Source organism: Streptomyces qaidamensis (genome assembly GCF_001611795.1).
In the GTDB taxonomy this organism is placed as follows: Bacteria; Actinomycetota; Actinomycetes; order Streptomycetales; family Streptomycetaceae; genus Streptomyces; species Streptomyces qaidamensis.
This window is the reverse complement of sequence record NZ_CP015098.1, coordinates 565,112-621,732: the sequence shown is the minus strand read 5'-3', so window position 1 is coordinate 621,732 and position 56,621 is coordinate 565,112. Positions and strand designations below refer to the sequence as shown.

At 72.1% G+C, this 56,621-nt stretch carries 49 protein-coding genes and 3 pseudogenes (1 of these 52 cut by a window edge); 33 read left to right on the top strand and 19 right to left on the bottom strand.

What is annotated here, in order from left to right:
- A protein-coding gene (locus A4E84_RS02745; protein WP_107308255.1) for a phytoene desaturase family protein crosses the window boundary here: on the top strand, positions 1-1,470 show its 3' portion. Its footprint begins 108 nt before the window's first position; only the last 1,470 of its 1,578 coding nucleotides appear in the window; the start codon falls outside the window, past its left edge; the stop codon is at positions 1,468-1,470.
- A gap of 4 nt (positions 1,471-1,474) precedes the next feature.
- On the opposite strand, the gene A4E84_RS02740 is transcribed toward A4E84_RS02745, so the two are convergent.
- Complete coding sequence (locus A4E84_RS02740) at positions 1,475-3,256, bottom strand: serine hydrolase domain-containing protein (protein ID WP_062925001.1); 1,782 nt, start codon at positions 3,254-3,256, stop codon at positions 1,475-1,477.
- 162 nt (positions 3,257-3,418) lie between these two features.
- Here A4E84_RS02740 and A4E84_RS02735 point away from each other — a divergent pair, with 162 nt between their 5' ends.
- The 5 genes from A4E84_RS02735 to A4E84_RS02715 all read left to right on the top strand — a co-directional run bounded on the left by A4E84_RS02735 (position 3,419) and on the right by A4E84_RS02715 (position 9,337).
- Positions 3,419-4,528, top strand: coding sequence for an NAD(P)H-dependent flavin oxidoreductase (locus tag A4E84_RS02735; protein ID WP_062925000.1), 1,110 nt, complete (start codon positions 3,419-3,421; stop codon positions 4,526-4,528).
- Positions 4,525-6,078 carry an acyl-CoA synthetase gene (locus A4E84_RS02730; protein WP_062924999.1) on the top strand — a complete coding sequence of 518 codons (1,554 nt, stop codon included), beginning with the start codon at positions 4,525-4,527 and terminating at the stop codon, positions 6,076-6,078. Before A4E84_RS02735 ends, A4E84_RS02730 begins: the two co-directional genes overlap by 4 nt.
- Before the next feature lie 68 nt (positions 6,079-6,146).
- Complete coding sequence (locus A4E84_RS02725) at positions 6,147-7,649, top strand: acyl-CoA synthetase (protein ID WP_062924998.1); 1,503 nt, start codon at positions 6,147-6,149, stop codon at positions 7,647-7,649.
- 60 nt (positions 7,650-7,709) lie between these two features.
- Positions 7,710-8,543 (top strand): alpha/beta fold hydrolase, encoded by an 834-nt coding sequence (locus A4E84_RS02720; RefSeq protein ID WP_062924997.1) that lies wholly within the window; start codon positions 7,710-7,712, stop codon positions 8,541-8,543.
- A 71-nt stretch (positions 8,544-8,614) separates the two neighbouring features.
- Positions 8,615-9,337, top strand: a complete 723-nt coding sequence (locus A4E84_RS02715; RefSeq protein WP_062924996.1) for an alpha/beta fold hydrolase — start codon at positions 8,615-8,617, stop codon at positions 9,335-9,337.
- Here A4E84_RS02715 and A4E84_RS02710 read toward each other — a convergent pair.
- The gene (locus A4E84_RS02710; protein WP_062924995.1) at positions 9,309-11,207 is read right to left on the bottom strand and encodes an alkaline phosphatase family protein; all 1,899 of its coding nucleotides are present in this window, start codon (positions 11,205-11,207) and stop codon (positions 9,309-9,311) included. The two genes, A4E84_RS02715 and A4E84_RS02710, sit on opposite strands and share 29 nt — an antisense overlap.
- Positions 11,208-11,320: 113 nt before the next feature.
- Positions 11,321-12,940 (bottom strand): acyl-CoA synthetase, encoded by a 1,620-nt coding sequence (locus A4E84_RS02705; protein WP_062924994.1) that lies wholly within the window; start codon positions 12,938-12,940, stop codon positions 11,321-11,323.
- Between the two features lie 175 nt (positions 12,941-13,115).
- Here A4E84_RS02705 and A4E84_RS02700 point away from each other — a divergent pair, with 175 nt between their 5' ends.
- The 9 genes from A4E84_RS02700 to A4E84_RS02665 all read left to right on the top strand — a co-directional run bounded on the left by A4E84_RS02700 (position 13,116) and on the right by A4E84_RS02665 (position 20,024).
- Positions 13,116-13,916 carry a crotonase/enoyl-CoA hydratase family protein gene (locus A4E84_RS02700; RefSeq protein WP_062924993.1) on the top strand — a complete coding sequence of 267 codons (801 nt, stop codon included), beginning with the start codon at positions 13,116-13,118 and terminating at the stop codon, positions 13,914-13,916.
- A gap of 104 nt (positions 13,917-14,020) precedes the next feature.
- A complete protein-coding gene (locus tag A4E84_RS02695) occupies positions 14,021-14,962 on the top strand; it encodes a Zn-ribbon domain-containing OB-fold protein (protein ID WP_062924992.1) in 942 nt (313 codons plus the stop codon).
- Positions 14,959-16,023, top strand: a complete 1,065-nt coding sequence (locus A4E84_RS02690; RefSeq protein WP_062924991.1) for a thiolase domain-containing protein — start codon at positions 14,959-14,961, stop codon at positions 16,021-16,023. Before A4E84_RS02695 ends, A4E84_RS02690 begins: the two co-directional genes overlap by 4 nt.
- The gene (locus A4E84_RS02685; protein WP_062924990.1) at positions 16,020-17,186 is read left to right on the top strand and encodes a thiolase domain-containing protein; all 1,167 of its coding nucleotides are present in this window, start codon (positions 16,020-16,022) and stop codon (positions 17,184-17,186) included. The genes A4E84_RS02690 and A4E84_RS02685 overlap by 4 nt, the downstream gene beginning before the upstream one ends.
- Positions 17,187-17,268: 82 nt before the next feature.
- Positions 17,269-17,511 (top strand): DUF397 domain-containing protein, encoded by a 243-nt coding sequence (locus A4E84_RS02680; RefSeq protein WP_010033039.1) that lies wholly within the window; start codon positions 17,269-17,271, stop codon positions 17,509-17,511.
- Positions 17,512-17,697: 186 nt separating this feature from the next.
- Positions 17,698-18,600, top strand: coding sequence for a universal stress protein (locus tag A4E84_RS02675; RefSeq protein ID WP_062924989.1), 903 nt, complete (start codon positions 17,698-17,700; stop codon positions 18,598-18,600).
- Between the two features lie 10 nt (positions 18,601-18,610).
- Positions 18,611-19,243, top strand: coding sequence for a hypothetical protein (locus A4E84_RS02670; protein WP_062924988.1), 633 nt, complete (start codon positions 18,611-18,613; stop codon positions 19,241-19,243).
- 58 nt (positions 19,244-19,301) lie between these two features.
- Complete coding sequence (locus A4E84_RS45400) at positions 19,302-19,409, top strand: hypothetical protein (protein ID WP_335340816.1); 108 nt, start codon at positions 19,302-19,304, stop codon at positions 19,407-19,409.
- 117 nt (positions 19,410-19,526) lie between these two features.
- The gene (locus tag A4E84_RS02665) at positions 19,527-20,024 is read left to right on the top strand and encodes a glycosyltransferase family protein (RefSeq protein WP_062931252.1); all 498 of its coding nucleotides are present in this window, start codon (positions 19,527-19,529) and stop codon (positions 20,022-20,024) included.
- Positions 20,025-20,094: 70 nt separating this feature from the next.
- On the opposite strand, the gene A4E84_RS02660 is transcribed toward A4E84_RS02665, so the two are convergent.
- Positions 20,095-21,234 (bottom strand): aminoglycoside phosphotransferase family protein, encoded by a 1,140-nt coding sequence (locus A4E84_RS02660; protein WP_062924987.1) that lies wholly within the window; start codon positions 21,232-21,234, stop codon positions 20,095-20,097.
- Between the two features lie 232 nt (positions 21,235-21,466).
- On the opposite strand from A4E84_RS02660, the gene A4E84_RS02655 reads away from it, so the two are divergent.
- Positions 21,467-22,960, top strand: coding sequence for a DNA-binding protein NsdB (locus A4E84_RS02655; RefSeq protein WP_062924986.1), 1,494 nt, complete (start codon positions 21,467-21,469; stop codon positions 22,958-22,960).
- A 44-nt stretch (positions 22,961-23,004) separates the two neighbouring features.
- On the opposite strand, the gene A4E84_RS02650 is transcribed toward A4E84_RS02655, so the two are convergent.
- The 3 genes from A4E84_RS02650 to A4E84_RS02640 all read right to left on the bottom strand — a co-directional run bounded on the left by A4E84_RS02650 (position 23,005) and on the right by A4E84_RS02640 (position 27,405).
- Positions 23,005-24,414, bottom strand: coding sequence for a PP2C family protein-serine/threonine phosphatase (locus tag A4E84_RS02650; RefSeq protein WP_062924985.1), 1,410 nt, complete (start codon positions 24,412-24,414; stop codon positions 23,005-23,007).
- A gap of 274 nt (positions 24,415-24,688) precedes the next feature.
- Positions 24,689-25,783, bottom strand: a complete 1,095-nt coding sequence (locus A4E84_RS02645) for a baeRF3 domain-containing protein (RefSeq protein WP_062924984.1) — start codon at positions 25,781-25,783, stop codon at positions 24,689-24,691.
- A gap of 50 nt (positions 25,784-25,833) precedes the next feature.
- Positions 25,834-27,405, bottom strand: coding sequence for an alpha/beta hydrolase (locus tag A4E84_RS02640; RefSeq protein WP_062924983.1), 1,572 nt, complete (start codon positions 27,403-27,405; stop codon positions 25,834-25,836).
- Positions 27,406-27,707: 302 nt separating this feature from the next.
- Here A4E84_RS02640 and A4E84_RS45345 point away from each other — a divergent pair, with 302 nt between their 5' ends.
- On the top strand, positions 27,708-28,385 hold the full coding sequence (locus tag A4E84_RS45345; RefSeq protein WP_062924982.1) for a chaplin: 678 nt from the start codon (positions 27,708-27,710) through the stop codon (positions 28,383-28,385).
- Between the two features lie 10 nt (positions 28,386-28,395).
- On the opposite strand, the gene A4E84_RS02630 is transcribed toward A4E84_RS45345, so the two are convergent.
- The 3 genes from A4E84_RS02630 to A4E84_RS02620 all read right to left on the bottom strand — a co-directional run bounded on the left by A4E84_RS02630 (position 28,396) and on the right by A4E84_RS02620 (position 34,069).
- Positions 28,396-29,130, bottom strand: coding sequence for a methyltransferase domain-containing protein (locus A4E84_RS02630; protein ID WP_062924981.1), 735 nt, complete (start codon positions 29,128-29,130; stop codon positions 28,396-28,398).
- Between the two features lie 6 nt (positions 29,131-29,136).
- Positions 29,137-33,414 (bottom strand): aminotransferase class I/II-fold pyridoxal phosphate-dependent enzyme, encoded by a 4,278-nt coding sequence (locus A4E84_RS02625; protein WP_062931251.1) that lies wholly within the window; start codon positions 33,412-33,414, stop codon positions 29,137-29,139.
- Positions 33,415-33,583: 169 nt separating this feature from the next.
- Complete coding sequence (locus A4E84_RS02620; protein ID WP_062924980.1) at positions 33,584-34,069, bottom strand: nucleoside deaminase; 486 nt, start codon at positions 34,067-34,069, stop codon at positions 33,584-33,586.
- Between the two features lie 146 nt (positions 34,070-34,215).
- Between A4E84_RS02620 and A4E84_RS02615 the strand changes: the two genes are divergently transcribed.
- Together A4E84_RS02615 and A4E84_RS02610 are read left to right on the top strand one after the other, a co-directional pair.
- Positions 34,216-34,992 (top strand): GNAT family N-acetyltransferase, encoded by a 777-nt coding sequence (locus A4E84_RS02615; protein ID WP_062924979.1) that lies wholly within the window; start codon positions 34,216-34,218, stop codon positions 34,990-34,992.
- 56 nt (positions 34,993-35,048) lie between these two features.
- A pseudogene (locus A4E84_RS02610) lies at positions 35,049-35,726 on the top strand (NAD-dependent epimerase/dehydratase family protein); the annotation flags it as partial.
- Between the two features lie 398 nt (positions 35,727-36,124).
- On the opposite strand, the gene A4E84_RS40280 reads toward A4E84_RS02610, so the two are convergent.
- Entirely contained in the window at positions 36,125-36,565 is a 441-nt protein-coding gene (locus A4E84_RS40280) for an SPW repeat protein (RefSeq protein ID WP_079128828.1), read from the bottom strand.
- A gap of 227 nt (positions 36,566-36,792) precedes the next feature.
- Here A4E84_RS40280 and A4E84_RS43325 point away from each other — a divergent pair, with 227 nt between their 5' ends.
- From A4E84_RS43325 to A4E84_RS02605, 4 genes and pseudogenes are all read left to right on the top strand, one after another.
- Entirely contained in the window at positions 36,793-36,969 is a 177-nt protein-coding gene (locus A4E84_RS43325; RefSeq protein WP_167345901.1) for a hypothetical protein, read from the top strand.
- Between the two features lie 119 nt (positions 36,970-37,088).
- Positions 37,089-37,172 (top strand): putative leader peptide, encoded by an 84-nt coding sequence (locus tag A4E84_RS45630; protein WP_418082253.1) that lies wholly within the window; start codon positions 37,089-37,091, stop codon positions 37,170-37,172.
- A 202-nt stretch (positions 37,173-37,374) separates the two neighbouring features.
- Positions 37,375-37,606 (top strand): annotated as a pseudogene (locus tag A4E84_RS40275) (NAD(P)H-dependent oxidoreductase); the annotation flags it as partial.
- Between the two features lie 223 nt (positions 37,607-37,829).
- Positions 37,830-39,077 (top strand): serine hydrolase domain-containing protein, encoded by a 1,248-nt coding sequence (locus A4E84_RS02605; protein WP_079128827.1) that lies wholly within the window; start codon positions 37,830-37,832, stop codon positions 39,075-39,077.
- On the opposite strand, the gene A4E84_RS02600 is transcribed toward A4E84_RS02605, so the two are convergent.
- A complete protein-coding gene (locus tag A4E84_RS02600; RefSeq protein WP_062924978.1) occupies positions 39,074-40,123 on the bottom strand; it encodes an acyl-CoA dehydrogenase family protein in 1,050 nt (349 codons plus the stop codon). The two genes, A4E84_RS02605 and A4E84_RS02600, sit on opposite strands and share 4 nt — an antisense overlap.
- A 97-nt stretch (positions 40,124-40,220) precedes the next feature.
- A complete protein-coding gene (locus A4E84_RS02595) occupies positions 40,221-41,330 on the bottom strand; it encodes a substrate-binding domain-containing protein (protein ID WP_062924977.1) in 1,110 nt (369 codons plus the stop codon).
- An 81-nt stretch (positions 41,331-41,411) separates the two neighbouring features.
- On the opposite strand from A4E84_RS02595, the gene A4E84_RS02590 reads away from it, so the two are divergent.
- The 4 genes from A4E84_RS02590 (at position 41,412) to A4E84_RS02575 (ending at position 45,399) form a co-directional block, all read left to right on the top strand.
- Positions 41,412-41,849 (top strand): MarR family winged helix-turn-helix transcriptional regulator, encoded by a 438-nt coding sequence (locus tag A4E84_RS02590; protein WP_062924976.1) that lies wholly within the window; start codon positions 41,412-41,414, stop codon positions 41,847-41,849.
- Positions 41,850-42,119: 270 nt separating this feature from the next.
- Positions 42,120-43,010, top strand: a complete 891-nt coding sequence (locus A4E84_RS02585; RefSeq protein ID WP_062924975.1) for a glycoside hydrolase family 19 protein — start codon at positions 42,120-42,122, stop codon at positions 43,008-43,010.
- A gap of 70 nt (positions 43,011-43,080) precedes the next feature.
- Complete coding sequence (locus A4E84_RS02580) at positions 43,081-44,448, top strand: PI-PLC domain-containing protein (RefSeq protein WP_062924974.1); 1,368 nt, start codon at positions 43,081-43,083, stop codon at positions 44,446-44,448.
- A gap of 42 nt (positions 44,449-44,490) precedes the next feature.
- Positions 44,491-45,399, top strand: coding sequence for an oxidoreductase (locus tag A4E84_RS02575; protein WP_062924973.1), 909 nt, complete (start codon positions 44,491-44,493; stop codon positions 45,397-45,399).
- A gap of 7 nt (positions 45,400-45,406) precedes the next feature.
- On the opposite strand, the gene A4E84_RS02570 is transcribed toward A4E84_RS02575, so the two are convergent.
- Entirely contained in the window at positions 45,407-45,865 is a 459-nt protein-coding gene (locus A4E84_RS02570) for a pyridoxamine 5'-phosphate oxidase family protein (RefSeq protein WP_062924972.1), read from the bottom strand.
- Between the two features lie 48 nt (positions 45,866-45,913).
- The gene (locus A4E84_RS02565) at positions 45,914-46,315 is read right to left on the bottom strand and encodes a tautomerase family protein (protein ID WP_062924971.1); all 402 of its coding nucleotides are present in this window, start codon (positions 46,313-46,315) and stop codon (positions 45,914-45,916) included.
- 129 nt (positions 46,316-46,444) lie between these two features.
- Between A4E84_RS02565 and A4E84_RS02560 the strand changes: the two genes are divergently transcribed.
- On the top strand, positions 46,445-46,837 hold the full coding sequence (locus A4E84_RS02560) for a VOC family protein (protein ID WP_062924970.1): 393 nt from the start codon (positions 46,445-46,447) through the stop codon (positions 46,835-46,837).
- 45 nt (positions 46,838-46,882) lie between these two features.
- Positions 46,883-47,959, top strand: coding sequence for an adenosine deaminase (locus A4E84_RS02555; protein WP_062924969.1), 1,077 nt, complete (start codon positions 46,883-46,885; stop codon positions 47,957-47,959).
- Here A4E84_RS02555 and A4E84_RS02550 read toward each other — a convergent pair.
- From A4E84_RS02550 to A4E84_RS02540, 3 genes are all read right to left on the bottom strand, one after another.
- Positions 47,944-48,456, bottom strand: coding sequence for a mycothiol transferase (locus A4E84_RS02550; RefSeq protein ID WP_062924968.1), 513 nt, complete (start codon positions 48,454-48,456; stop codon positions 47,944-47,946). The genes A4E84_RS02555 and A4E84_RS02550 overlap by 16 nt on opposite strands.
- A 27-nt stretch (positions 48,457-48,483) precedes the next feature.
- Positions 48,484-49,980 carry a carotenoid oxygenase family protein gene (locus tag A4E84_RS02545; RefSeq protein WP_062924967.1) on the bottom strand — a complete coding sequence of 499 codons (1,497 nt, stop codon included), beginning with the start codon at positions 49,978-49,980 and terminating at the stop codon, positions 48,484-48,486.
- 67 nt (positions 49,981-50,047) lie between these two features.
- Positions 50,048-50,965, bottom strand: a complete 918-nt coding sequence (locus tag A4E84_RS02540; protein ID WP_062924966.1) for a LysR family transcriptional regulator — start codon at positions 50,963-50,965, stop codon at positions 50,048-50,050.
- 118 nt (positions 50,966-51,083) lie between these two features.
- On the opposite strand from A4E84_RS02540, the gene mgrA reads away from it, so the two are divergent.
- Positions 51,084-52,076 (top strand): L-glyceraldehyde 3-phosphate reductase, encoded by a 993-nt coding sequence (gene mgrA, locus A4E84_RS02535; protein WP_062924965.1) that lies wholly within the window; start codon positions 51,084-51,086, stop codon positions 52,074-52,076.
- Here the strand turns inward: mgrA and A4E84_RS02530 are convergent.
- Entirely contained in the window at positions 52,066-52,407 is a 342-nt protein-coding gene (locus tag A4E84_RS02530; RefSeq protein ID WP_062924964.1) for a DUF1905 domain-containing protein, read from the bottom strand. The genes mgrA and A4E84_RS02530 overlap by 11 nt on opposite strands.
- 552 nt (positions 52,408-52,959) lie before the next feature.
- On the opposite strand from A4E84_RS02530, the gene A4E84_RS02525 reads away from it, so the two are divergent.
- From A4E84_RS02525 to A4E84_RS44210, 3 genes and pseudogenes are all read left to right on the top strand, one after another.
- Positions 52,960-53,370, top strand: coding sequence for a hypothetical protein (locus tag A4E84_RS02525; RefSeq protein ID WP_062924963.1), 411 nt, complete (start codon positions 52,960-52,962; stop codon positions 53,368-53,370).
- A gap of 58 nt (positions 53,371-53,428) precedes the next feature.
- Positions 53,429-55,771 carry an FHA domain-containing protein gene (locus A4E84_RS02520; RefSeq protein WP_062924962.1) on the top strand — a complete coding sequence of 781 codons (2,343 nt, stop codon included), beginning with the start codon at positions 53,429-53,431 and terminating at the stop codon, positions 55,769-55,771.
- Between the two features lie 9 nt (positions 55,772-55,780).
- Positions 55,781-56,335, top strand: a pseudogene (locus A4E84_RS44210) (hypothetical protein); the annotation flags it as partial.
- Positions 56,336-56,621 lie beyond the last annotated feature (286 nt).

Below are 56,621 nucleotides of genomic sequence, written 5' to 3'. Positions count from 1 at the left end.
TCCGTGCTCGTGCTGGAGCGGCTGGACCACACGGGCGGCTCGGCGGTCTCCACCCGGCCCTTCGCCGGGGTCGACGCCCGGCTGTCCCGCTACTCGTACCTGGTCAGCCTGCTGCCGAAGAAGATCGTCCGGGACCTCGGCCTGGACTTCCGGGTGCGCACCCGCACCGTCTCCTCCTACACACCCGCCGAGCGCGACGGGCGGCCCACCGGCCTCCTCGTCGGCGGCGGTGAGCGACGCACCCGTGAGGCGTTCACCCGGCTCACCGGCTCCGACCGCGAGTACCGGGCCTGGCAGGCGTTCTACGGCATGACCGGCCGCGCCGCCCGGCGGATCTTCCCGACCCTCACGGAGCCGCTGCCCACCCGCGACGAACTGCGTGACCGCCTCGACGACGAGGAAGCCTGGCGGACGCTCTTCGAGGAGCCGGTCGGCATCGCCGTCGAGGAGCGTTTCGACGACGACCTGGTGCGCGGCGTCGTCCTCACCGACGCCCTCATCGGCACCTTCGCCGACGCCCACGACCCCTCCCTGAAGCAGAACCGCTGCTTCCTCTACCACGTGATCGGCGGCGGCACCGGCGACTGGGACGTGCCGGTCGGCGGCATGGGAGCCCTCACCGACGCCCTCGCCGGCACGGCACGCGCGGCGGGCGCGGTCCTCGCCACCGGTCACGAGGCGCTGCGCATCGCCACGGACGGCCGAACCGCCGAGGTCACGTATCGCACGGCCGACGGCGAAGGTACCGTCACCGCCCGCCACGTACTGGTGAACGCCTCACCGCAGGCCCTGGCCGACCTGACGGGCGACACGCCTCCGGCGCCCGCCGAGGGAGCCCAGCTCAAGGTCAACATGCTGCTCAAGCGGCTGCCGCGGCTGCGCGACAACTCCGTCGACCCGCGGGAGGCCTTCGCCGGCACCTTCCACATCGCCGAGGGCTACGAGCAACTGGCCGCCGCCCACGCCCAGGCCGCCGCCGGAGAGCTGCCCGCCGCGCCGCCTTCCGAGATCTACTGCCACTCGCTCACCGACCCGACCATCCTCGGGTCCGGTCTGGCCGAGCAGGGCTACCAGACGCTCACCCTCTTCGGCCTGCACACCCCGGCCCGCCTGTTCGAGCGGGACAACGACGCCGTACGCGAGGACCTGCTGAAGTCCACCCTCGCCCAGCTCGACGCCCACCTGGCCGAACCCCTCGCCGACTGCCTGGCCACCGACGCCGACGGACGCCCCTGCATCGAGGCCAGGACCCCCCTCGACCTGGAGCGGGACCTCGGCCTGCCCGGCGGCAACATCTTCCACCGCGAGCTGAGCTGGCCCTACGCCCAGGACGGCACCGGCCGCTGGGGCGTGGAGACCGGGCACGCCAACGTGCTGCTGTGCGGGGCCGGTGCGGTGCGCGGGGGCGGAGTCAGCGGAGTACCGGGGCACAACGCGGCCATGGCCGTGCTGGAGAACACCGGAGGGTGACCGCTCAGTCGGCCTCCCGCGTCCACCCCACTGCATCGAGGCGCGCCCCGTCCGCCGGACGCGTCTCGTCGAACAGAACGTCCCCGGAGGCCTCCACCCGCAGCCGGTCCACGTAGCAGCCGCGCCCGACGTACAGCCGGTCCGTCGCGTACCGCCAGCGCAGGGCGAGTTTTCGCGCGGCCGGGAGGCCGGCGGTGAGCTTGTGCCAGACGCGGCCGGACCAGCCCGTGACCGAGCCCGAGGGGCGCTGCTCGGGGTCCCGACCGCGGCGGGACGTCGTGAAGGGCACCGGCTGCCAGGTCGTGCCGCCGTCGGTCGTGGCCTCCAGGACCAGGACGTCGGCCTTGGGCTCGGTGTCCCACCACAGTGCGCAGCGCAGCAGCGCCCGCCCGGCGGACGTGTCGAGCACCGGAAGGGTGAGGGTCGCCGTGGTGGAGAGCGCCATCCCGGAGAACCAGGCCGTGCGTCCCCGAGCCGGCCGCACCGGCACGGCCCGTGCCATGTTGTTCGCCGCGGCCACCCTGGGCGCCGAACCGGACCGCCAGCTCCGTACCGGATGGACCGAGTTGCCGAGGACGACGAGGAACGAGTCGGTCGTCGGGTCGAGCACCAGCGAGGTGCCCGTGAACCCGGTGTGCCCCGCACTGCGCGGCGTGGCCATCGCGCCCATGTACCAGTGCTGGTGGAGCTCGAATCCGAGGCCGTGCTCGTCCCCCGGGAAGGCCGTGTTGAAGTCGGTGAACATCAGCTCCACCGACTCCGGCGTCAGGATCCTGGACCGCCCGTAGACACCGCCGTTCAGCAGCGTACGGCCGAGCACCGCGAGGTCCCACGCGTCGGAGAACACGCCCGCGTGGCCCGCGACCCCGCCCAGGCCGAAGGCGTTCTCGTCGTGCACCTCGCCCCACACCAGGCCCCGCTCCAGGCCGGACCACGGCGCCCGCGCGTCCTCCGTGGCCGCGATCTTCGGCCGCCAGGACGCGGGCGGGCTGTAGCGGGTGCGGCGCAGGCCGAGCGGCCCGGTGATCTGGTCCCGGAGCAGGACGTCCAGGGTGCGGCCCGTGACCCGTTCCAGCACCAGCTGGAGCGAGATGAGGTTCAGGTCCGAGTACAGGTACGCCGTGCCCGGCGCGCTGACCGGCGCCTCGTTCCAGATGCGCTGGAGTTTCTCCTCGTACGTCGGCGCGCTGTACAGCGGGATCCAGGCGCGGAAACCGGAGGTGTGCGTGAGGAGCTGACGGATCGTGATGTCCTGCTTGCCCGCACGCGCGAAGTCCGGCAGGTACGAGGCGACCTTCGCCTCCAGCTCCAGTGCGCCCCGCTCCATCTGCTGCACGGCGAGGATCGAGGTGAACAGCTTCGACACCGACGCCAGGTCGAAGACGGTGTCCTCGGCCATGGGGATCTGCTCGCCGGGCGGGAACTCGACGCCGGTGTCGGTCTTCTCGTCGTAGGCCCGGTAGCGCACTGCCATGCCGATGGGCCGGTGCAGCGCGACCGTGCCACCGCGTCCGGCGAGCAGCACGGCCCCCGCGTACCAGGGGTGTGCGGGGGAGGGGCCGAGGAACGCCTCCGCGTCGGTGACGAGCCGGCGCAGGTGGGAGGCGAGCAGCCCGGCGCGGGCGGCGGAGCCGTGCCGCAGGGTGGGGCGGTGGCCGGTGCCCGCCGGAGCGGCCGCGGCGGGCCCGGCGGGCAACGGGGTGAGGGCGAGCGCACCGCCCAGAGCCAGCCCCGCCCGGCCCAGTTGACGTCGGGTCAGTTCGCCGCTCGCAGGTCTGTCGGTCACCGCACACACCCCTTCGCCTCAACCGTCTCGCATGTCCCGTGCAGTATGTCCGCCGCACGTCTGCGCACATAGACCGCACGCAGGAACCGAACCGCGGCGTGAATCTGACGGAGCATCAGAAAACCCCTTCCGTCCTCCGGAGGACTCCGGCATCCTGCGCCCATGCAGACGGAGCTGAGCCAGACACTGGGAATCGAGCACGCCGTCTTCGGCTTCACGCCGTTCCCCGCCGTCGCCGCGGCCATCAGCCGGGCCGGCGGCTTCGGCGTGCTCGGCGCGGTCCGCTACACCGCTCCCGGCGAACTCAAACGCGACCTGGACTGGATCGAGGCACACGTCGACGGCAGGCCGTACGGCCTGGACGTCGTCATGCCGGCGAAGAAGGTCGAAGGCGTCACGGAGGCCGACGTCGAGGCGATGATCCCCGAGGGCCACCGGCAGTTCGTCCGGGACACCCTCGCCCAGCACGGCGTGCCCGAGCTCGCCGAGGGCGAGGCGTCCGGCTGGCGCATCACGGGCTGGATGGAGCAGGTCGCCCGCAGCCAGCTCGACGTCGCCTTCGACTACCCGATCCGGCTCCTCGCCAACGCCCTCGGCTCACCGCCCGCCGACGTCATCGCCCGCGCCCATGACCAGGACGTCCTGGTCGCCGCACTCGCGGGCAGCGCCCGGCACGCCAGCAAGCACCGGGACGCCGGGATCGACATCGTCGTGGCACAGGGCTACGAGGCGGGCGGCCACACCGGCGAGATCGCCTCCATGGTGCTCACCCCGGAGGTCGTCGACGCCGTCGCTCCGCTGCCCGTGCTGGCCGCCGGCGGCATCGGCAGCGGGCAGCAGGTGGCCGCCGCGCTCGCCCTCGGTGCCCAAGGGGTGTGGCTGGGCTCCCTGTGGCTGACCACCACGGAAGCGGACCTCCACTCACCCGCCCTGACCCGCAAGCTCCTCGCGGCCGGCTCCGGAGACACGGTCCGCTCCCGGGCGCTGACCGGCAAACCGGCACGCCAGTTGCGCACCGAGTGGACCGACGCCTGGGACGACCCGGACGGGCCTGGCACCCTCCCCATGCCCCTGCAGGGGCTGCTGGTCGCCGAGGCCGTGTCGCGCATCCAGAAGTACGAGGTCGACCCGCTGCTCGGCACCCCGGTCGGCCAGATCGTCGGCCGGATGACCAGCGAGCGCAGCGTCCAGGCGGTCTTCGACGACCTCACCCGCGGCTTCGAGCGGGCCGTGGACCGCGTCAACCGCATCGCCGGAAGGAGCGGACAGTGAACACCCGTGCTCCCGTGGGCTTCTGGGCCGAGGCCACCGCCGAACCCGACCGCGCGGTCATGGTCGCCCCCGACGGTGAGGAGTGGACCGCCGGGCGCCTGCACGCCGCCGCCAACCGGCTCGTGCACGGCCTGCGCGCGGCCGGGCTGCACCGCGGCGACACCTTCGCGGTGGTCCTGCCCAACGGCGTCGAGTTCCTCACCGCGTACCTCGCCGCCAGCCAGGCCGGGTTCTACCTCGTGCCCGTCAACCACCACCTGGTCGGACCGGAGATCGCCTGGATCGTCTCCGACTCCGGGGCCAAGGTCCTCCTCGCCCACGAGCGCTTCGCCGACGCGGCCCGCGACGCCGCCGACGAGGCCGGTCTGCCGCACACTCACCGGTATGCCGTCGGCACCGTCGAGGGCTTCCGGCCGTACGCCGAACTCCTCACCGGACAGCCCGAGTCACCGCCCGCCGACCGCACCCTCGGCTGGGTCATGAACTACACCTCGGGCACCACCGGACGCCCCCGCGGCATCCGCCGCCCGCTGCCCGGGAAACCGCCGGAGGAGGCCTACCTCGGCGGGTTCCTCGGCATTTTCGGCATCCGCCCGTTCGACGGCAACGTGCACCTGGTCTGCTCGCCGCTCTACCACACGGCCGTGCTCCAGTTCGCCGGCGCGTCCCTGCACATCGGGCACCGGCTGGTCCTCATGGACAAGTGGACACCCGAGGAGATGCTCCGCCTCATCGACGCCCACCGCTGCACCCACACCCATATGGTCCCCACCCAGTTCCACCGGCTGCTGGCCCTGCCCGACGAGGTGAAGGACCGCTACGACGTCTCCTCGATGCGGCACGCCATCCACGGCGCCGCGCCCTGCCCCGACCATGTCAAACGGGCCATGCTCGACTGGTGGGGCCCCTGTGTGGAGGAGTACTACGCCGCCAGCGAGGGCGGCGGCGCCTTCGCCACCGCCGAGGACTGGCTCAAGAAGCCCGGCACCGTCGGCAAGGCCTGGCCCATCAGCGAACTCGCGGTCTTCGACGACGACGGCAACCGGCTGCCGCCCGGTGAACTCGGCACCGTGTACATGAAGATGAACACCGGCGGCTTCTCGTACCACAAGGACGAGGCCAAGACCCGCAAGAACCGCATCGGCGACTTCTTCACCGTCGGCGACCTCGGCCACCTCGACGAGGATGGCTACCTCTTCCTGCGTGACCGCAAGATCGACCTGATCATCTCCGGCGGCGTCAACATCTACCCGGCCGAGATCGAGTCGGTCCTGCTCGCCCACCCGGCCGTCGCGGACGCCGCCGTCTTCGGAATCCCGCACGACGACTGGGGCGAGGAGGTCAAGGCGGTCGTGGAACCGGCCCCCGGACACCGTCCCGGACCCGCCCTCGCCGCCGACCTCCTCGACCACTGCGCCCACCGACTCGCCGGCTACAAGCGGCCCCGGAGCGTCGACTTCATCACCGAGATGCCCCGCGACCCCAACGGCAAGCTGTACAAACGACGGCTGCGGGAACCGTACTGGGAGGGCCGGACGCGCCCGGTGTGAACCCGCCCGGCTCCTCCCGCCACCGGGGTCCTTGACCTCCACGGGCGGTGAACGGAGGATCATGTGTCATGACGACGCCCGGACACGGCAGCACGGTCGACGCGGTCCTGCGGCGCAGCGCCCGGCGAACACCGGCGCGCGTCGCGGTGGAGTACGCCGAGCGGAGCTGGACGTACGACGAACTCGACACCGCAGTCTCCCGCGCGGCGAGCGTCCTCCTCGACCAGGGGCTTACCCCCGGGGACCGGGTCGGCGCCTACGGCCACAATTCCGACGCCTACCTGATCGCCTTCCTGGCCTGCGCCCGCGCCGGGCTGGTGCACGTGCCCGTCAACCAGAACCTGACCGGCGACGACCTCGCCTACATCGTCGGCCAGTCCGGCAGCTCCCTCGTCCTCACCGACCCGGACCTCGCGCCGCACCTGCCGCAAGGCGTACGGGCGTTGCCCCTGCGGGACGCCGACGACTCGCTGCTCGCGCGGCTGCCCCGGGCGCCCGCGTACGACGGCCCCGAGCCGCGCACCGAAGACCTCGTGCAACTGCTGTACACGTCCGGCACGACCGCCCTGCCCAAGGGCGCGATGATGACGCACCGGGCCCTGGTGCACGAGTACCTGAGCGCGATCACCGCTCTCGACCTCAGTGCGGGCGACCGCCCCGCACACTCCCTGCCGCTGTACCACTCGGCGCAGATGCACGTCTTCCTGCTGCCCTACCTCACCGTCGGCGCGACGAACATCATCCTCGACGCACCCGACGGCGACCGGCTGTTCGACCTGATCGAATCGGGCCGCACGGACAGCCTGTTCGCGCCGCCCACCGTCTGGATCGCCCTGGCCGGACGCCCCGACTTCGCCACCCGCGACCTGAGCGGACTGCGCAAGGCCTACTACGGCGCGTCGGTCATGCCGGTCCCCGTACTCGAACGGCTCCGGGAGCGCCTGCCGGGCCTGGCCTTCTACAACTGCTTCGGCCAGAGCGAGATCGGCCCCCTCGCGACCGTACTCGCGCCCGACGAACACAAGGGCCGGATGGACTCCTGCGGCCGGCCTGTGCTGTTCGTCGACGCGCGCGTCGTCGACGAGGACGGCAGGGACGTACCCGACGGCACCCCCGGCGAGATCGTCTACCGCTCCCCGCAACTGTGCGAGGGCTACTGGGACAAGCCCGAGGAGACGGCCGAGGCCTTCCGCGACGGCTGGTTCCGCTCCGGCGACCTCGCGGTACGCGACGCGCACGGCTACTACACGATCGTCGACCGGGTGAAGGACGTCATCAACTCCGGTGGCGTCGTCGTCGCCTCACGCCAGGTCGAGGACGCGCTGTACACCCACCCCGCAGTCGCCGAGGCCGCGGTCGTCGGCCTGCCGGACGAGCGGTGGATCGAGGCGGTGACGGCCGTCGTCGTCCCGCGCGGCGACGTCTCCGAGGCGGAACTGATCGACCACGTCCGCGGAAAGCTCGCCCACTTCAAGGCGCCGAAGCGAGTGGTGTTCGTGGCGGAACTCCCGCGCAACGCCAGCGGGAAGATCCTCAAGCGGGAACTGAGGAACGACCTCGGGAAGCGGTAGCGCGCACGAGCCGGGGAACCCGGTTGTGCCGGACCGGCCCCGGACACCAGGATCGGCGGTATGCCGATCTTCCGTGCCCCGGACGGGACCCGACTCACCTATCACCTGCGCGGCGAGGGCGAGCCGCTCGTCGTGCTGCCCGGCGGCCCCATGCGGGCCTCCGCCTACCTGGGGAACCTGGGCGGCCTGGACGCCCATCGGCAGCTGGTGCTGCTCGACCTGCGCGGCACGGGGGAGTCCGAGGTGCCGGCGGACCCGGGCACCTACCGCTGCGACCGGCTCGTGGACGACGTCGAGGCGTTGCGGCTCCAGCTGCGACGGGAGCGGATGGACGTGCTCGCGCACTCGGCGGGCGGCAGTCTCGCCATGCTGTACGCGGCCCGGCATCCGCAGCGGCTGGGACGGCTGGCGCTGATCACCGCCACGCCATGGGCCCTCGGCATGCCGGCGACGGCCGGGGACCGGCTGACGGCGGCCCGACTGCGCGCGTCCGAACCCTGGTTCGCGGACGCGTTCCCGCCGTTCGAGGCCTGGCTGGAGGGCAGGGGCGACTTCGACCCGGCGTTCCTCCCGTTCTTCTACGGGCGGTGGGACGACGCCGCCCGCGCCCACGCCGACCGTGAGGAGACCGAGACCAACGACGACGCGGCGGAGATCTACGGCGCCGACGGCGCCTACGAACCGGACGCGACCCGCAGTGCGCTCGCCCGGGTGACAACCCCCGTGCTCGTCCTGGCCGGTGGAGTCGACGGCGGCCCGCGTCCGGCGCTCGCCCGGCAGGCAGCACAGGCCTTCCCGGCCGCCGGGTTCGCGGTGCAGCCGGGTGCGGGACACTACCCGTGGCTCGACGACCCGGACCGGTTCGTGCGGCGCGTGGCCGGCTTCTTCTCCTGACGCAGCGGGCACCCCTCTGCTGTTGGCGAAGCGGCCCCGGCCCGGCACCGCCCCCCGCTTACCGTGCCGGAATGGACAACCGACCGCGCACCGTACGGGCGAACGGCATCACCCAGGCCTACCGCGTCTGGGGACCGCAGGACGCACCGCCCCTCCTGCTGCTGCACGCCCGCGGGGCCGACGGCACCGACTGGGCGGAGATCGCCCCCGCCCTCGCCGCGGGGGCAACGGGACCCCGCCGGGTGTACGCCCCCGATCTGCGCGGACACGGCCGCAGCGACTGGCCCGGCGGATACGCGTACGAGACCCTGCGCGACGACATCCACGCCTTCCTCGGCGCGCTCGGCATCGAGCGCGCCGATGTCGTGGGCCACTCGCTCGGCGGTGCCGTCGCCTACCTGCTCGCCCAGCGCGGCCCGGGACTCGTCCGGCGGCTCGTCCTGGAGGACGTGCCCGCGCCCTTCCCGCTGGACCCGCCGCGCCCACCCGCCGAACGGCCCGGCGGGGACCTGCCGTACGACTGGGCGATGATCCTCGCCACCGACGAACAGCGCAACGCACCGAACCCCGTGTGGTGGGACCACATGGGGCGGATCACGAGCCCCACGCTGCTGATCGGCGGCGGTCCGAGCAGCCTCGTCCCGCAGGAGCAGATGGCCGCCTTCGCGGAACTGCTCCCCGACGCCCGGCACATCACCGTCGACGCGGGACATCTCGTGCACGAGGCCCGCCCGAAGGAGTTCCTCGCGGCCGTGGAGGACTTCCTCAGCCCTGCGGACCGTACGCCGTCATGAAGCGGTCGCGGAACTTGTCCATACCCCACCGGGGGGCGTTCGCGGCCGGCTTGAGGCCGTCCGTCCAGTTCCAGCCGGCCACCCGGTCCAGCACCTTCTTGTCCTTGGCGACGATGGTGATCGGCACGTCCTTGCCGGTGTCCCCGGCGGTGACGGTCGGCACCGGCTGGTGGTCGCCGAGGAAGACCAGCACCGTGTCCTCGTCGCCGTAGCGCTCGACCCACTCGGTCAGGCTCCGGATCGAGTACTCGATGGCCCGCCGGTACTCGGTGCGCACCTTCTCCGGGTCCTTCCAGACCTCCGTGGGGTCGGTGCCCTCCTTCTTGATCCGGTGGAACACCGAGCCGTCGCCGAGGTCGTCCCAGTCGATCATCCGCGCGATGGGGGACCAGGGGTTGTGGCTCGACGCCAGGATGATCTCCGCCATGATCGGCTCGCGGTCCTTCTTGCCGTGCTCCAGCCGCTGGAAGGCCTCCATGCTGAACTGGTCGGGCACGGGCGTCCAGCTGAAGTACGGGCCGTGGTAGCCGAGGTGCTCGGAGTCGTAGATGTGGTCCAGGCCGAAGTACTTCCCCTCCGGCCAGGCCCGCCGTACCCCCGGCACGATGCCGACGGTCCGCCAGGCGCCCGTCTTCCCGAAGTACTTCGTCAGCGTCATGCGGTCGCTCGTGGTCAGGTTGCGGTACCGCTGCTGGTTCTTGATCCACAGCCCGGACAGGAAGGTCGAGTGGGCGAGCCAGCTGCCCGCGCCCGTCACCGGCGCCTGCAGCCAGCCGCTGCGCGACTCGAACCCGGCCGCCTTCAGCCGACCGGTGCCCTCCTTGAGGACCGCGTCGGTCTGCTGTGCCATCGCCGGGTCGTCGATCGCGACCCGGCCGTAGCTCTCGATGAACGTGAACAGGACGTCCTTGCCGCGCAGTCCCGTGAGCAACTGGTCGGGGGGCGTCTTGGCGAAGGCGTCGACGGCGGCCTGCTTCTCGAAGACCCGAGCGTCCTTCAGGCCCGCCCGGACCTGCTCCACCCGGTTGCCCAGGAACTCCGCGTTGCCCTTGGTGGCGATCGGCACCGTGCCGATCTGCAGGCCCAGGGTCATGCAGGTGATCCACGCCGTGCCGAGGATCAGCGTCGTACGGGCGGCGACGGGCCGGTGCCGGACCATCAGGCGGGTCAGCCGTACCACGGAGAGGGTCGTGAGGACCAGCACCGCGACGAACAGGGCGATCACGCCGGTCACGGCCAGCACCTGGCCGGTACGGCCGAACGTCTCCCTCAGGAAGTCCGTGCCGTTCTCGATCAGGATCCAGTCCAGCACCAGGTCGAAGGGGCGGGCCAGGATCTGGTAGAAGCCCATGTCCACGAACTTGAGGATCGTGACCAGCCCGAGGAACGCACCCACGACCACGGCCGTGATCCGGCGGGCCGTCGGCGGCAGCGCGAGCAGCAGGCCCGCGAGCAGCACGCCCTCGGCGGGAATCCTGACGAACGACGCGAACTCGACCTTCTCGACCTGGTTCGGCACGAGCAGCGCGAACAGCACGAGGGCACCCGCCAGCACGGTGGTCCCCACGCTGACGCCGCGTGCCGCACGGGGGTAGAGGCGCCGCCAGCCGAACCAGCCGGGCTTCACCGGACCGGGGGACCCGTCGGAACCCGTGCCGGGGGCCGTGTCCGGGTCTGCGTCCACGGTCGCGTCCGGTTCCGCCTCCGGGGCGGTGTCCGGTTCCGTCTCCACGACCGTGTCCGGTTCCGCCTCCGGCTTCTCCGCTTCGGCCTGTTTCCCGGCCTGTTCCCTTGCCGCCGTGTCGTCATCCGGTTCCGCTCCACCCTCGGTCGGGTCCGAGAGCTGACGGGAGCGAGTGAAGAGCGACACCCGGTGGTCCTTCCGTGCGGTCCTGCTGGCATGGCTGACAGAGCCCGGAGACCGAGCCTGCCACCACCAGTACGTCCGCACGTCATCCCCGGTTCAATGTTCCGGCCGGAGAATCACCCGTCCGCAGCCACCGCCACCTGCCGAGCCCACCGGTAGTCCGCCTTGCCGCTCGGCGACCGCCGGATCGACTCGGTGATCACCAGGCGGCGCGGGATCTTGTAGCCGGCGAGCCGGTCACGGCAGTGCGTCCGGATGTCCTCCAGCGACAGCCGCGCCGCGCCCTCGCGCAGCTGCACCACCGCCGCCACATGGTGGCCCCACCGAGGGTCCGGCACCCCGGCCACCAGCGCGTCGTAGACGTCCGGGTGGGACTTGAGGGCCTGCTCGACCTCCTCCGGGTACACCTTCTCGCCGCCGGTGTTGATGCACTGCGAGCCCCGGCCCAGGACGGTGACAACGCCCTCCTCGTCGACGGTGGCCATGTCGCCGAGCAGCACCCACCGCTCGCCGCCCCTGACGAAGAAGGTCGCGGCGGTCTTGACCGGGTCGTTGTAGTAGCCGAGCGGCACATGTCCGCACTGGGCGATCCGGCCCACCTCACCGGCCGGCACCGGCGCGTACGTGGCCGGGTCGACCACCTGGGTGCGCGCGTTGACCCGCACCCGGAAACCCCGCTCCGGGCCGGAGTCCTCGGTCGCCGTCCCGTTGAAGCCGGACTCCGAGGAGCCGAAGTTGTTCAGCAGCATGGCGTTCGGCACCAGCGCCTGGAACTGCCGGCGCACGGTGTCCGACATGATCGCGCCGGACGACGACACGCTGAACAGCGAGGAGCGGTCGATGTGCCGCAGCGGTCCGCTCAGCGCGTCGATCAGCGGCCGCAGCATGGCGTCGCCCACCAGCGAGATGCTGCTGACCCTCTCCTTCTCCACGGTCCGCAGCACCTCCTCGGGCACGAACTTGCGGTGGATGACGACCCGCTGCCCGAAGTTGAAGCCGATGAACGCGGTGAGGGTGGAGGTGCCGTGCATCAGCGGGGCCGTCGGGAAGAACGTGATCCCCGCGCCGCCCGCCGCGACCCGCTCGGCGAGCTCCTCCGGCTTCTTCACCGGCTCCCCGGTCGGGGCGCCGCCACCGAGGCCCGCGAAGAACAGATCCTCCTGCCGCCACATCACGCCCTTGGGCATGCCGGTCGTCCCGCCGGTGTAGATGATGAACTGGTCGTCGGCCGAGCGGGCCGGGAAACCGCGCTCGGGCGATCCGGCGGCCTCCACCTCTGCGAACTCCACACAGGGCACCTCTGCGGCTTCCGGCGCCGCGGCCCCCACCCGGATCAGATGCCGCAGCTTCTCCGCCCGGGGGCGCGCCGCCGCCACCCGGGCCGTGAACTCGGCGTCGAAGACCAGCGCCGCCAGATCCGCGTCCCGGTAGAGGTACACCAACTCTTCTTCCACATAGCGGTAGTTGACGTTGACCGGCACGATCCGCGCCTTCAGGCAGCCCAGCACCGTCTGCAGGTACTCCACACCGTTGTAGAGGTGGAGCCCGAGGTGCTCGCCGGGGCGTATCCCGCTGTCGAGCAGGTGGTGGCCGACGCGGTCGGCCGCCGCGTCCAGTTCCGCGTACGTCAGACGTCGCTCCGCGCCCGTGCCGGGGTGGTCGGCGTACACCAGCGCCTCACGGCCGGGGACGACGTCGACGACCGACTCGAACAGGTCGGCAAGGTTGTACTCCACCGCTCCTCCTGACCCCGGGCGTGCCTGGCATCGGACGGTTCGCCGGTCATCAGAGCAAAGGGCGGTCCAACTGTGAAGGGTCTCCGCGAAAGAATCTGACTGACTGTCAGAAAACCCTTGAAGTGCTTCCCGCCCTACTGCAACCTGTTCTCGTTCCAGGAGACGGGAGTTCGCCATGGGCGGGACGGAACACCTCACCGTGCAGCGCGAAGGCGCCACACTGGTGCTCACGCTCAACAGGCCGGAAGCCAGGAACGCGCTCTCGCTGCCGATGCTCGTCGGCCTCCACGACGGGTGGCTGGAGGCCGATGCGGACGACTCGGTCCGCTCGATCGTCTTCACCGGCGCGGGCGGCTCGTTCTGCTCCGGCATGGATCTCAAGGCCCTCGCCGGGAACGGCATGGCCGGTCAGGAGTACCGCGACCGGCTCAAGGCCGACCCCGACCTGCACTGGAAGGCGATGCTGCGCCATCACCGCCCGCGCAAACCGGTGATCGCCGCCGTGGAGGGGGCGTGCGTCGCGGGCGGCACCGAGATGCTCCAGGGCACCGACATCCGGGTCGCCGCCGAGTCCGCCACCTTCGGCCTGTTCGAAGTGAGACGAGGCCTGTTCCCGATCGGCGGCTCCACGGTCCGCCTGCAACGCCAGATCCCGCGCACCCACGCCCTGGAGATGCTCCTCACCGGCCGCCCCTACACCGCCCGCGAGGCCGCCGCCATCGGCCTGGTCGGCCGCGTCGTCCCCGACGGCACGGCACTCGACACCGCGCTGGAGATCGCCGAGCGGATCAACTCCTGCGGCCCGCTGGCCGTCGAAGCCGTCAAGGCCTCCGTCTACGAGACCGCCGGGATGACCGAGCCCGACGGCCTCGCCGCCGAACTCGCCCGCGGCTGGCCGATCTTCGACACCGCCGACGCCAAGGAGGGCGCCCGCGCCTTCGCGGAGAAGCGACCGCCCGTCTTCAAGCGAGCCTGACCGTGCGGGTTCAAGCGAGCCCGGCCGTGCGGGTTCAAGCGAGCCCCGACCGTGCGCGTTCAAAGAGCCTGACCATGCGCGCCCGACCGAAGGAGCCCTCCGGCATGCCCGAAGTCCTCAAAGCCCCCCTCGTCGTCGAGTTCCCCTTCACCCGCTCCCTCGGCCCCGTCCAGAGCGCGTTCCTGACCGGCCTGCGCGAACGCGTCGTCCTCGGCGTCCGCACCGTCGACGGCCGCGTCCTCGTCCCGCCCGTCGAGTACGACCCCGTCACCGCCGAGGAACTCGGCGACCTGGTCGAGGTCGCCCCCACCGGCACGGTCACCACCTGGGCCTGGAACCCCGCTCCCCGCCGCGGCCAGCCCCTCACCACCCCCTTCGCCTGGGTCCTGGTCCGCCTCGACGGCGCCGACACCGCCCTCCTGCACGCCCTCGACGCCCCCGGCCCCGCCGCCGTGCACACCGGCATGCCGGTCCGCATCCGCTGGGCGGGCGAGCGCACCGGCGCCATCACCGACATCGCCTGCTTCGAGCCCTACGACGGCCACCGGGCCGAACCGACGGGACACACCGGCGAGTTCGAGGACCCCGTCACCGGCATCGTCGCCGCCGCCCGCCTCGACTACACCTACTCGCCGGGGCGCGCCCAGACCGCCTACATCACATCCCTCTCCGGCCGGCGCACCGTCGGCGAACGCTGCCCGTCCTGCCGCAAGGTGTACGTCCCCCCGCGGGGCGCGTGCCCCACCTGTGGGGTCGCCACCTCCGAACAGGTCGAGGTGGGGCCGCGCGGCACCGTGACCACGTTCTGCATCGTCAACATCAAGGCGAAGAACCTCGACATCGAGGTGCCGTACGTCTACGCCCACATCGCCCTCGACGGCGCCGACCTCGCGCTGCACGGACGGATCGGCGGCATCCCCTACGACGAGGTCCGCATGGGCCTGCGCGTCGAACCCGTCTGGACCGAGGGCGCCCGCTACCCCGACCACTACCGGCCCACGGGCGAACCCGACGCGGACTACGACACCTACAAGGAGCTGCTGTGACGAGCGCACCGCGGGACCGCGAGATCGCCGTCGTCGCCTTCGCCCAGACCGGCCACCGGCGCACCAGCGAGGAGCTCTCCGAGGTGGAGATGCTGATGCCGGTGCTGCACGAGGTCCTCGACCGGACCGGCCTGAAGACCGCCGACATCGGCTTCACCTGCTCCGGTTCCAGCGACTACCTCGCCGGCCGCGCCTTCTCCTTCACCCTCGCCCTCGACGGCGTCGGCGCCTGGCCCCCGATCTCCGAGTCGCACGTCGAGATGGACGGCGCCTGGGCCCTGTACGAGGCCTGGACGAAACTCCTCACCGGCGACGCCGACACCGCCCTGGTCTACTCCTACGGCAAGTCCTCGCCCGGCTCGGTCCGCGACGTCCTGACCCGGCAGCTCGACCCCTACTACGTGGCACCCCTGTGGCCCGACGCCGTGGCCCTCGCCGCGCTCCAGGCGCAGGCCCTCATCGACGCCGGCGACACCGACGAGCCCGCCCTCGCCGCCGTCGCGGCCCGCAACCGTGAGGCCGCCGCTGCCAACCCGCACGCACAGCTGCGCGGCGCCGTGCCGCAGGGCGACCACCTCGTCCGGCCCCTGCGCACCGGCGACTGCCCGCCCATCGGCGACGGCGCCGCCGCCGTGATCCTCGCAGCGGGGGACCGGGCCCGTGACCTGTGCGCACGCCCCGCCTGGATCCGCGGCATCGACCACCGCATCGAGGCCCACGGCCTCGGCGTACGCGACCTGACGGACTCGCCGTCCACCCGCCTGGCCGCCGAGCGCGCCGGAGCCTTCGAGCCGCCCGTCGACACCGCCGAACTGCACGCGCCCTTCTCCGCACAGGAGATCGTCCTGCGCAAGGCCCTCCGGCTGGGCGAGGACGTGGACGTGAACCCCTCCGGCGGCGCCCTCGCCGCCAACCCGATCATGGCCGCCGGTCTCATCCGCATCGGAGAAGCCGCCGCCCGCATCCACCGCGGCGAGTCCGACCGCGCCCTCGCCCACGCCACGTCCGGCCCCTGCCTCCAGCAGAACCTGGTCGCCGTACTCGAAGGGGAACCCCGATGAGCAAGGAGCCCGTGGCCGTCGTCGGCATCGGCCAGACCAGGCACGTCGCGGCACGCCGGGACGTGTCCCTCGCCGGACTGGTCCGGGAAGCGGCCCTGCGCGCCCTCCGGGACGCCGAGCTGACCTGGGCCGACATCGACGCCGTCGTCATCGGCAAGGCGCCCGACTTCTTCGAGGGCGTCATGATGCCGGAGCTCTACCTCGCCGACGCCCTCGGTGCCGTCGGCAAGCCCATGCTCCGCGTGCACACCGCCGGCTCCGTCGGCGGCTCCACCGCGCTCGTCGCCGCGAACCTCGTCGCGGCCCGCGTCCACGGCACGGTCCTCACCCTCGCCTTCGAAAAGCAGTCCGAGTCCAACGCCATGTGGGGCCTCTCCCTCCCGATCCCCTTCCAGCAGCCCCTGCTCGCCGGGGCCGGCGGATTCTTCGCGCCGCACATCCGCGCGTACATGCGCCGCAGCGGAGCACCCGAGACGATCGGCGCCCTCGTCGCCTACAAGGACCGCCGCAACGCGCTCAAGAACCCCTACGCGCACCTGCACGAACACGACATCACCCTGGACAAGGTCATGGCCTCGCCCATGCTGTGGGACCCGATCCGCTACTCGGAGACCTGCCCCTCCTCCGACGGGGCCTGCGCCATGATCCTCACCGACCGCGCCGGGGCCGCCCGGGCACCACGGCCACCGGCCTGGATGCTCGGCGGCGCGATGCGCAGCGAACCGACCCTCTTCGCCGGCAAGGACTTCGTCTCCCCGAGGGCCGGGCAGGACTGCGCAGCCGACGTCTACCGGCAGGCCGGGATCGGCGATCCCCGCCGCGAGATCGACGGCGCCGAGATCTACGTGCCGTTCTCCTGGTACGAGCCCATGTGGCTGGAGAATCTCGGCTTCGCAGGCGAGGGCGAGGGCTGGAAGCTCACCGAGGCGGGCGTGACCGAGCTGGACGGGGACCTGCCCGTCAACATGTCGGGCGGCGTGCTGTCCACCAACCCCATCGGCGCCTCCGGCATGATCCGCTTCGCGGAAGCGGCGCTCCAGGTGCGTGGGCAGGCCGGAGAACACCAGGTGGACGGGGCGCGCAGGGTCCTCGGACACGCCTACGGCGGCGGATCGCAGTTCTTCTCCATGTGGCTCGTGGGCGACCGGCCCCCCGACTCCTGAAAGGTCCCCCTCACGTGCCCTGTTGGCCGTGGGACACGATCGCTAGGCTGGCCGCGGACGACGAACCGGGAGGAGCACGGACGTGGCCGAGACCACCACCCAGCAACGCCCACTCACGGGCTGGGACAAGCCGGAGCTGGACCTCACCAACGCACAGTGGCAGTCCAGCAGCCGAGGGCGGGGGGATGTCCAGATCGCCTTCGTCGAGGGCTTCATCGCCATGCGGAACAGTGCCCGCCCGGAGAGCCCTTCGCTGATCTTCACACCCGCCGAGTGGGGCGCGTTCGTGTCGGGAGCGCGGGAGGGAGAGTTCGACCTCACCTGAGGACGGGCCGGACTCCTCTCCCCTGAGGACGGGCCGAACCCTTCCGGACGGCCGGGAGCCGACGGCCGATCCGGGGGCGTTCCGCCCCCATTTCCGGACACGCGACCGGAGGCGACTTCCCGGAGCCACCGCCTGAGTCAGGCTGACCCCCAGGAGGGGACGGCCGGATCCCGGAGGTGAGGACCCATGAGCACCCTGCCCGTCGTCGCGGCGGTCGACGGTTCGGACGACAGCCTGCGCGCCCTGGAGTGGGCTGTCGACGCCGCTCGCCGGCGCGCGGCACCCCTGCGCGTGGCGCACGTCCGCCAGTACGCCCACTGGGCACAGCCCGAAGTCCTGGCCGCCGGGCCCGTGGACCCGCAGGACGACCCCGTTCTCACCCGGGTCCGCACCCACCTGGAGGGCCGCGCCGACCGGCCGGACACGGAGTACGTCGGCCTGGAGGGCGCGGCCGGTGCGGTCCTGCCCGAACTGGGGGCCACCGCCCAGCTGCTGGTGCTCGGCTCCCGGGGCCGCGGCGGCTTCGCCAGTCTGCTGCTCGGCTCCAACAGCATGGCCGCCGCCCGCGACGCCGAATGCCCCGTCGTCGTGGTGCCCCGGCCGGGACGAGAGGTCCACGGCGAGTCATCGGGCGGTCCCGGCCCGCGCGTGGTCGTCGGACTGAAAGTGGACGGCCCCGACGAGGCCACACTCGAGTTCGCCTTCGCCGAGGCCGCCCGGCGCGGTGCCCGGCTCCAGGCGGTCGCCGCCTACCCCTGGCCCGCGCAGCCCTGGATGATGCCCGGGGAGATGCCCCCGCCGATCGTCGACCAGGACGTCATCGAGGACGAGACCCGGGTCCTCGCCGACGGCTTCCTCGCCCCGTACCGCGAGCGGCATCCCGACGTCCCGATCCAGCTGATCCCGGCGGCGGGCGACGCGGCAGGCCACCTCGTCGCGGCCTCCCGGGACGCCGGCCTCGTCGTCGTGGGCCGCCACCGGCGGCGTCTGCTCTCACCCGTGCGCATGATGGGCTCGGTCACCCACGCCGTCCTGCTGCACGCCGCGAGCCCCGTCGCCGTGGTGCCGCCGGCGTCCTCCGTGGACTGATCTCGCCCTCATGGACACAGCCGTGCCGGTCATCAGCCGCATGCGGGATCCGATCGGCGCGGACGCCCGGCTCGCCCTCGACCTGGCCCTCACCATCCGCCACGACGGCAACGGCGGCGTCACCGACCACGTGACCGCCCGGGTGAACCTGACCGCCTGGGCCCGGGCCCACCCCGAGGTCCTGCCGCGCACCGCCCGCAACCGGTCCGGCCATACGGACACCCCGGCCGTCACCGCCGACTCCGCCCGCCGAGGTGATCGCGAGGACACCGCCACCGGCACGGCACGGCACCGCGGCCGGCGGCCGGTGATGGCGGCACTGCCGGGTGCACCGCCGACGCCGCGCGGCTCGCCGCCGGGCGCGAGCTGCGGGCCGCCCGTGCGGGCGCTCTTCGCCCGGGCCGTCCGACCCGGCGAGCCCAGCTCCGCGGACGCGGGCCGCCTCATGCGGTGGCGGGAAACGGTGCGGCTTCTCGACGAGGCCGCCGCCCGCACCCCGGCCGTGCTGGTCCTGGACTGGCCCGAAGACACGCCCGCACCCCCGCCGAGCCGGTCCTGGACCGGCCCGAAGCCCCCCGGCCGTCCGGCAGACGCCCGTACGCGCCGACGACGACCTCATCACGGCCCTCGCGCAACGCCATGATCACCTTCCCCGCGAGCCCGACCGCGACCGGCTGCTGGCCTGCCACGCGCCGCGCTGCGTGCGGTACTTCCTCAAGAAGCACCCACGTCCGGAGGGGTGCACACGCCGCTGCGGCCACCGCGCCCGAGTGGCCCGCCACCACCAGCGGCACAAGGCGCCGGCCTGAGCCGCCCGCCACCGGCCCAGCGGCCTCGAACCGCGCACGGCACCAGGCGGCGACCCGGGCCGTCCGGACCGCCGCCCGCCCCGCACTTCGCAGGCCGGGGCACGTACCATGGGCGACATGTCGTTCCTCCGCCGCCGCAGCGCCACTCCCGCCGGGCCCGACTTCGACGTACTGGCCATGGACCCGGGCGACTGGCCCGGCAACCTCGGTGCGGGACTGCTGCCCGCGCCCGACGGCACCTGCCAGGGCGTCTTCCTGCGCTACGACCTGTTCGGCGGTCGCGGCCCCGCGATGATCATCGGCAATCTGCCGGAGGGCTCCCCGGCCCGCGAGGTCCCCGAGGGAGAGGTCCCCTTCGAGGTCGCCCAGCTGCTGCTCGCCCTGGAGAACGACGAGGAGGTCACCGTCGTCAGCACCGAGGACGTACCGGTGATGCAGGGCGACAACCTCCTGATCGTGCGGCGCGTCAAGCTCTCCGAGAGCCGGATCTCCTGCGTGCAGTTCGACCGCAGCGACAACGTCCTCGTGACCATCGCCGCCTGGGACCGTCCCATCACGGACGACCTCTACGCGCTCCTCAAGCCGCTGCCCGCGGAACTCTTCCAGCAGGGCTGAGCCGAAACCGACCGCACACGAAAGGGCCGCTGCACGCCGGGTCAGGCGTGCAGCGGCCCTTTCGTCCCCGTCAGCGAGTGCCGACCGCCGCGCGCACGGCGCGCCGGGCCAACTGGCAGTCGTCGTGCAGCCGCCGCAGCAGCAACCTCTGCTCCTCGCCGGACGGCGCAGCAGCCGGGTGGGCCGCGCCCGGTGCCGCCGGGGCCGCGTCGTGCATGGAACGCTGCACGGCCGTCTCGTAGGTACGGATCTCACGGGTCAGCACCAGCATCAGGTTCACCAGGAAGGCGTCCCTGGACGCAGGCCCCGCCGACTGGGCGATCTGGCTGATCTGGCGGCGGGCGACCGGTGCGTCCCCGAGCACCGACCACAACGTCGCCAAGTCGTAGCCCGGCAGGTACCAGCCGGCATGCTCCCAATCCACCAGCACTGGACCGGCCGGTGACAGGAGAATGTTCGACAGCAGTGCGTCGCCGTGGCAGAACTGGCCCATGCCCTGCCGCCCGGCCGTCTGCGCGATGCCGTGCAGCAGCTTCTGCAGGTCGCCCAGGTCCCGGTCGGTGAGCAGGCCCAGCTCGTGGTACCGGGAGATCCGGGCCGCGTAGTCGAGCGGGGCGTCGAACGTGCCCGCCGGTGGGCGCCAGGCGTTCAGCCGGCAGATCGCGCCGAGTGCCGCTCTGATGTCCGCCCGGGGCGGTGCCTCCGCCGGATGCCGCTGGAGCGCCGCCACCCGGCCCGGCATCCGCTCGATCACCAGGGTGCAGTTGTCCGGGTCCGCCGCGATCAGTCTCGGCGCCCGCACGGGAGGGCGGTGCCGGACGAACGAGCGGTACGCCGCTATCTCGTGGCGGATCCGCTCGGACCAGGCGGGGGAGTGGTCGAGTAAACACTTGGCGACAGCCGTGCTCCGACCGGTCGTACCGACCAGGAGCACGGACCGTCCGTTGCGGCGCAGGACCTGCACCGGGGCGAACTCCGGGCAGATGCGGTGCACGGACGCGATCGCCGTGCGCAGCTGCGCGCCCTGGGGGCCGGACAAGTCGAGTCTCCCGCTGAGCGGTTGGGTGCCGATGACCGTGCCGCGCCTGGCCCTGCCCGCACCGAGCACGGGGGCCGCCGGCCGCGCGGGGGCGAGGTAGGGGCCGCTGTCCGTGGGACGCGGGTGCAGCGACCGGGGCGGTGCGGACACGGAGGACGATGCTGCGTACATGGGCGAAACAGATCCCTTCGTGTGCCTGCGACGACAGCGCACCACCCGGCCCGGAGGCCCGGGAGAACCCTGGGGAGTGCCCCTGGCGACCGGGTCGGGGTGGCGCGTTCCTACCTGACACCGGATGGCCCCTGGCACACCATCTGGCGCACCCTGGCGAACCCTGGCGAATAGTCGCCCGGCAAGTCTCCCCGGGCTACTGTCAACTCAGCCGAGAACCTGGGGGCTTGACGTGAGCGGACAACCCAACACCCGGCTCGCGGACCTGTTCGGCCTGGCCGGCTGGTCCAAAGGCGAACTCGCGAGGCTGGTCAACCGGCAGGCGGCGGCCATGGGCCACCCCCAGCTGTCGACCGACACCTCCCGGGTGCGGCGGTGGATCGACATGGGAGAGATCCCGCGCGATCCGGTGCCGCGGGTGCTGGCGGTTCTGTTCACCGAGCGTCTCGGCCGTGTCGTGACCATCGAGGACCTCGGTCTGGTCCGGCACGGGCGTGCGGGGAAACGGCAGGGCGGCGGGAGCGCCGATGCTCCCGACGGCGTGCCGTGGGCGCCCGAGCGGACGGCTGCGGTCCTCACCGAATTCACGGGAATGGACCTCATGCTCAACCGACGCGGCTTGGTGGGCGCGGGCGCCGCGCTCGCCGCGGGATCCGCACTCAGCAGCGCCATGTACGACTGGCTGCACACCGACCCTTCCCTGGCTGCCGACGCCCCCGACCTCGACCATCCCCTGCACGCCGACCCCGCTGGGTTCGACCGCTACGAGGCCGCCCCCATCGGGTCGCAGGAGATCGAGGAACTGGAGCGCTCGGTCGAGGTGTTCCGTGCCTGGGACGCGGCCCGCGGCGGCGGGCTCCAGCGCAAGGCCGTGGTGGGCCAGCTCAACGAGGTGGGCGGCATGCTCGCCTACCGTCACCCACCCCACCTCCAGCGGCGCCTGTGGGGCGTCGCCGCCAACCTCGCCGTCCTCGCGGGCTGGATGTCGCACGACGTCGGTCTGGAGCCCACGGCCCAGAAGTACTTCGTCATCGCCGCCCACGCGGCCAGAGAGGGCGGGGACCGCCCCCGCGCGGGCGAGGCCCTGTCCCGCGCGGCCCGCCAGATGGTGCACCTGGGCCGGCCCGACGACGCCCTGGACCTGATGAAGCTCGCCACGTCCGGCTCCGGAGACGAGGTGCTGCCGCGCACCCGGGCGATGCTCTACACCATCGAGGCCTGGGCGCAGGCGTCCATGGGCAAGGGCCAGGCGATGCGCCGCACGCTCGGGCGGGCGGAGGACCTCTTCGTCTCCGACAAGGCCGACGTACCGCCGCCGGACTGGATGCAGACCTTCAAGGAGGAGGACCTCTACGGCATGCAGGCCCTGGCCTACCGCACGCTCGCCGAGTTCGAGCCGGGCGCGGCCGCCCATGCCCAGCACTACGCGGAGAAGGCCCTGGCCCTGCGGGTCGACGGCCGGCAGCGGTCGAAGATCTTCGACTACCTGTCGATGGCGTCGGCCTGCTTCATCGCGGACGACCCCGAACAGGCGGACCGGTACGCGCGACTGGCCCTGGTGTCGATGGGGTCCAACTCCTCCCATCGCACCTGGGACCGGCTGCGCCAGATGTACCGGCTCACCGCCGAGTACTCGGGCTACCCGAGGATCCAGGAGCTGCGGGAGGAGATCAAGCTCGCCCTGCCGAAGACGAAGGGCAGGGGCGGCAACCGCGCGCAGGCCTGAGTTCCCCGATAAGCCCGAGTCCCGGCAAGCCCGAGCTACGTTCCCTACGACACGACCTTGGCGACGAGCACACAGGCGTTGTCCTCGCGCTCGCCCTCGCCGAACTCCTGGACCACGGTCCGTACGCAGTCCTCCGCGGTGCGGCTCCCGGCCAGCCGCGGTGCCAGGCCGAGCAGGAGGTTCGCCGCCGCCGATCCGGTGTGCCCGGGCACCAGCCCGTCGGTGTGCAGGAGCAGCAGGTCGCCCACCCGGAGGATCTCTTCGGCCTGCCCGTATACGGCGCCCGAGGTGGCGCCGAGCAGGACGCCGTCCGGTGCGTCCAGGACGCGCCCCGTCCCGTCGCGGAACAGCAGCGGGGCGGGGTGTCCGGCCTGCGCCCACACCAGGGTGCGGTTCGCGGGCCGGTAACGGCAGCAGACGGCGCTGCCCAGGGCGGGTTGCACGGTGGCGTCGAGTAACTGGTTCAGCCAGGCCATCACCTGCCCCGGCTGCGCGCCGGCCATGGCCATGCCGCGTACGGCACCAAGCAGCATGGTCATGTTCGACGTGACGCCGACTCCCTGGCCGGTGAGGTCGCCCACGCTGAGAAGCGTTTCACCGTCGGTCAGTTCGAGGGCGTCGTACCAGTCGCCGCCGATGAGCGTGCGGGTGGACGCCGGCACGTGGGAGGACGCGAGGTCGAGGGCCCTGGCGCCCCGGTGCGGGAGCCGCAGGGAGCCGCGCCGCGGCGGCAGCACGGCCTCCTGCAGTTCGACCGCGAGCCGGTGCTCGCTCTGCGCGGCGTCCTGCCGGTGGTGGAGCGAGTCACGGGTCTCGCTCACCACCCGCTGGCTGCGGCGCAGTTCGCTGACGTCACGCAGCACGGCCCACATCGAGGCGGTGCTGCCGTCGGTGTCGAGCACCGGTTCGCCCATCATGTGCACCGTCCGTACGTCGCCGGCCCGGCGGGCGATACGGAACTCGCCATCGATGGGCCGGGCGTCGACGAGGCAGTCGGTGACCATCGCCGTCAGCTTCGGCCGGTCCTCGTCCACGACCAGTGACGGCAGTTCGTCCAGGGTGAGCGGGGGAGCGGCCGGGTCGCGGCCCAGGATCCGGTAGAGCTCGCCGGACCAACTGGCCTCGTCCGTCAGCAGGTTCCACTCGGCGCTGCCGACCCTGCTGAGCAGGGAACCCTGCGCAGGGCGAGGGGCTTCCGGGGCCGCCGCCGTGGGCAGGGGGCCGTCCCGCAGCTGGGCCAGGTGCTCGTCGAGGTCGTCGAGCTGGTGCAGGGCCAGGTCGTACAGGGCACGCTGCCAGCGCTCGCGCGGGTGGTCCGACCCCACTTCCTCGGAGTCGCGGCGCACCGCGTCCACCTCGCCCTTGAGCCGCCGCGTCTGCGATATGAGCGCGTCGACCGAGCCGCGTCCGGGCGGCTGGGCGGCTGGGCGGTCCGCGGAGAGGTGGGACGGCATGACGCACTCCGATGCGGGGACGGTACGACCAAGGCGGACGGAGGGACCGTTACGACTGTTGCACAGCCCGCGACGGCCTGTAAGGGATTCGGCGACACACGATACGGTGGTGCTTCTGGCATATGCCACAGTCTCGCGGAGCTACTCCGGGGTAGGCGGGGAGCATCCTCCCCGCAGGCTCAAGTCGTAGGTTACACAGGGTATTTGACGGCCCATCGGAGACACCCGCACAAGGCTCATCCGGATGTTCGATGGGCCTGTGTTCGAGTCCTGGTCAGTACCGCAGCACCCCGGCCATGCCGTCCGCCTCTCCGAGCGTTCCGTCCGGGACGAAGCGAACATCGGCTCCGGTCTCCAGGCACTGTTCGACGATCTCGTCCACGATGTCCTCGCGGGAGTCGAGGTCGCCGCTCTCGGCGAGGATCAGATGGTCCCCGGCCTCGCGGACCGTCACGCGGTAGTTCTCCTCGACGGCCAGCAACCGGACGCGGCCGTCCCGGGCGCTCTGCCACAGCTCGTCGACACCGGCGGCGAACTCACGTCGGCCGCGGGCCGTTTCGAGGGCGCGGGTCACGGCGTCCGTGCTGCGGCGGGCCTCCGCCTCGACCACCGGGCGCACGGCCTGCCACACGGTCTCGTGGGTCCCGTGGGCGAGCCCCCCGTGAGGGATGTGCACCGCGCCGCGGGCGGTGCCGCAGACCTCGTCCCACAGGGAGAGGGCGGCCGGTTCACCGGTGACGTACAACTGCCTCGGGTGGCCGCGCAGCACGGCGCCCATCGCGGTTGCGGCCTCGCGCAGGAACTGGCGGGTGCGTTCCTCGCGGAAGGAGCTCGGTGTGTCGCCGATCCGCTGCTGCCGTTCCGGGTCGAAGTTCTCCATGCGCCGGGTCATCGGGAAGCCGCCGACCCGGGCCTCGGTGACCCGGTCGACGCCGCCGTTCCACAGGGTGACGCGGTCCGCGGCGAGCGACAGGACCCAGAAGGGCCGCCCGGCCGTCTGGGCGGAGACGAGATTGCGGGTGAGGAAGGTGTCCGAGAGCACCACGCGTTCGGGGACGGACCTCGCCACCGACCACACCTGGTGTTCGCCCGGAGCGGCGAAGATCACCAGGCCGTCCTCGGCGTGCGTCAGGTCGACCTCGGTCATGGCCCGGTCCAGGTGCCCGGCGACCTCGGTGCGTCGCTCACGTGTGACGGCCGGATCGGCCTCCAGCTGCCTCTTGGCCTCGGCCACCGCATTGCGCAGCCGGACCTGGTCCTGGGTTTTGTGGGGATCGCGCCGATGGGTCGGCGTCAGCACGGAGACCGCGGGGTAGGGGCGCGGGCGCCGCAGTTCGGCAAGGGTCGCGGGACTCAGAACGCTCTCCATGACAGAACGATAGAGCGAATTCGCGACTGGGGCATTTGGGGCAATCGATCTCACTCGTCGTCGCGGTCGGAGCCGCAGGAACTGCCGTCCGGCGGGAGGGTTCCGTACAGCAGGAAGGCGTCGACCTTGCTGTGCACGCACTTCGACGAGCCGTAGCCGGTGTGTCCTTCGCCGCGGTTGTCGAGCACCACGGCCGAGGATCCGAGCCGCTTGGCCGTCTCCACCGTCCAGCGGTACGGCGTGGCCGGATCGCCCCGGGTGCCGACGAGCAGCATCCTCGGCGTGTCGAGGTCCTTGACGTCCTCGCGGATGTAGTCGGTGCCCTTGGGGCGGCCGTAGCACATCAGCACCTGGGTGAGCCGGTAGCGGCCGAAGACCGGTGAGGCCTGCTCGTAGCGGGCGCGCAGCCGGCCGAGGTCCTCGGTGACCCGCGCGGCGGCGGGGCGGTCCGGATCGTCCGCGCAGTTGACGGCCATCAGCGCCGCCGGCAGGTTGTCGAGCGGCACGTCCGCGGGGTCGGTGAGCCCGGCGTGCGGGCCGCGCAGCGGCGGGAGAGTGAAGCCCCCGGACAGGAATGCCTCCAGGCCGCTCGGATCGCCGTCCTCCAGCAGCCGGCCGACGGCCCGCTGCAGCGAGGGCCACAGCTCCCTGCTGTAGAGACCCTGCCCGAGTGCGCCGGCGAAGTCCTGGCCGGAGAACGTCTCGCCGAAGTCGTTCGGCAGCGGATCCTTGTCGAGCGACTCGACCACCTGTACGACATGCTTCCGGGCTTCTCGCGGGTCCCGTCCGAACGGGCAGGCGATGTCCTCGGTGCACCAGGTCAGGAAGTTCTCCAGTGCCGTCTGCTGTCCCCGGGCGCTCGCCACACCCTGGTCGGACAGGGGCTCGGTCAGTGTGTCGACGCCGTCCAGCACCATTCTGCCGACCTTGTCGGGGTGCTGGGCCGCGTACACCGCGCCGAGCCGGCTCCCGTAGGAGAAGCCCAGGTAGTTGAGCTTGTCGTCGCCGAGCGCGTCGCGTATGACGTCCAGGTCGCGGGCGGCGTTGACGGTGCCGATGTGGGGCAGGACCGGGCCCGAGTGCTCGGTGCACTCGGCCGCCGCCGCGCGCAGCTCTTCGAGTATGGCCCCCGGATCGGTCACGTCGGCATTGCCGTCGGTGGCGTCCAGGGCGCTGTCCGAGGCGTTTCCGCAGCTGACCGGCGAGGAGCGGCCGACGCCGCGCGGGTCGAAGGAGACCACGTCGTAGCCGTTCGTCAGGCCCATGAAGTCCTTGCCGCCCATGGCGAGTTGGGCCACGCCCTGCCCGCCCGGGCCGCCGAAGTTCAGCAGGACCGATCCCCGCGACGTGCCCGTGGCCCGGTAGCGGGCGACGGCGACGTCGAGGGTGCCCTGCCCGGGCTTGGCGTAGTCGAGCGGGACGGTGACCTTCCCGCACTGGAGGTCCTTCGGCATGTCCATGCCTTCGCACTTCGTCCAGGTGACCTTCTGGTCGTAGAAGCGCGTGAGGCCGGGCGGCGGGCCGTCGGCGGTCGGCAGCGCGGTGCCCAGCAGAGCGAGCCCGGCCGTACCGGTGACCGCGCAGCGCCGTATCGAGGGGCGCGTGGACAGCTTGGCCAGCATCGATGCCTCCAGGGCGCGGGGCGTCCCGCAGCGGACCGGGACCGGCGCCCTCAGTCACCATAAGCGGGCCCCGGAAGCCGCGCCTCCGGGCGGGCGGAGCCGGGCGGCGGGCGTGTTCTGCGCCGGCGGCCCCGGCGAAGCCCGCGTGCGGAGCCGGCATACGAAGGGCTTTACCGCTAGTTCGACAACCGGGCCGCTCGATGGAGTGAAAGGCCGATAAGCCATAACGCGGACCGGCCGCCCCGCGTTCTCTCCGGTGCGGGTGAGTGCCCGCGACACGATGTCTGGAAGGCAGGGGTCCCATGAGACGCCTTACCCGAAACGGAGTGATCGCCGTCGCCGCCGCCTCCGGCGCGATGGCCGTGACCGTCCCCGCGTACGCCGGTTCCGGTGCGGACGGCTCGACGGCCGGTTCGCCCGGGGTGGTCTCCGGCAACACCGTCCAGCTGCCGGTGCACGCTCCGGTGAACGTGTGCGGGAACACCGTGAACGTGGTGGGGCTCCTGAACCCCGCCGCCGGCAACACCTGCGCGAACAAGGAGGACGGGCGGGCCGCCCGTCCGGGCACGTCCGGCGGGGCGGTCGCCGAGGCCGGCGGAAAGGATTCACCGGGCGTGATCTCCGGCAACGGCGTGCAGTTGCCGGTCGACCTCCCCGTCAACGTCACGGGCAACTCCGTGAACGTGGTCGGCATCGGCAACCCGTCGACCGGCAACGAGTCCTCGAACACCCCCGGTGACCAGCGCCCGGTCCGCCCCGAGAACCCGCCGGAACCGGCTCCGGAGCGCACCTCGCCGCCCCGGCCGGACCCGGCCCCGGAACCGGCGCCCCGCAGCGGCCCGCACACCGTCCCGCACGCCGACGGCGCCCTGGCCGACACGGGCACGGACCACACCCTCCAGGCCGTCGCGGTGAGCGCGGCGCTGGTCGCCGGGGGAGTGGTGCTGCGCCGGAGGTTCCGTCCGGGTTCGGGCCGCTGACGGACACGGGCTACACGGCTTCCGCCACCCCCGTGAGCAGCACCATCCCCGAGTCCCCGTAGTCGGGCAGGGTCGGGTCCACGTCGATGTGGGTCACGTCCAGATCCCGGGTCAGGGGCGTGAAGACCTCCGTCACGGTCGCCGGGTTCACCGGGCAGCCCGGCCAGCGGGAGGCCGGACCGATGCGGTATGTCGGCATGTTCTCCATGAACGCGGCGACCAGGTGGCCACCCGGCCGGACGGTGCGGACGAAGGCGCGGCAGAAGTCGGCGAACTCCGCGAAGTCCTCCGTGACGCTCTCGGCGACGAAGTGCATGGAGGCGAGTCCGTACGCGCCCGGCGGCAGGGTCCGGACGTCGGCGTGGACGATGTTCACCGGGGCCAGCGCCCCGGCGAGGGTCGCGGGCACCTCCGGGTTCAGCCGCCGGCACAGGGTGTGGAAGGGCAGCCAGCTCGCGTCGAGACGGTGGCAGATCTGGTCCTCCAGGTAGGCGATGTTGCTCGCTCCGGCCTCCACGGCGTCGATCCTGCGGCACGCGGCGGACGCCAGCATGAGCGGGTACAGGTTGGGTCCCGCCCCGAACTCCACCGAGCGGGCGATCCGGCCGGGCGGGAGGCGCCGGTAGAACGCGGAGTGGTGCGCGATGACCGCCGCGTCCGACGCGTGCACCTCGCGGTAGTTCTCCGCGAGGTAGTCGGAGACCGGCCAGCGGTCCCAGTCCACGTCGTCGTTGTGCGTCGGCATGGCCGGCTAGCCCTTCTGCCGCAGCGGGAAGCGTTCGGACAACCGGGTCAGGGTCCCGTTCAGATGGTCGATGTCCTCGTCCGAGTTGAGGGCGGTGAGCTGGACGCGGAACCCGACCCGGTCCCGGGGGACCAGCGGGTAGGCCGCCAGCGTCACATAGACGCCCTCCTGCCACAGGAACGCGGCGACAGCGTCCAGGTCCGCGGGGTGCGCCAGTGGCACCTCCACGATCGGCAGCCGGTCCGAGTTGAGGGTGCTCACCCCCATGCCCTCCAGGTGGTCGAGGACCCGGACCGTCTTGCGGTACAGGTCCGCCCGGATCGTGTCGCCCCGGCGCTCGTTGACGTCCAGCCCGGCCAGCGCGGTCGCCAGTGACGCCGTCGGCGACGGCCCCGAGTACAGATAGGGCGCCGCCGCGGTCTTCAGCCGGTTCTTCAGCTCCGGTGGCAGGGCGAGGAACGCCAGCAAGGACGAGTACGCCTTGGAGAACCCGCCCACGAGCACGATCCCGTCGTACGACTCCCCGGTGTGCCGCACCACGCAGTTGCCGCGCATGCCGTACGGGCACGTCTCGCCCGGCCCGCGCTCCCCGATCAGGCCGAAGCCGTGCGCGTCGTCGACGTACAGCGTCGCCCCCTCGGAGCGGCACACCGCCGCCAGAGAGGGCAGATCGGGAATGTTGCCGCTCATGCTGTTGACGCCGTCGAGACACACCAGCCGAGGCGTGCCCGGCGGCGTACCGGCCAGCAGGGCACGCAGTTCGTCGAGCCGCTCGGCGTGGAAGCGGTGCAGGGTGGCGCCCTGGGCCCGGGCCACCACGCAGCCGTCGTAGACCGTGCGGTGCGCGGTCGCCTCCACGAAGACGTGTCCGTCCTCCGCGATGGCCGGGATCACCGAGGAGTGCACCAAGGTCAGCGTGGGAAGCAGCAGCGTGTCCGGCGCACCCAGCAGTGCGGCGAGCCGCTCCTCGATCTCGGGGTACAGCCGCGGGCTGCCCAGCAGCCGCGACCAGCTGGGATGCGTACCCCATCGGCGGACCGCGGGATCGACCGATTCCATGATCTCCGGGTCCCAGTCGAAGCCCAGGTAGTTGCACGACGCGAAGTCGATCAGCCAGTGGTCACCGCTGCGGATGTGTCTCCCGCGCACCTCGTCCATGACCGCGTCGCTCATCGGGCTGGTGCGCCGCAGGTGCTCCAGGTCCGCCCAGCGCGCTTCGCGGCGGCCCCGGGCGGCATCGATGCGGGGCCGAGGGGTCTGCGGGGGTGCGAAGGGACGGGCGGTCGGCTCCCGCAGGACGTGCGCGCTCTGCTCCACCGTCAGCGGCCGGGCGAACAGGAACCCCTGCCCGAACCGGCACCCCATGCCGGCCAGCAGATCCCGCTGCGCGGTGTCCTCGATGCCCTCCGCGATGACCTGCAGGCCCAGGGTGTCGGCGATCCGCACGATGCCCTCGACCAGGGCGACCTGCTGGGCGTCCTGTGCGATGTCGTCGATGAAAGACTTGTCGATCTTCAGCACGTCGATGGGGAAGTCCCGCAGGTAACGCAGCGAGGAGAAGCCGGTGCCGAAGTCGTCGACCGCGATGTGCACCCCGAGCTCCTTCAGTGTGTTCAGCACCGTCTGGAGCCGGTCGTCGCGGTGCAGCAGGACCGTCTCCGTCAGCTCCAGCTGCAGGGATCCCGGTTCGAGCCCCGGGGTGCTCAGCGCCTCCCCGACCTGCTCGATGAACCCGGCGTCGCGGAATTGACGGGCGGAGACGTTCACGCTGACGTACGGCGGGCGGCCGGGGCCCGGCAGCCGTTGCAGCCCGATGATGTCGCTGATCGCGTTCTCCAGCACCCACGAGCCCAGCGGGGCGATGTGCCCGGTCTCCTCCGCCAGGCTGATGAACTGCTCCGGTGCGACGGGCGGCCGGTGTTCGTGCGGCCAGCGGACCAGCGCCTCGAACCCGACGACCTCGCCCGCCGTGATGTCCACGACCGGCTGGTAGCGCAGCGCGAACGCCTTGTCGGCGACCGCCTGGGCCAGCTGGGACTGCAGATCGTGCCGCTCGACCATGCGGCTGCGCAGCAGCGGCTTGAAGCGGCGCCACTGCCGCTTGCCCGCCCCCTTCGCCGCGTACAGCGCGAGGTCGGCATGGCCCAGCAGTTCCTCGGCGTCCGTGCTGTCGCGCGCGGTGGCCACGCCCACGCTGGCGGACACCGTCACCGACTCGTCGGCCAGGTCGAAGGGCCTGCCCAGGGTCTGGATCACCTGGGCCGCGAGCAGCTCGGCGTCCAGTGGCTGCTTGGCGTCCTCCATCAGCACCGCGAACTCGTCGCCGCCGAGCCGGGCCGCGGTGTCGGTGCGCCGCAGCGTCCGGGACAGCCGGTTGCCGACCGCGATCAGCAGCTGGTCGCCCACCCGGTGACCCATGGTGTCGTTGACCAGCTTGAAGTCGTCGAGGTCGATGAAGAGCAGACAGGTCATGGACGACTCGCGGCGGCCGCGCAGCAGAGCGCGTTCGATCCGCTCCAGCAGCAGCGTCCGGTTGGGCAGACCGGTCAGCGAGTCGTGGAAGGCCCGCTGCGTCAGCTCCTGCTCCAGCCGCCGCTGCTCGGTCACGTCCCGCAGGGTCACCACCAGACCGGACACGGTCCGCTCGTCCCGGAAGTCGCTGAAGCGGACCTCCACCTCGACGCGCCCTTCGCGGCGGCGCACCCACCAGTGGTCGTGGCCCGCCCCGGAACCCCGCTCCCGTACGGCGGCCAGCTCCCGCGCCGCCCGCTCCCGGTCACCGGGGTCCACCAGCTCCGGCAGGGACACACCGAGGAGCGCGTCGGTGCCGAAGACGGACCGCGCGGAGGGGCTGGCGTACCGGATGGTGTCGTTGTCCTCCAGGATCAGGATCACGTCGGAGGCGTTGCGGACCAGGGTGCGGAAGTACGCTTCGTTCTCCCGCCGGAAGACCTCCTTGCGCAGCGTGACGCGCTCCATCGCCAGACCCGCGTGGGACGCCAGGATCTCCAGGGAGCCCCAGGTCTCGTGGAGCTGCTGCTCGGGGGCGGCGACCAGCAGGATGCCCGGCACGGCTCCGGACGGGCGGCCCGGCTGGGTCATGGGGCACACCAGGACCGACGGCAGGCCGTCGAGCGCGGCGGCGATCTCGGGGTCGAGGACGGCCGGGCTGACCAGCCGGGTGCCGTGGGCGCCCAGTTCCGTCGCCCGCTCCGTGGGGAGCAGCAGCGTCCGATGCGTTGTGTCCGGGCCCATCAGCCGGTCGACCGCCCGGTGGCAGGACTGGTCGACCTCTTCCTGACGGAAGGCGGAGACCAGCGAAGCGGCGGCCCCACGCAGGGCCAGCTCCCGCGTCACCGCGTGGCGGTGCGCCACGACCATCCCCGCCAGCCGAAGGATCACGAGCAGGAACAGCACTCCCGAGAAGGCCGCGATCACGGCGGCGTCCCGGGTATGGCCGCTCAACCCCTCCCAGAGCAGGATCCCCGGCGCGATGAGCGTGGCCACGGCCAGCATGACCAGCCGGCGTGGCGGCGGCAGCAGGGACTCCCGCTGGGGCACGGAAGCCGTCAGCTCGACCATGGAGGGCTGCAGTGCCGCCAGGCCCCAGGCGGTGTAGAAGACGACCCAGCCGAGATCCAGCAGGCTGCCGGTCTGCCAGACGTCGTTCAACTGCAGGATCCCGTACGCGATGTCCGTCACCAGCAGGGTCACCGTGCCGACGACCAGCAGGCGTACGGCGCGATTGGAGCCGTTGACCGGGCTGGGGGTGAGCAGCCTGACCAGCAGGGCCAGCACGAGGATGTCGCCGAGGGGGTAGGCGATGCTGATGGCCCGCTGCTGCCAGGTCAGGCCCTGCAGCACGGTCAGCGGTTGCATCAGGTACACCCATACGGGCAGCGCCAGGCCGGCGGTGACGATCAGGGCGTCGAGCAGGCTCGGCAGGTCGCGGCTGGCCCAGCGGTGGCGTACCAGGCCCGACAGGCCGATCGCGATGAGCGGGTACATGGCGAGGTAGCAGGCGTCGGCCGGGGACGGGAACGGGTTGGAGGCTCCCAGGTACTCCTCCATCACGAAGTAGTACGTGTCGCCCGCGATGAAGACGAGCAAGCCCGCGGCCAGGACCCGCCAGGGCCAGGGGTGGGCGGGCCGGTACAGGCGCGTCCCGATCAGAATGGCGGCGACACCGGCCAGCCCCATCACGGCCCACATCACGGGAACCATCACCGGGATGGTCATGTACACGACGGTGACGACGGCAACCAGGGCGACATAGACGGCCATGAGCCGACGTGCCGGCAGCGAGGACATGTGCCTCCCCCCGTCGGGGAGACCGGGGCGTACGCCTGGTCTTACACCTGGTCCAGTTGGAATCGATCGTAGGTTCGCCCGAGCTGCCCTGCATCTCGGGCGGATGCCCGGCAGGGCGGACCCGGCGCCTCCCCGTGAGGTCTCAGCGGCGTCCGCGGTGGAACCTGACGTGCAACTCCCTCACCTGCTCGGTCAGTTCGGGCACCGGGCCGTCCACGGTGACACCGGGTGCGACCTCCCGCACGGGGAGTGGCCGGACCGGCGCTGCGGGAACACCCAACTCGTCCAGCCAGGTGGTGAGTTGCCCGGACGAGGCGACGTAGACGATGCGCCCGAGGCCGACCCAGGCGTGCGCCGCCGCGCACATCGGGCAGTGCTCGCCGGAGGTGTAGACCGTGGCGGCCGCCCGCTCCCCGGGCGTGAGGTGTGCCGCCGACCAGCGCGCCAGCTCGAACTCGGGGTGCCGGGTGCGGTCGCCCGAGGCCACCCGGTTGTGGTCCTCGCCCAGGACGGTGCCGTCCCCGCCCACCAGGACCGAACCGAACGGCTCGTCCCCGGCCTGCAGCGCCTGTGCAGCCAGTTCCACGCAGCGGCGCAGATGCGGCAGTTCCGTGTCCTTCACGACCATGGGGCGGCCTTTCCCGTGACGATGCGATCAACAGGACCCTAGGGCGCCGGGCCACGGGGCGAAAGGAACGGGGGCGCGGGCCGGGAGGGTGCCGCCGGACCGGAAAACCGTTTGCCGTCCGGCCCGGCGGCTGCTGGAGTCTGCCCATGGATCATGCCGAGTTGCTCGCCCTGTTCGACCGCGACCTGCGTGCGGGAGCGCGGCCGGACGGCCCCGGGGCCCAGGTCGAGCGGACCGGCGGCGTCGTCCGCCAGGTCGCCTCCCCCCAGGGCTGGAACGGCATCGTGTGGTCCGCCCTCGACGAGGCCGGGGCGGACGCGGCGATCGCCGCGCAGATCGGCCACTACACCGGGCTCGGCATCGACTTCGAGTGGAAGCTGTACGGGCACGACTGCCCGGCCGACCTCGGGCGGCGGCTGTGCGCGGCCGGGTTCACGCCCGGGCCCGAGGAGACGCTGATGATCGGCGGGGCCGACGGCCTGGCCCACGGCACCGAACCGCCCGAGGGCGTGCGCGTCGTGCCGGTCACCGGCCCGGCGGGCGTCGATCTCGTGGCCGACGTCCACGAGAAGGCCTTCGGCGCTGACAGCTCCTGGCTGCGCCATCAGCTCCTCGCCCGGCTGGCGGCCGACCCGGACACCGTCGTCGCCGTCGTGGCGATGGCCGGCGGCGAGCCGGTGAGCGCGGCCCGCATGGAACTCGTACCCGGCACGCCCTTCGCCGGGCTGTGGGGCGGCGGCACCGTCCAGCACTGGAGGGGCCGCGGTATCTACCGCACGCTGGTGGCCCACCGCGCCCGCGCCGCCGCGGCCCGCGGCTACCGCTACCTCCAGGTCGACGCCTCCAGCCAGAGCCGGCCGATCCTGGAACGCCTCGGCTTCGTCCCGCTGACCACCACGACGCCGTACGAGTACACGTCGTAGCCGAGCAAGGCGGGGCGCCATGTCACATTCGAGGCCGCCCGATCCGTCGCAGTGTCATGACGACGAACAGGACGAGTCAGAGCATTCTCCTCGCCGGCGCGAGCGGCGTCCTCGGCCGGCACATCACCCGCGCCCTGACCGAAGCGGGTCACAAGGTCACCGGCCTCGGCAGGAGCCGGGAGAACGGCATCCGAGCCGACCTCATGAACCGCGACGCGCTGCTGCGCGCCGTCGACGGGCACCACTTCGACACCGTGGTCCACGCCGCGACGGCCCTGCGCAAGCCCCCCATGCGGGACCGCGACATGTACGCCACCGACGCCCTGCGCACCGAGGGCACGGCCCACCTCGTCGAGGCCGCCCGCGCCACCGGCGCCCGCCGCTTCGTCGTGGAGTCCATGGCCTTCGGGTACGGCTACGGCGACCACGGCGACCGCCCGCTCACCGAGGACGGCCCCTTCGGCCCGCGCGGCGCCACACCGCCGCTGGAGCGGCACATCGCCGGCATGCGGACCAAGGAGCGGCTCGCCTTCGAAGCGGAGGCCCTGGACGGCATCGCGCTGCGGTTCGGCCTGTTCTACGGCCCCGGAGGCACCGAAGCCCTGCTGCCCCTGCTGCGCCGACGGCAGCTGCCCCTGCCCGGCGACCGGGGGCGGGTGCTGCCGTGGGTGGAGCTCACGGACGCCGCCCGCGCGGTGGTGGCCGCCGTGGAGCGCGGCCGGCCGGGGCAGGCGTACAACATCGCGGACGACACCCCCATGGGGTTCCGCGCCCACGTCGAGGCCGTGGCCCGGACCTTCGGGCTGCCGAAGCCGGTGAACGTGCCGCTGTGGCTCTTGAAGCCCATGTCGTACGCGCACACCGTGATGTCGTCCCGGCTCCGCATGTCCTGCGCGAAGGCGGAGCGCGAACTCGGCTGGACGCCGCGCTACGCGTCCAGCCACGAGGGGGCTCGACGCGCTGCGGCGGACGAGCCGTCTCTGAGGCCCGCCCGGCCGAAGAGGCCTACTGGTGCCGACGGCCGTCCGCCGCCCTGCGCCGCGCGGGCCGGGTCCCGTCGCCGCGGGCGGCCACGGGGCGGACGTGGGCGGGCCGGTCCGGCAAGCGGACCGGCCGTCGGCTCCGGCGTTCGCTACGGCCTCGACGACGCCTTCGCCGCCGTTCCGGCGCACACCAGCCCCAGGACCACGGCCAGTGCACCGATGATGATGTTGTTCCACACGACACCGGCGTCCGGGCTTTCGCCCACGATCCACGGTGAGATGATCATCCATATCCCGAGAGCGCACATGGCCCAGCTCAGGCCGTACATGCGCTCGGGAGCACGAGTGAAGCCGAGCGCCAGCAGGCCGATCGCGATACCCATGATCAGGTTGTGGGTCACGAGTGCCGGCTGGCTGGTCGTGTAGTGGACTATCCACGGGGAGGCGGCACAGTACAGACCGAGCAGGAACACCGGTCCGTCCACGAGCGCCACATCGCGGCCGCCGAGCACGCGGGCGTACCGATCCCGCATCTCGGAGGCATCGGGGTGGCTGGTGATGTCACCTCTGGTGGGCGAGACGTTGGCCATGATCGTCTCCTTCAAGGTGCAGGGCGCCCGCGTTTGGAGGGGTATGCGGTAAACGCCGCGTAAGCCTCATTCTGCTCTTACGTCCCCTTTATGTGTAGAGGTCGGCGAGAGGTGGGGGATCTACCCGGCGGTACATGTCCGGCCGGATCGGGGGCATCCGGATGTGTACGACAGCGACCGATCGACGTCGCCCGGCGGGCGGCGCGGGACAGGGGAGGGCAGCGGACGTGACTGCGGCCATCAGCGCGAAGGTGTTGGAACGGTTCCCGGCGGGGTCTCCGCGCGGATCGTGGCCCGCGGAGGAGTACGCGGCCCGCCGCCGCGCCGAGGGCGAGGCCGCCACCGTCGTGATGGACCTGGAGTCGGACGCCTTCCTCGTGGTCGTCCCGGCGGACGAGGACTGAACTCCTCCGTCCCGCACGGCCTTTCAGGCCGCCCTTTGTGAAATCCGCGGTCTGGGATACGAGACGGGCCGCGGATTTCTTGACGGGCGTCGTCTGCCGCTGCCCCCACGATCCATGGCATGACCGTGCGACTGGACCTCACGCGGCGACGCCATGTCGACCTCGCACGCGTCTCCGGCGCTTCCTGCCGCGCCGCAGCCTGAATCTCCCGGCTCGCCGCTTCCCCTAACCACCTCATCCGCCGTCGGACGACTCTCGTCGTGCCGAGAGGGCGCCCTGTGCGGTGAAATTCCCTCACGCCTGATTCGGCGCTCCGGCACGCCCTTCTTCAGTGGCGTCTTCAGTGACGTCCCCGCATTCGGTGGCGCCTCGCGCAGTCGCGCCTGCTCCCGGAAAGGAGAGCCCATGGCCACCGTCCTGTCCGTCTCCGGCGGCCCCTCCGCCTCCTCCCGCACCAGCCGGCTGCTGCGCCACCTCGACCGGCGTCTGGCGGCCCAGGGCCATGACGTGATCCCCGCTCGACGTCCGTACGATCCCCGCCGAGGCCCTGCTCGGCGCGGACTTCCGCCACCCCGCGATCGTCGAGGCCACCGAACTGTCCGCCCGGGCCGACGGCGTCGCCGCAGGGCGTCCGGTGCAGCTCCAGGGCGTGACGGCACCTCCTGCCGCGCCTCGCCGCGCAGGGTCTGTGGCGGCACGCCGGTGGCAAGGAGGCCGCGCCCGCGGCTCAGGCCCCCTTTGCCGGTCGCGAGCTGACACCCCGTTGGTTCCGTTCCGGAAGATCAACCCTGGAGCCGTGGGCGGGCGTCCTGGTCACCGTGGGAGCAGACCCGCCCCCCGGTGACCAGGAGGACACACATATGAAGCGACGCGCCGCACGCACCCTCTCGATCGCCCTGGCCGTGGCGCTCTGCGCCGGTACGGCGGCACTCGCCCCGGCGGCGCAGGCGGCCCAGCCGCAGCACGGCCACGAGGCGACCCGGACCGCGTTACGCGCCCTGGTCGAGCAGGGCGGCCTTCCCGGGGTGGCAGCCAAGGTCCATGACAGCAAGGGGAGTTGGTTCGGCCGGTCCGGTTACGCCGACACCTCGACCGGCCGCAAGCGATCGGCCGGTGACCACTTCCGCGGAGCCAGCATCACCAAGACGTTCGTCGCGACCGTCCTGCTCCAACTGGAGGCGGAAGGCAGACTGAACCTGGACGACACGGTCGAGCGATGGCTGCCCGGCCTGCTGCGCGGCAACGGCCACGACGGTGACCAGGTCACCTTGCGCGGACTCCTCAACCACACCAGTGGCATTCCGAACCACACCGACGACCCGGACTTCATCCACGACGCCGCGGGGCCCGGATTCCCGGAGCACCGGTACGACACCCACACACCCGAGGAACTGGTGGCGATCGCCCTGCGGCGCCCACCGCAGCCCGGCCCGGAGAACGAACCGTCCTACTCGAACACCAACTTCATCGTCGCGGGCATGGTCATCGAGAAGGTCACCGGCCGCACTTACGCTCAGGAGATCACCCGCCGCATCCTCCGGCCGCTGAAGCTGCACGGGACGTCGTTTCCCGGCACGGCACCCCACATGCCGAAGCCCCACCCCGTCGGGTACTCCCGGCTCCACCAGGACGCCCCCGAAGCCGAGATCCACGACGCCACCGAACAGAACATGACCTGGCTGGGCGCGGCCGGCGACGTCATCTCCACCAGCGGCGACCTCAACCGCTTCCAACGCGCCCTTGTGAAGGGCCACTTGCTGCCGCCGCGGCAGCTGAAGGAGATGTTCGACGAGGTCCCGGCCGGGCCGGGCATCGGATATGGACTCGGGGTCGAGTTCGCACGGTTGTCCTGCGGTGTGAAGGTGGTGGGCAAGAGCGGTCGGACGAACGGCTCGCTGTCCGCGATGGTCGGCACCCAGGACGGCGAGCACCAGCTCACGTTCAACATCAACGGCGACTGGCTCCCGGACTCCTCCCTCTACATCGACGTCATCGAGGCGGAGTTCTGCGGGAAGATCCCACCCCGGACGGACCGGACGGACCGGACGGACCGGACGGACCGGACGGACCGGACGGACCGGACACCGGCCGTGGCGCACCTGCGCTAGCCGGACGCCAGCGAGCCGAGGTGCGTCCGGCGTGCCTCGGCCGTCTGGCCCTGCACCAGCAGGAACATCCCCTCGCGCGCCAGCCGCTGCGCCCGGCTGCCCAGGCCCATGGCGCGCCCGCCCCCGGCGACGATCGCCGCGGTGGTGGCCGCGCGCAGGAGGTCGTACGCACGGGTCTTCACGGCCAGTCGCTCCGGTACGCAGCCGGGCGTGACGGGCTGGTCGGCCAGGGCGTAGGCGTCCCGCCGTACCTCGTCGAGCCGGGCCCGCAGCGACCGTGCCGTCTCCTCACCGTCCGGGGTCCGCGCCACCAGGTCCAGCGCCGCGTACGCGATCCCGAACACGGCCGGACTGGCGTTGGCGGCCCGGGGCAGGTCGACCTGGGCGAACTCCTCCTGCGGCGTGCGCAGCACCACGGCCTCCTCCGGCACCCGCAGGCCGTCCAGCTCCAGGGACACCGTACGGGCGGCGGTGAGAGCCGCGAGCCGCATCGGCGCCGACGCCCTCAGCCCCGGCTGCTCACGTGCCTCGGCGAACACGAACACCACCTCGGCCGTGTCCGTCACCCCGGCCAGCAGCATCACGTCGTTCAGACCCCAGCCCGTGTACCAGGGCACCCTGCCCTCGAACCGCCAGCCGCCCTCCTCGGGAACGGCCCGCACGGTCACCCGGGGGAAGGCGCGGACATGGGCGAACGCGATGCCCGCCATCAGCTCACCGGTCGCCAGCGGCCGCAGCAGCTTCTCCCGGACGGGCGAGTCGTACGTGGCGAGCAGCTTCACCGGTGTGTGGTGCTGTGTCTGCACGAACCAGGTGGAGCAGCACGCCCCGGCCAGGATCTCCGCGGTCTCCCGCGCCACGGCCACGGGCGCGTCGGCCCCGCCGTACTCCTGGGGCGCGACCACACCGAGGAGCCCCGCCCGCTTCACCGCCTCGACATGGCTCGCGGGCACCCCCTCCTGGTCGACGCGCTCGGCCTGCGGGAGGAGCAGCTCGCCGGCCAGGAGCTGGGCGCGGGTGACGAGGGGATGTGGTGTGGTGGTCATGGGAGGAATTCTCGCGGCCGGGCGGCGCGGGGCGCCGATCCGGGGGGTGTGTCGCCGGCCGGCCGCGCATCCGGCGGGCGCGGACCGGAGCGTGCCGTCAGGGACGCGCCTCCAGCTCCGTGAGGACGTCGAAGTCGAGCCCGTCGGCCCGTGCCAGATAGATCCGCTGGCGCACATGGGCGTCCCGGAGGTGGAGCAGCCCGCGCGGGCCCTCGTACGACACCGCCCCCGCACCGGCCGCCGCGCCGATCGCCGAGACGTCCAGCGCCCCGGCCCGCTTCAGCAGCGCGGCCAGCAGCAGCACACCCTCGTAGCAGGACTCGCCGAGGCTGCCGAGGGCGGGCGCCTCGACGCCGTAGCGGGCGGCGTACCGCCCGTGGAAGTCGAGGGTGTCGCGATTGGCCAGCGAGGCGAAGAACCCGGCCGTGCTGTAGAGGTCCTCGGTGGCCTCCGGGCCGCTCGCCACCAGCATGTTCTCGTCCATCAGGGTGCTCAGCCGCAAGCAGCGCGCGTGCAGGCCGTACGCCGCGAACTCCCGGTTGAAGCGCACCGCGTCACTGCCGACGAGCAGCATCAGCACCGCGTCGGCGCCGGAGCGTTCGACGCGGCGCAGCACCGGCCCGAAGTCGTGGGTGCCGAGCGGGAGATAGACCTCGCCGGCGACCCACCCGCCGCAGTACCGGGCGTACCCGCGGGCCGAGCGGGCCGTGTGCCGCGGCCACACGTAGTCGTTGCCCACGACGAACCAGCGCCGCACCCCGCGCTCGCGCGCCAGCAGTTGCATCGCCGGCCTGAGCTGGTCGCGCGGGGTCTCGCTCGTCAGGAACACCCCCGCCGTGTCCTCCCCGCCCTCGTACAGCGCGGTGTACACGTACGGGACGCGGTGCGCGATCCGCGGTGCCAGCGCCTGCCGTACGGAGGAGATGTGCCAGCCGGTGACGCCCTGCACGGCACCCACGTCCACCAGCGCGCCGACCTCGTCGGCGATCTCGTGCGGCGGGCCCGAGCCGTCGACCGGCACCAGCCGCAGCTCCCTGCCGAGCACGCCGCCGTCCCGGTTGACCTCCTCGGCGGCCAGCCGGGCGCACAGCTCACAGGTGGGTCCGAAAATCCCGGCCGGCCCCTGGAGGGGGAAGACGAGGGCCACGCCGAGCACGGAGTCGTCGGCCGTGAACCACTCGGGCGCGGGGAGATCGTGCCGGAACATGGCGTCATGATTCCGGCTCCCCGGGACGAACTCCAGTGCGTCTCCTACTATGGACAGCCCCCGGCACCTAGGAGAGCAGGGATGTCCAGCCCCACCCCGCGTCGGCCCGACGACCTCGCGCAGTTGCTGACGCGGGCCGAACGACTCGCGGCGCGCCGGTTGCAGGGCGTGCTGGAGGCGGAGGGCTGCTCACTGGACGCGTGGCGGGTGCTCGCCTCGCTGTCGGACGGCGAGGGGCACCACATGACGGGGCTCGCGGAGGCCGCCTTCCTGCCGCCTCCGACGCTGACCAAGCTGGTCGACCAGCTCGTCGACCAGAACCTCGTGCACCGCAGGGCCGATCCGTTCGACCGGCGCCGCATCCTCGCCCATCTCACCCCGCGCGGCCAGGAGTACTGGCAGCGCCTCGACCGCGCGGTCCGTGCCGGCCGGCTCTCGCTGGGCGAAGGCGACGACGACCTGCTGCGGTCCCTGCTGGGCCGGCTGACGGCGTCGCTGGAGGACCCGGCGCACGTGTGAGCGTTTCAGATGCCGGAGGGCACGGACGGGTCGCCGATCGCGCCGAGGCGACCGGGGAACTACGAGGCGTCACCAGCGCGGAAGCCGACAGGTCTATACCTGACTGGTCTACACCCTTGACTGGTACAGACCAACGCGGTTGAGTGTGCCTTCACAGCCCCACCACGGCCACCCCCACGCCGTGACCGGACCACCGGCGCGTGCGGGCAAGGGCCTGTTTCACCTTGCCCTCGTCAGGGTGCGGCCGTGCTCCGCGAAGGAGTTGAACCCGTGTCGAGACGCCGCATCTCCGCATTCCTGGCCACCCTCACCCTCGCCGGCGCCGCGCCGGTGCTCCTGCCTGCCTCGAACGCCTCGGCCGCCGCCTGCTCCAGCTACCCGAACTGGACGGCCGGGAAGGCGTACAACGCCGGTGACATCGTCCGCTACACCGACGGCAAGGCGTACATCGCCGAGCACGCCAACCCGGGCTACGACCCGGTCATCAGCACCTGGTACTGGGAGCCGTACGCCTGCGACAACGGTCCCGGCACGCCCAACGCGCGCTTCGTGGTGAGCGAGGCCCAGTTCAACCAGATGTTCCCGAACCGGAATTCGTTCTACAGCTACAGCGGGCTCACCGCGGCCCTCAGTGCCTACCCCGGCTTCGCCAACACCGGCAGCGACACGGTGAAGAAGCAGGAGGCCGCGGCCTTCCTCGCCAACGTCAGCCACGAGACCGGCGGTCTGGTGCACGTGGTCGAGCAGAACACCGCCAACTACCCGCACTACTGCGACTGGGGGCGGCCCTACGGCTGTCCGGCCGGACAGGCCGCCTACTACGGGCGCGGCCCGATCCAGCTGAGCTGGAACTTCAACTACAAGGCCGCGGGCGACGCGCTCGGCATCGACCTGCTGAACAACCCCTGGCTGGTGCAGAACGACTCGGCCGTCGCCTGGAAGACCGCCCTGTGGTACTGGAACACCCAGACCGGCCCCGGTTCCATGACCCCGCACAACGCCATGGTGAACGGCGCCGGCTTCGGCCAGACGATCCGCAGCATCAACGGCTCCCTGGAATGCGACGGCAAGAACCCGGCGCAGGTGCAGAGCCGCGTGAACAACTACCAGCGGTTCACCCAGATCCTCGGGACGTCACCCGGCGGCAACCTGTACTGCTGACGCCGGACCCCAGGGCGTGGTGTCATGCGGGATGTCATGAACCTGACTGGTTGACCGAAGGGCATCCCTCATGCGCCTACGCACCCCCCACGCCCTGCTCGCCACGACCGCGGCACTGGCCGCCGCGGTCGTGGCACCCCAGCCTGCTGCCGCAGCCGTTCCAGCCCCGGGCCCGTACTACGTCCAGAGCGCCACGACCGGGCTCAACGCGGCCGACAACGGCGGAGCGGTCGAGCAGCACAGACCCCGCGGCAACGAGGACCGCCAGCAGTGGCAGCTGAAGCCGAGCGGCTCCTCGTACGTCCTGGAGAGCACCGACGCGGCCGGCAGCTGTCTCGGCCGCAGCGGCGACCTGGCCGCGACCGTCGCCTGCGCGAGCGCCGACGCCGGGTGGGAGGTCAGTCCGATCGGCGCCGACCGCTACACGCTCAAGGCCCCGGGGACCACCCGCCACCTCACGGTCGCGCCCAAGCCGCCCGGCGCCACCTACCCCGCCCGGCTCGCCGTCGGCGGGTCCGGCGACCTCGCCGCCTGGTACCTCACCCCCGTGAACCCCGCCACCGGCCCCATGCCGCCGCAGGACCGCCGCACCCTGGACCAGGTCACGTTCCTCACCACCCACAACGCCTACGCCAACGGCGTCGACGGCGGCTTCGCCCCGCCCTTCGTCAACCTCGTGCCCAACCAGACCCGCGGCATCGAACGCCAACTGGCCGACGGGGTCCGGGGATTCATGCTGGACGTGCACCAGACCCCGGACGGCGCGATCCTCTGCCACAACAGCTGCACCCTCGTCAGCAGGCCCGTCGCCCTGTGGGTCGGCCTCCAGCGCATGGTCGACTTCCTCAAGGCCCACCCCGACCAGTTCGTCACCGTCTTCCTGGAGGACTACGTCGACCCGGTTGTCCTGCGCGCCGAACTCGCCCGTGTGAGCGGCCTGTCCGACGTGCTCTACCGGCCCGACCTCACCGGCGTGCGGCAGAACGGCTGGCCGACCATGGCGGACCTGGCCGCCGCCGGCGACCGGCTGCTGATCTTCAGCGACCACGGCCGCTCCGCCGACCAGGCCGCAGGCCTCACGCGGGACAGCTTCGGCGTCATGTACCAGCGCGAGTGGACCGTCGAGAACCACTGGTCGATGGGCTCCGGCCTCGGCACCTCCGACTGGTCCTGCTACAGCCGCTGGTACGGAGCCGACACCAACATCCCGCTGACCCGCACCGAACCCGGATTCCGCCCGCTGTTCGTCATGAACCACTTCCGTGACGTCCCGCTCACCGGCACGGCGGGCACGGACAACAGCAAACTCGCCGACCGCGCCCAGCGGTTCTGCCTGCCGGCCGCCCGCAAGAAGCCCAACTTCCTCGCCGTGGACCACTACGACCGCGGCAACCCGGCCTCCGCCGTCACCACCCTCAACTCCTACACGTATCCGTAAACCGGCTTCGCCGGCCCGCGTGCCGTGTGTGAGACTCCGCCGATGAGCTCACAGACGATCACCGCGGACGCCGCGGGCACCTGGAAACTCGGCGACCTGCCCGTCAACCGCCTCGGCTTCGGCGCGATGCGGCTGACGGGCAGCGCCGCCTTCCACCACGGCACACCGAGCGACCGCGACCGGTCGATCGCCGTCCTGCGCAAGGCGATCGACCTCGGCGTCAACCACATCGACACGGCCGCCTTCTACTTCTCTTCGCTGCGCTCCGCCAACGAACTGATCAACAGCGCGCTCGCGCCCTATCCCGACGACCTGGTCATCGTCACCAAGGTGGGCCCGTACCGTGCCTACGACGGGGAGTGGGCCACCTCCGCGCGGCCCGAGGACCTGCGCGGCCACGTGGAGGAGAACCTGCGCCAGCTCGGCCGCGACCACCTGGACGTGGTCAACCTGCGCCGGATGCCGCGGTACGACTCGATCGCCGAGCACTTCGGGGCACTCGCCGAACTGCGCGAGGCGGGTCTGATCCGGCACCTCGGCATCTCCAACGTCACGCCCCGCCATCTCACCGAGGCCCGGGCCATCGCCCCCGTGGTCTGCGTCCAGAACCGGTACGCCCTCGACCGCCCCGACCCCGACGGCGACGAACTGCTCCGTATCTGCCGCGAACAGGGCATCGCCTTCGTGCCGTTCTACGCCGTCGCCGGCGAGGCCGCCGAGCAGGGAGCCACCACCGCCCACGACGACGACGTCCGCGCCGTCGCCCGGGCCCATGGCGCGAGCCCCGCCCAGATCCGCATCGCCTGGACCCTGCACCAGGGCCCCCACGTCCTCGCCATCCCCGGCACCGGCAACCCCGCCCATCTCGCGGAGAACGTCGCAGCGGGCGCGATCCGTCTCACCGACGAGGAGCTGACCCGGCTCGACAGGCCGCGCCACGTGGCCGGTTGAGTGACCCCTACACGCCCCAGACACCCTCCCGCATGAGGTGCCTGCGCGGCAGCTCGTGCACCTCGCACCACGCCTGCACCGTGCGCGGCCGCACCCGGAAGAACGCGTACGACGCGTGATCCTCGCGCGGATCCCAGCCGGTCTTCGCGCGGAACGCCTCGACCGCCGCCGGCGGCACCTCCCGCATCGGGTAGGTGCGCACCTCACCGTCGACGAGCACGACGTCCCGGGTGTCCCCGAGGGCCAGCCGGGTCCGCCCGCCGTCCCGCAGATTGCGGCCGGTGGGGTTGGTCAGCCGGGTGCACAGCCACACGGCATCGTCGTGCCACACGAACGACAGCGGCACGAGACAGGGCATACCTTCGGAGTCGGCCGTCGCGACCCAGATGTCGATCTCACGCTCCAGGCGACCCAGCAGGTCCGCCTTGCGCTGTTCGGGGGTGCGGGGCGGCTCGGTGATCTTCATGCACGCGACGGTAGCGAACAACGACACCCGGCACCTCGGGCCACAGCCCTAAGCCGGTGGCCTAGGCCTCTCGAGATACTGCGCGGCCCCCTCGCCCAGCGACCAGTCCGCCGACTCGTTCTCCGTCAGGACGACGAAGACGTTGCGCGGTTCGGTGCCCGCGTACGCGTGGGCCAGCCCGGCGATCCTGTGGTAGAGCGCCTGCTTCTGGGCAGCGGTGCGGCCGGAGCGAAGCGTGATCGAGACGTAGACGATGCCGTCGTCGCGGCGGACGCCGAGGTAGTCGCCGTGGCGCAGGGTGCCGTTCGTGCCGTCGTGGTCCGTCAGGATCTGGAAGCGGTCGTCGGGCGGGAGGCCGAGCGTCTCTGTCAGGGCCTCGTGCACGGCACGGCCGAGTGCGGCGAGGCGCTCGGGCCCGGCCCGGAGCGTGTCTATGCGGACGAACGGCATGGGACCTCCAGGGTCTCGCTGAGCAGGAGTGTACATACTAGTAGTTACAGGCGGTCGGAGACGTGGTTGGCATCCCAGGAGTTTTACGTATAACCTCTCCGGTCAACCGCCCGCTCCGAGAGGCCCTCGATGAGACGTATCGCCCTGGTCACCCTCGTCGTCGACGACTACGACGAGGCGATCCGCTTCTACACCGACGCCCTCGGATTCCGGCTCGTCGAGGACGCGCCCCGGCCCGACGGATCGCGCTGGGTCGTCGTCGAACCCGGCGTCCGGGGAACCGGCACCGGTCTGCTGCTGGCCCGCGCCGAGGGGGACGTCCAGGCCGCCCGGGTCGGGGACCAGACCGGTGGACGGGTCGGGTTCTTCCTGCACACCGACGACTTCGCCCGCGACCACGCCCGGATGGCCGCCGCGGGCGTGACCTTCCTGGAGGACCCGCGGCGCGAGCCGTACGGGACCGTCGCCGTCTTCCAGGACCTGTACGGAAACCGCTGGGACCTGCTCCAGCCCGCCGGCTGACTCCGCCCCGCCGCTTCGAACCACCCGCCCGAGGAAAGACCCGTCATGACTGCTACGCGCGTAGACACCGATCTGATCCGCCGCCTCCCCAAGGCCGTGCTGCACGACCACCTCGACGGCGGCCTGCGCCCCGCCACCGTGGTGGAGCTGGCCGACGCGGTCGGCCACACCCTGCCGACCACCGACCCGGACGAGCTCGCCGCCTGGTACTACGAGGCCGCCAACTCCGGCGACCTGGTGCGCTACATAGCGACCTTCGAGCACACCCTCGCCGTGATGCAGACCCGCGAGGGCCTGCTCCGCACGGCCGAGGAGTACGTGCTGGACCTGGCCGCCGACGGTGTCGTCTACGGCGAGGTGCGCTACGCCCCCGAGCTGAACACCAACGGTGAGCTGACCATGGCCGAGGTCGTCGAGACCGTCCAGGAGGGCCTGGCGGCGGGCATGGCCAAGGCGGCGGCCGCGGGCACGCCCGTGCGGGTCGGCACCCTGCTCTGCGGCATGCGGATGTTCGACCGGGTGTGCGAGGCCGCCGACCTGGCCGTGGCGTTCCGCGACGCCGGAGTCGTCGGCTTCGACATCGCCGGCGCCGAGGACGGCTTCCCGCCCGCCGACCACCTCGCGGCCTTCGAGCACCTGCGCCGCGAGAACGTGCCGTTCACCATCCACGCCGGCGAGGCGCACGGCCTGCCCAGCATCCACCAGGCCCTCCAGGTGTGCGGCGCCCAGCGCATCGGGCACGGCGTGCGGATCACCGACGACATCCCGGACCTCGCGTCGGGCAAGCTCGGCCGGCTCGCGGGCTGGGTGCGCGACCGGCGCATCGCCCTGGAGATGTGCCCGACGTCCAACCTCCAGACGGGCGCCGCCACCTCCATCGCCGAGCACCCGATCACCGCGCTCAAGGACCTCGGCTTCCGCGTCACCCTCAACACCGACAACCGCCTGGTGTCGGGCACGACGATGACCCGCGAGATGTCCCTGCTGGTCGAGCAGGCGGGCTGGACCGTCGAGGATCTGCGCACGGTCACCGTGAACGCCCTGAAGAGCGCGTTCCTCCCCTTCGACGAGCGGAACGCACTCATCCGGGACGTGGTGCTGCCCGGTTACGCCGCGCTCTGAAGCAGCCCGCGCAGGTAGGCGGCCTGTCCGACGTGCTGGAGATCGTCGGACAGGACGCTGACCAACCGGACGCCCAGGGTGACCGGCGGGTCCCAGCGCTCGTCGACGACCCGCTCCAGGTCCTTGGCGGTGAGGCCCCGCAGGGCGTCCAGGCTCTGGTCGTGCACGGCGTCGTAGTAGCCGGTCAGCAGCTCACCCGAGTCGACCCGGACCCGTGCGACCTTGGCGGGGCTGTGGCCGTAGCCCGTGTCGCGGCGGGGCAGGTCGAGACCGAAGCGCTTCTCCCAGTCCTGGGACAGCCACACCTGTTCCAGGCCGAAGGCGTCGGCCATGTGGTCGTCCTGGACGCGGGTGAGGTGCCAGACCAGCCAGGCGATCGAATTGGTGTCGGGGGAGGGGCGGGCGGTCAGCTCGTCCGGCCCGAGCCCCTCGACGGTGGCATGGACTTCTTCGCGGATGCGGCTGAAACCGTCGATGAGGATGTCCTTCGCATGCATACGTCCACCATCGCGCATGGCCGGGGATCACGCGTCGGGAATCCAGCTCCCGTGGAAGCCCAGCGGCACCCGCCCCGGGAGATGGATCCGGGCCACCGGCTCCCCGGTGAAGTCCTGGGCCGCGAGGATCACCAGGTCCGACGCCCCGCGGTCGGGGTTGTGCACGTACGCGACCGCATACCCGTCGTCCTCCGCAGCCCTTCCGTCGCGCGGGTCGGACGGCACGAACACGGCCTCGCTCGCCGCCGCGCCCCCGGGCAGCCGGTGGACCTCGGACGTGCCGCGCAGCAGGTCGTGCTTGATGAGCGCGTTGGTGAAGGCCCCGTCGGGCGGCGTGCCGTCGACCGCCTGGTAGGCGAGCGACATCTCCGCGGCGGCGGCCGAGTAGCCGTACCGGTGCCGGCGGGACACCAGCGCCTCGTTGACCCGGGGGAACTCCTGGGGGCGGTCGTCGAGGGTCCTGGTCCGCACCCGCCCCTGCCGCAGGTCGACCGTCCAGCGGTCGAGCCGGGGCGTGCCCGCTCCGCAGGGGCCGCCCGAGCCGTTGCCGGCGACGAGGAACGGAGCGTCGAAGTTGGTCATGTCGACGACGATGCGCGGCCCCTCCTCGTAGGCGTTGAGGGTGTGCGAGTAGTAGACCGGGTCGACCTCGAACCAGCGGACCGCGCCGCCCGCGCGGGGCAGCACGCCGACCCGTGCCGGATGCCGGTCGTTCCAGACGTACGGCACGATGTCGCCGCGCTCGGCGCCCGCCGGGTCGAAGGTGACCGGCATGTCGAGGAGCACCACGTGGTTCTCGGTGAGCGCGAAGTCGTGGATCATCGGCGCGTCCGCCACCGGGATCCTCGTGGTCCGCACGAGCCGGCCCGTCGGGCCGAACACCAGGTGCCGGACGTGGTCCCAGGTCGGGTAGTAGGCGATGGCGTGCAGCTCCGCGGCGTGCACGTCGAACTTGGTGTGCGCGGTGAGCGGGCCCTTCAGGGTGCCCCGGAAGTCGTACGGAGCGACGGTGTTCAGCTCGTCGTCGAGTTCGTACGGCAGCGGCCCGCTTTCCTGGAGGGCGAGGATCCGCCCCCGGTAGGGGATCACATGGGTGTTGCACGGGAAGTCGTCCGGCGGCACCGGACCCGGGCAGGGCTCCCCGAGCTTCCTCGCCACCTGCGAGGACCGCACCCAGCGGTTGCGGTACCACTCCGCCCGGCCCTCGCGCAGCCGCACCCCGTGCACCATGCCCTCGCCGAGCATCCAGTGGTGGGCGCGCGGGTCCTCCAGCCCCAGGACGTTGGGGCCGTTGCGCAGGTAGCGGCCGTTCAGTTCGTGCGGGATACGGCCGGTGACCGGCAGGTCGAAGGCCGTCAGCTCCTCGGTGACCGGCTCGAACGCGCCCTCCAGGAAGGGGAAGCGGCGCGGGGTCCGGGACGTTGCCACGGCGGGCCCTCCTCCCGCCCCGGTGCCGACCAGCGCGCCGGCCGCCGTGATCGCCGCAGCGCCGCGCAGCACGTTCCGTCGTGTGTGATCCGTCATCTCGCCTGCTCCTGACCGCGGTTGCCTTCCGGGACGGTCACGAGTCTGGTGCGCGGGACGGATCGGGTCAGGAGGGGTGGACACCCTCCTGGGGTGGTGCCACGCCCCCTGTTTCCAGCAGGGCCATCAGGGCCCGGGCCGCCGGACTGGTCGCCTGCTCGGGCGGCAGCAGGGCCACCGTCTCGTACACGGCGTCCCCGGCGCCCTTCACCGGCAGGGCGGTCAGCGAGGCACGCTTGTGCCGGAAGTGGCGCGGCACGACGGCGATGCCGAGATCCTCGTCCACGAGATCGAGGAGGCTGTGCACGTCGTTGACCTCCAGGGCGACGCTGCGGCGCACGCCCGCGGCGGCGAACGCGGCGTCGGTGGTGCGCCGCGGCCCCCAGTCCGGATGGAAGTCGACGAAGACCTCACCGCCCAGATCCTCCGGCGTCACCGCCACCCCGGCCGCCGCGAGCCGGTGGCTCGGATGGCACAGCACCATCATCGGCTCGCTCGTCAGCGGCACGGTCCGCAGCTGGTCGGTGTCCTCCCGGTCGGTGCGCACGGCGAACGCCAGATCCAGGCGCCCGGCCGCGACCTCCTCCGCGAGGGCCCCCGAGCCCGCCTGCCGCAGACAGATCTCCACGTCCGGGTGGCTCCGCCGGAACGCCGCCAGCAGCCCGGCCACGTGCACCCCGGCGATGCACTGCTCGGACCCGAGCGCGAGCATCCCGCGCAGCACGCCCTGCACCGCGGCCACCGCCTCGTGGGCCGAACGGACCTGCGCGAGGATCCGCTCCGCCTCACCCAGCAGCGCCCGCCCGGCCGGGGTGAGCGTCACCCGGCGGGTCGTGCGCACGAACAACGGCGTCTGCAGCTCCCGCTCCAGCGCGCGGATGGACGCCGACAGGCCCGACTGGGAGACCAGGAGGCGTTCCGCCGCCCGGGTGAAGTGCTGGTCCTCGGCGACCGCGACGAAATGCTGCAAGTGACGCAGTTCCATGACTGAGAAGCGTAGCCGCTGAATTCCATCGGATTCTTCTGTTGGACGCATGGGCGCAGGTCACGCCAGAGTGGACACCGGTTTCCCCTCCGACCGTGCCAACCCTTCTGGAGTCGCGTTGTACACCGCACACCCCGACCGCTACGCGGACATGCCCTATCGGCGCACCGGACGCAGCGGCCTGAAGCTCCCCGTGCTCTCGCTCGGCCTGTGGCACAACTTCGGCCCGGACCGGTCCGTCGAGACGCAGCGCGCCATCCTGCGTCGCGCCTTCGATCTCGGTGTCACGCACTTCGACCTCGCCAACAACTACGGCCCGCCGCCCGGCGCCGCCGAGTCCGCGCTGGGCGAGTTCCTGAAGGCGGACTTCGCGCCGTACCGCGACGAGCTGGTGATCTCCACCAAGGCCGGCTACCTGATGTGGCCCGGCCCGTACGGCGAATGGGGATCGCGCAAGTACGTGCTGTCCTCGCTGGACCAGAGCCTGAAGCGGATGGGCCTGGAGTACGTCGACGTCTTCTACTCGCACCGTCCCGACCCGGACACTCCGCTGGAGGAGACGATGGGGGCCCTGCACTCGGCGGTGCAGCAGGGCAAGGCGCTGTACGTCGGTGTCTCCAACTACTCCGCGGAGCAGACGCGCGAGGCCGCCCGCATCCTGGGCGAGCTGGGCACCCCGCTCCTCATCCACCAGCCCCGCTACTCCATGCTGGACCGCCGCCCCGAGGACGAGGGGCTGCTGGACGCCCTGGACGAGCTCCAGGTCGGGTCCATCGTCTTCTCCCCGCTGGAGCAGGGCGTGCTCTCCGCCCGCTACCTCGACGGCATCCCCGAGGGCTCCCGGGCCGCGAGCGACAGCCCCTTCCTGAACTCCGACGCGCTCACCGAGGACCTGGTGGGCCGGCTGCGCGACCTGAACGACATCGCGAAGGGCCGCGGCCAGACCCTGGCTCAGATGGCACTGGCCTGGGTGCTGCGCGGCGGCCGGGTCACCTCCGCACTGGTCGGCGCGAGCAGCGCACAGCAGATCGAGGACAGCGTCGGCGCCATCCGCAACCTGGACTTCGACGCGGACGAACTGGCCCGGATCGACGCCATCGTCAAGCAGTAGCAGGTCGGCCCGCCCGGGGGCGTCCGCCCCCGGGCACGCGCGGCTGGGAGCCGATCCGCTCCTCCAGGCGCACTGTCACCGTGTCACCCTCCTCCTTGCCGATGGCCTTGCGGACGTCGGCCTTCACGGGAAGCTTGTGGGTGCCGTCCCCCAGCGCCATGAACGAGCTGCGGAACGGATGCCCGTCGATCGTCCCGCGGACCTTGACCAGGCCGCGAGTACCGAAGAACTCGACGGACCGGGGCCAGACCAGATAGGTCCAGCCGCCCTCGGCGGGACTCTTGCGCAGGACCGCGGTGAACTCCGCGTCCAGAACTCCCGTGGTGGTCATGACGTCCTCCGGTGCTCGGCGGCCTCTTCCTCACATCAGACCGCCGGACACCGGGAAACTCATCGCGACCGCCCGCTTCACGTCCCGGCGGGCACCCGGTCCGGAGATCCGAGCAGGGCGCGGTGTCGTGACGACCGTCGACGCGCCGGTCGGCCGCAACTCCAACCCCGGGGAACCGGTCGCGGGGCGCCGCGATCACCGTGGTGATCGCTGAAGGTCGTCGCTGCTGGTCAGGGGTCGGATTCCGGTCGCGGTGAACCCGGTACGACCACCCTGCCCCCGGCCGCCGCGAGCGTCGATCAGCCCCAAGGCCAGGGGCCGGTGCGACGGCTCGCCGGATTTCGGCCAACCCGGGGGGTGAATATGCCAGGAGAGTGGCCGGAAAGTCGTGGTGACAGTGATTCAGTAGTGAACATACTGACCTGCGAGAGCGCTTTTCACGTCGAGCGACGGCGCCCTCACGCACAGCACGCGAGCCGCAGGAGAAGTGAAGCCGGGCGAGGCAAGTGAGGCCGGGCAGGGCAGACGGGCGGGGCAACGGGGGAGGGTCACGTGCACGATGAGTTTCTGTGCCACGTCACGGCGTACGGAGTCTGCGACGGCCGCCGGATCGGAGTGCCCCTCGGTACCTACCGTGCGCCCACCCTCGCCCTCGCCCTGTGGTGGCTGCGCGACCGGGCCTCCTGGATCGCCCAGCGCCTCGACCCCCGGCCCGAGGCCGAGCACTTACCTCCGGGCGCGCTCGTGCCGGTCGCCCACACCGTGCCCGACGTGCCCGGGCTGCTGCGCGCCTGGTGCGCCGATCCGGCCCAGCAGGAGCGGGTCGCCGAGGAGTTGGCGGCCGGACGGCTCGTGCGTATCGCCACCAGCGACGACACCACCGAATACGAACTGCTCGCCGAGTCCGTGGACGCCCTGCGGATGCAGCGCACGGCACCCTTCGTCGGCATCTCCGTCGGCTGACCTGCCGCAGCCTCGCCCGCCCAGGCGCAGAACAGGGCAAATCGGTAGAATCTTGACCATGGCGCAACCCTCGGTAGCACCAGAACTCGTCCTGGAGACAGAGACGGGCAGCACCGTGATGATCCCGGGCCGTGACTACCACGTAGGGCGCGACCCGATGTGCGACATCGTCATCGACGACGACCGGGTCTCCTGGCACCACGCGGTGCTGAAGCCCGAGGACGGTCACTGGACCATCGAGGACGAGGACAGCACCAACGGCACCTACGCCGACGGCCGGCGCATCCACGAGTGGGACGTCGGACCCGGCACCGTCATCCGCTTCGGCAATCCGGCCGACGGACCGCGCATGACCCTGACGGGCCGCCGCCCCGCCCCCGCCCGACGCGCACCGGAACGCCCCTCCGCCGTCTCCATGCCGTCCCGCACGGGCACCTACCGGCAGCCCACGACCGTACGTCCGCTGCCCACCCGCACCGTCCGCATCGGCCGCGCCCCCGACAACGACCTGGTCATCGACGACCTCGTCGTCTCCCGTCGGCACGCCGAACTGCGCGCCCTGGCCGACGGCAGCTACGAGATCAACGACCTGGGCAGCCACAACGGCACCTACCTCAACGGCAGCCCCGTCACCAGCGCCCCGGTCGGCCAGGGCGACATCGTCGGCATCGGCCACTCGGCGTTCTGCCTCGTCGGCGACCAACTCCAGGAGTACGTCGACACCGGCGAGGTCTCCCTCGACGTGCAGGACCTCGCGGTCGCCGTCGACCGCGGCCGCAAGACGCTCCTCGACCACGTGTCGTTCCCGGTGGGGGAGAAGTGCCTGCTCGCCGTCGTCGGCCCGAGCGGCGCCGGCAAGTCCACGCTCCTGAACGCCCTCACCGGCCAGCGGCCCGCGGGCCATGGCACCGTCCTCTACGACGGCCGCGACCTCTACCGCGACTACGCCGAGCTGCGCCAGCGCATCGGCCTGGTCCCGCAGGACGACATCCTGCACGCGCAGCTGACCGTCCGCAAAGCCCTCACCTACGCCGCCGAACTGCGCTTCCCGCAGGACACCGCCAAGGCCGAGCGGCGCGCCCGGGTCGACGAGGTCATCCGCGAACTGGGCCTGGAGCAGCGTGCCGACCAGCACGTGCACAGCCTGTCCGGCGGCCAGCGCAAGCGCGTCAGCGTGGCCCTGGAACTGCTGACGAAGCCGTCGCTGCTGTTCCTCGACGAGCCGACCTCCGGCCTCGACCCCGGCATGGACCGCTCGGTGATGCACATGCTGCGCGGCCTCGCCGACGACGGCCGCACCGTCATCGTCGTCACCCACAGCGTGCTCAGCCTCGACGTGTGCGACCGGCTCCTCGTGCTCGCGCCCGGCGGAAAGATCGCCTACTACGGGCCGCCCGAGGACGCCCTGTCCTTCTTCGGCTTCGAGGAGTGGCCGGAGGCCTTCGAGGCCTTCGACCGGGACACCGAGCGGGACTGGGCGGGAGAGTACCTCGCCTCGCCCTTCCACGGCCGGTACGTGGCCGACGCCTCCGCGCAGCCCCGGCAGCCGCGGTCCGAGCCGGTCGTCATCACCGCCCCGCCCCGGCCGCGCAGCCGCGGTGCCCAACTCGGCACGCTGGTGCGCCGCTACGCGGCCGCGCTGAGCGCCGACCGCACCTTCCTGATCATCATGATCGCGCTGCCGTTCGTCATGGGCGCGATGGCCCGCGCCCTGGCGGGCGGCAAGCTGACGCTGGACACGGCGATGAACGCGCTGCTCATCCTGTGCGTCGGCGCGGTGCTCACCGGGGCCGCCAACGCCGTGCGCGAACTCGTCAAGGAACGCGTGATCTACCAGCGGGAACGTGCGGTGGGCCTGTCCAGATCGGCGTACCTGATGTCCAAGGTGATCGTCCTGGGCGTCATAACCGTCCTCCAGGCGGTGGTGCTGACCCTGGTCGCCCTGCTCGGCGTCGACCTCAACGCACCCGGCGGCGAAGGCGTGCTGATGCCGCCCCTGGTGGAGATCACGGTGGCCGTCGCCCTGCTGGCGTTCACCGCGATGATGCTCGGCCTGCTCGTCTCCGCGCTGGTGCGCAAGGAAGAGGTGACGATGCCGCTGCTGGTGCTCATCGCCATCGTGCAGGTCGTCTTCTGCGGGGCCCTGCTGAAGCTGGCCGACACACCCGGGCTGGAGCAGCTGGGCTGGCTGGTGCCGGCGCGCTGGGCACTGGCCGCGATGGCCGGCACTGTCGGACTGGGCCGGATCGTGCCCGGCGACCTGACGAAGGACCCGCTCTTCGAGCACTCGGCGGGCACCTGGCTCATCGACGTCGGGATGCTGGTCGTGCTGTCGGTGCTCTTCGGCTTCCTCGTGTCCCGGATGCTGCGCCGGCACGAACCGGCCGTGATGCGGAAGTAGGGAGCGCCCGTGACGACTCCCGGATTCCGGCCCACGCACGTCGTCCCGCAGCACGGGATGCCCGCCTGGGAGGTCCCCGACCCGTCCCGGCCCACGGTGGACCTGGACCCCCTGCTGCCCGTGCAGCTCCTGGAGCGGCAGGGCGACTGGGGGCACGTGCTGTGCTTCAACGGCTGGTCGGCCTGGGTGGACGGCCGGCGCCTGGTCGCCGTACCGCAGGATCCGCCCACGGCGGACGGGCCGCTCACCCGGGCCGCCGATCCGCGGCCGCTGCTGGGCCGGGCGCAGGAAGCCCTGGCGCGCTACCGCTCCGCGGTGGAGGACCTCGCGGGCGGCCTCGACCGGGAGTCGTTCCGCGCGCGCACCCATGGCATGCGGATCGGCGTCGTCGTCGACGGCGAGTCCGTGTGGCTCTACGACTCCGCCCATGGGCACTGGGTGTACGCCGACGGAGCCCGGACGAGCACGTACGCGACGGACGAGACGCCCGCGGCCGGACCGGCGTCCCGCCCGGTCGAAGCGCCCGCGCATCGCCCCACGCGGGGGGTGCCGCCCGGGGGCCCGGTCGGGGCCACCCGCCGACCCGACGCGCCTCCGCCCGAGCCGCAGGGGGCTGCGCGGCCTGAGACACCCGAGCCGGAGAACTCCGCGCCGGCGGAGGGGCCTGCGCCGAAGAGGGCCGCACCGGCGGAGGGGCCTGCGCCGAAGAGGGCCGAATCTGCCGTGGCACCTGAACCGACCCGGGTAGTTGCACCGGTGGCCCCGGAGCCCGCACGGAGCACGCCGCCTCACCAGACGCCTGAGCCGACGAGGGTGGTGCCCTCGGAGGCTCCTGAGCCGACCCGGGTGG

Excerpts from the sequence above, each read along its gene's own strand:
- A4E84_RS02735 (WP_062925000.1), top strand. The coding sequence starts at position 3,419 with ATGCAGACGGAGCTGAGCCAGACACTGGGAATCGAGCACGCCGTCTTC.
- A4E84_RS02725 (WP_062924998.1), top strand. The coding sequence starts at position 6,147 with ATGACGACGCCCGGACACGGCAGCACGGTCGACGCGGTCCTGCGGCGC.
- A4E84_RS02720 (WP_062924997.1), top strand. The coding sequence starts at position 7,710 with ATGCCGATCTTCCGTGCCCCGGACGGGACCCGACTCACCTATCACCTG.
- A4E84_RS02715 (WP_062924996.1), top strand. The coding sequence starts at position 8,615 with ATGGACAACCGACCGCGCACCGTACGGGCGAACGGCATCACCCAGGCC.
- A4E84_RS02700 (WP_062924993.1), top strand. The coding sequence starts at position 13,116 with ATGGGCGGGACGGAACACCTCACCGTGCAGCGCGAAGGCGCCACACTG.
- A4E84_RS02695 (WP_062924992.1), top strand. The coding sequence starts at position 14,021 with ATGCCCGAAGTCCTCAAAGCCCCCCTCGTCGTCGAGTTCCCCTTCACC.
- A4E84_RS02685 (WP_062924990.1), top strand. The coding sequence starts at position 16,020 with ATGAGCAAGGAGCCCGTGGCCGTCGTCGGCATCGGCCAGACCAGGCAC.
- A4E84_RS02675 (WP_062924989.1), top strand. The coding sequence starts at position 17,698 with ATGAGCACCCTGCCCGTCGTCGCGGCGGTCGACGGTTCGGACGACAGC.
- A4E84_RS02670 (WP_062924988.1), top strand. The coding sequence starts at position 18,611 with ATGGACACAGCCGTGCCGGTCATCAGCCGCATGCGGGATCCGATCGGC.
- A4E84_RS02665 (WP_062931252.1), top strand. The coding sequence starts at position 19,527 with ATGTCGTTCCTCCGCCGCCGCAGCGCCACTCCCGCCGGGCCCGACTTC.
- A4E84_RS02660 (WP_062924987.1), bottom strand. The coding sequence starts at position 21,234 with ATGTACGCAGCATCGTCCTCCGTGTCCGCACCGCCCCGGTCGCTGCAC.
- A4E84_RS02650 (WP_062924985.1), bottom strand. The coding sequence starts at position 24,414 with ATGCCGTCCCACCTCTCCGCGGACCGCCCAGCCGCCCAGCCGCCCGGA.
- A4E84_RS02645 (WP_062924984.1), bottom strand. The coding sequence starts at position 25,783 with ATGGAGAGCGTTCTGAGTCCCGCGACCCTTGCCGAACTGCGGCGCCCG.
- A4E84_RS02640 (WP_062924983.1), bottom strand. The coding sequence starts at position 27,405 with ATGCTGGCCAAGCTGTCCACGCGCCCCTCGATACGGCGCTGCGCGGTC.
- A4E84_RS45345 (WP_062924982.1), top strand. The coding sequence starts at position 27,708 with ATGAGACGCCTTACCCGAAACGGAGTGATCGCCGTCGCCGCCGCCTCC.
- A4E84_RS02630 (WP_062924981.1), bottom strand. The coding sequence starts at position 29,130 with ATGCCGACGCACAACGACGACGTGGACTGGGACCGCTGGCCGGTCTCC.
- A4E84_RS02625 (WP_062931251.1), bottom strand. The coding sequence starts at position 33,414 with ATGGCCGTCTATGTCGCCCTGGTTGCCGTCGTCACCGTCGTGTACATG.
- A4E84_RS02620 (WP_062924980.1), bottom strand. The coding sequence starts at position 34,069 with ATGGTCGTGAAGGACACGGAACTGCCGCATCTGCGCCGCTGCGTGGAA.
- A4E84_RS02615 (WP_062924979.1), top strand. The coding sequence starts at position 34,216 with ATGGATCATGCCGAGTTGCTCGCCCTGTTCGACCGCGACCTGCGTGCG.
- A4E84_RS40280 (WP_079128828.1), bottom strand. The coding sequence starts at position 36,565 with ATGGCCAACGTCTCGCCCACCAGAGGTGACATCACCAGCCACCCCGAT.
- A4E84_RS45630 (WP_418082253.1), top strand. The coding sequence starts at position 37,089 with ATGACCGTGCGACTGGACCTCACGCGGCGACGCCATGTCGACCTCGCA.
- A4E84_RS02605 (WP_079128827.1), top strand. The coding sequence starts at position 37,830 with ATGAAGCGACGCGCCGCACGCACCCTCTCGATCGCCCTGGCCGTGGCG.
- A4E84_RS02600 (WP_062924978.1), bottom strand. The coding sequence starts at position 40,123 with ATGACCACCACACCACATCCCCTCGTCACCCGCGCCCAGCTCCTGGCC.
- A4E84_RS02595 (WP_062924977.1), bottom strand. The coding sequence starts at position 41,330 with ATGTTCCGGCACGATCTCCCCGCGCCCGAGTGGTTCACGGCCGACGAC.
- A4E84_RS02590 (WP_062924976.1), top strand. The coding sequence starts at position 41,412 with ATGTCCAGCCCCACCCCGCGTCGGCCCGACGACCTCGCGCAGTTGCTG.
- A4E84_RS02580 (WP_062924974.1), top strand. The coding sequence starts at position 43,081 with ATGCGCCTACGCACCCCCCACGCCCTGCTCGCCACGACCGCGGCACTG.
- A4E84_RS02575 (WP_062924973.1), top strand. The coding sequence starts at position 44,491 with ATGAGCTCACAGACGATCACCGCGGACGCCGCGGGCACCTGGAAACTC.
- A4E84_RS02570 (WP_062924972.1), bottom strand. The coding sequence starts at position 45,865 with ATGAAGATCACCGAGCCGCCCCGCACCCCCGAACAGCGCAAGGCGGAC.
- A4E84_RS02565 (WP_062924971.1), bottom strand. The coding sequence starts at position 46,315 with ATGCCGTTCGTCCGCATAGACACGCTCCGGGCCGGGCCCGAGCGCCTC.
- A4E84_RS02560 (WP_062924970.1), top strand. The coding sequence starts at position 46,445 with ATGAGACGTATCGCCCTGGTCACCCTCGTCGTCGACGACTACGACGAG.
- A4E84_RS02555 (WP_062924969.1), top strand. The coding sequence starts at position 46,883 with ATGACTGCTACGCGCGTAGACACCGATCTGATCCGCCGCCTCCCCAAG.
- A4E84_RS02550 (WP_062924968.1), bottom strand. The coding sequence starts at position 48,456 with ATGCATGCGAAGGACATCCTCATCGACGGTTTCAGCCGCATCCGCGAA.
- A4E84_RS02545 (WP_062924967.1), bottom strand. The coding sequence starts at position 49,980 with ATGACGGATCACACACGACGGAACGTGCTGCGCGGCGCTGCGGCGATC.
- A4E84_RS02540 (WP_062924966.1), bottom strand. The coding sequence starts at position 50,965 with ATGGAACTGCGTCACTTGCAGCATTTCGTCGCGGTCGCCGAGGACCAG.
- A4E84_RS02530 (WP_062924964.1), bottom strand. The coding sequence starts at position 52,407 with ATGACCACCACGGGAGTTCTGGACGCGGAGTTCACCGCGGTCCTGCGC.
- A4E84_RS02520 (WP_062924962.1), top strand. The coding sequence starts at position 53,429 with ATGGCGCAACCCTCGGTAGCACCAGAACTCGTCCTGGAGACAGAGACG.